The 43,538-nt window shown below is 62.9% G+C and carries 41 protein-coding genes (1 of these 41 only partly in view); 10 read left to right on the top strand and 31 right to left on the bottom strand.

The features are described 5' to 3' along the window. Window positions 1–151: 151 nt before the first annotated feature. From tyrS to argH, 5 genes are all read right to left on the bottom strand, one after another. A complete protein-coding gene (gene tyrS / locus AC6CHO_RS11885; RefSeq protein ID WP_498215166.1) occupies window positions 152–1,471 on the bottom strand; it encodes a tyrosine--tRNA ligase in 1,320 nt (439 codons plus the stop codon). A gap of 178 nt (window positions 1,472–1,649) precedes the next feature. Beyond that, on the bottom strand, window positions 1,650–3,923 hold the full coding sequence (locus AC6CHO_RS11880; RefSeq protein ID WP_444660339.1) for a HelD family protein: 2,274 nt from the start codon (window positions 3,921–3,923) through the stop codon (window positions 1,650–1,652). Window positions 3,924–4,121: 198 nt separating this feature from the next. After that, the gene (locus AC6CHO_RS11875) at window positions 4,122–4,670 is read right to left on the bottom strand and encodes an adenine phosphoribosyltransferase (RefSeq protein ID WP_060701176.1); all 549 of its coding nucleotides are present in this window, start codon (window positions 4,668–4,670) and stop codon (window positions 4,122–4,124) included. Between the two features lie 83 nt (window positions 4,671–4,753). After that, a complete protein-coding gene (locus AC6CHO_RS11870) occupies window positions 4,754–5,494 on the bottom strand; it encodes a maleylpyruvate isomerase family mycothiol-dependent enzyme (protein WP_146278095.1) in 741 nt (246 codons plus the stop codon). A 103-nt stretch (window positions 5,495–5,597) separates the two neighbouring features. Beyond that, window positions 5,598–7,013 carry an argininosuccinate lyase gene (gene argH / locus AC6CHO_RS11865; RefSeq protein ID WP_146278094.1) on the bottom strand — a complete coding sequence of 472 codons (1,416 nt, stop codon included), beginning with the start codon at window positions 7,011–7,013 and terminating at the stop codon, window positions 5,598–5,600. A gap of 215 nt (window positions 7,014–7,228) precedes the next feature. Between argH and AC6CHO_RS11860 the strand changes: the two genes are divergently transcribed. Beyond that, a complete protein-coding gene (locus tag AC6CHO_RS11860) occupies window positions 7,229–7,780 on the top strand; it encodes a macro domain-containing protein (protein WP_146278093.1) in 552 nt (183 codons plus the stop codon). A gap of 92 nt (window positions 7,781–7,872) precedes the next feature. Here the strand turns inward: AC6CHO_RS11860 and AC6CHO_RS11855 are convergent, their stop codons facing one another. The 7 genes from AC6CHO_RS11855 to argC form a co-directional block, all read right to left on the bottom strand. Further along, on the bottom strand, window positions 7,873–9,687 hold the full coding sequence (locus AC6CHO_RS11855; RefSeq protein ID WP_498215160.1) for an HNH endonuclease signature motif containing protein: 1,815 nt from the start codon (window positions 9,685–9,687) through the stop codon (window positions 7,873–7,875). A gap of 94 nt (window positions 9,688–9,781) precedes the next feature. Then, window positions 9,782–10,285: an arginine repressor gene (locus tag AC6CHO_RS11850; RefSeq protein WP_060701171.1), complete on the bottom strand. Its 504-nt coding sequence runs from the start codon at window positions 10,283–10,285 to the stop codon at window positions 9,782–9,784. A gap of 1 nt (window position 10,286) precedes the next feature. Then, window positions 10,287–11,246 (bottom strand): ornithine carbamoyltransferase, encoded by a 960-nt coding sequence (argF, locus tag AC6CHO_RS11845; RefSeq protein WP_498215159.1) that lies wholly within the window; start codon window positions 11,244–11,246, stop codon window positions 10,287–10,289. A gap of 52 nt (window positions 11,247–11,298) precedes the next feature. Next, window positions 11,299–12,555 carry an acetylornithine transaminase gene (locus tag AC6CHO_RS11840; protein ID WP_498215158.1) on the bottom strand — a complete coding sequence of 419 codons (1,257 nt, stop codon included), beginning with the start codon at window positions 12,553–12,555 and terminating at the stop codon, window positions 11,299–11,301. After that, window positions 12,552–13,490 (bottom strand): acetylglutamate kinase, encoded by a 939-nt coding sequence (gene argB / locus AC6CHO_RS11835; protein ID WP_498215157.1) that lies wholly within the window; start codon window positions 13,488–13,490, stop codon window positions 12,552–12,554. Before argB ends, AC6CHO_RS11840 begins: the two co-directional genes overlap by 4 nt. 21 nt (window positions 13,491–13,511) lie before the next feature. After that, window positions 13,512–14,726, bottom strand: a complete 1,215-nt coding sequence (argJ, locus tag AC6CHO_RS11830; protein WP_498215156.1) for a bifunctional glutamate N-acetyltransferase/amino-acid acetyltransferase ArgJ — start codon at window positions 14,724–14,726, stop codon at window positions 13,512–13,514. Then, a complete protein-coding gene (argC, locus tag AC6CHO_RS11825) occupies window positions 14,723–15,754 on the bottom strand; it encodes an N-acetyl-gamma-glutamyl-phosphate reductase (protein WP_498215155.1) in 1,032 nt (343 codons plus the stop codon). Before argC ends, argJ begins: the two co-directional genes overlap by 4 nt. A 176-nt stretch (window positions 15,755–15,930) precedes the next feature. On the opposite strand from argC, the gene AC6CHO_RS11820 reads away from it, so the two are divergent. From AC6CHO_RS11820 to ppk2, 4 genes are all read left to right on the top strand, one after another. Further along, window positions 15,931–16,899: a quinone oxidoreductase family protein gene (locus tag AC6CHO_RS11820; RefSeq protein ID WP_498215154.1), complete on the top strand. Its 969-nt coding sequence runs from the start codon at window positions 15,931–15,933 to the stop codon at window positions 16,897–16,899. A gap of 251 nt (window positions 16,900–17,150) precedes the next feature. Further along, window positions 17,151–21,086, top strand: coding sequence for a Pls/PosA family non-ribosomal peptide synthetase (locus tag AC6CHO_RS11815; RefSeq protein ID WP_498215153.1), 3,936 nt, complete (start codon window positions 17,151–17,153; stop codon window positions 21,084–21,086). 12 nt (window positions 21,087–21,098) lie between these two features. Next, window positions 21,099–22,400 (top strand): M1 family metallopeptidase, encoded by a 1,302-nt coding sequence (locus tag AC6CHO_RS11810; RefSeq protein WP_498215152.1) that lies wholly within the window; start codon window positions 21,099–21,101, stop codon window positions 22,398–22,400. Window positions 22,401–22,474: 74 nt separating this feature from the next. Then, window positions 22,475–23,371 (top strand): polyphosphate kinase 2, encoded by an 897-nt coding sequence (gene ppk2 / locus AC6CHO_RS11805; protein WP_498215151.1) that lies wholly within the window; start codon window positions 22,475–22,477, stop codon window positions 23,369–23,371. Here the strand turns inward: ppk2 and AC6CHO_RS11800 are convergent. Both AC6CHO_RS11800 and AC6CHO_RS11795 read right to left on the bottom strand, forming a co-directional pair. Continuing rightward, a complete protein-coding gene (locus AC6CHO_RS11800) occupies window positions 23,368–24,057 on the bottom strand; it encodes a 4'-phosphopantetheinyl transferase family protein (RefSeq protein ID WP_498215150.1) in 690 nt (229 codons plus the stop codon). The two genes, ppk2 and AC6CHO_RS11800, sit on opposite strands and share 4 nt — an antisense overlap. 9 nt (window positions 24,058–24,066) lie before the next feature. Continuing rightward, window positions 24,067–25,581 carry a DUF5129 domain-containing protein gene (locus AC6CHO_RS11795; RefSeq protein ID WP_498215149.1) on the bottom strand — a complete coding sequence of 505 codons (1,515 nt, stop codon included), beginning with the start codon at window positions 25,579–25,581 and terminating at the stop codon, window positions 24,067–24,069. Between the two features lie 322 nt (window positions 25,582–25,903). Between AC6CHO_RS11795 and AC6CHO_RS11790 the strand changes: the two genes are divergently transcribed. Then, the gene (locus AC6CHO_RS11790) at window positions 25,904–26,425 is read left to right on the top strand and encodes a phosphoribosyltransferase (RefSeq protein ID WP_444660356.1); all 522 of its coding nucleotides are present in this window, start codon (window positions 25,904–25,906) and stop codon (window positions 26,423–26,425) included. Between the two features lie 188 nt (window positions 26,426–26,613). Continuing rightward, on the top strand, window positions 26,614–27,075 hold the full coding sequence (locus tag AC6CHO_RS11785; protein ID WP_498215148.1) for a GNAT family N-acetyltransferase: 462 nt from the start codon (window positions 26,614–26,616) through the stop codon (window positions 27,073–27,075). Here AC6CHO_RS11785 and AC6CHO_RS11780 read toward each other — a convergent pair. The 9 genes from AC6CHO_RS11780 to infC form a co-directional block, all read right to left on the bottom strand. Beyond that, entirely contained in the window at window positions 27,072–27,299 is a 228-nt protein-coding gene (locus tag AC6CHO_RS11780) for a hypothetical protein (protein WP_498215147.1), read from the bottom strand. The two genes, AC6CHO_RS11785 and AC6CHO_RS11780, sit on opposite strands and share 4 nt — an antisense overlap. 156 nt (window positions 27,300–27,455) lie before the next feature. Beyond that, window positions 27,456–29,996, bottom strand: a complete 2,541-nt coding sequence (pheT, locus tag AC6CHO_RS11775) for a phenylalanine--tRNA ligase subunit beta (RefSeq protein ID WP_498215146.1) — start codon at window positions 29,994–29,996, stop codon at window positions 27,456–27,458. A 3-nt stretch (window positions 29,997–29,999) separates the two neighbouring features. Then, on the bottom strand, window positions 30,000–31,079 hold the full coding sequence (gene pheS, locus AC6CHO_RS11770; RefSeq protein ID WP_498215145.1) for a phenylalanine--tRNA ligase subunit alpha: 1,080 nt from the start codon (window positions 31,077–31,079) through the stop codon (window positions 30,000–30,002). Window positions 31,080–31,221: 142 nt separating this feature from the next. Then, on the bottom strand, window positions 31,222–31,863 hold the full coding sequence (locus AC6CHO_RS11765) for an LppM family (lipo)protein (protein WP_498215144.1): 642 nt from the start codon (window positions 31,861–31,863) through the stop codon (window positions 31,222–31,224). A gap of 80 nt (window positions 31,864–31,943) precedes the next feature. Beyond that, window positions 31,944–32,375: a (deoxy)nucleoside triphosphate pyrophosphohydrolase gene (locus AC6CHO_RS11760; protein ID WP_498215143.1), complete on the bottom strand. Its 432-nt coding sequence runs from the start codon at window positions 32,373–32,375 to the stop codon at window positions 31,944–31,946. 18 nt (window positions 32,376–32,393) lie between these two features. After that, the gene (locus AC6CHO_RS11755; RefSeq protein ID WP_498215142.1) at window positions 32,394–33,296 is read right to left on the bottom strand and encodes a TrmH family RNA methyltransferase; all 903 of its coding nucleotides are present in this window, start codon (window positions 33,294–33,296) and stop codon (window positions 32,394–32,396) included. 111 nt (window positions 33,297–33,407) lie between these two features. Then, window positions 33,408–34,058, bottom strand: a complete 651-nt coding sequence (gene rplT / locus AC6CHO_RS11750; protein ID WP_060701153.1) for a 50S ribosomal protein L20, sunset domain variant — start codon at window positions 34,056–34,058, stop codon at window positions 33,408–33,410. 104 nt (window positions 34,059–34,162) lie between these two features. Next, window positions 34,163–34,357, bottom strand: a complete 195-nt coding sequence (gene rpmI / locus AC6CHO_RS11745) for a 50S ribosomal protein L35 (RefSeq protein WP_060701152.1) — start codon at window positions 34,355–34,357, stop codon at window positions 34,163–34,165. 166 nt (window positions 34,358–34,523) lie between these two features. Next, entirely contained in the window at window positions 34,524–35,177 is a 654-nt protein-coding gene (gene infC, locus AC6CHO_RS11740; RefSeq protein ID WP_498215141.1) for a translation initiation factor IF-3, read from the bottom strand. Between the two features lie 328 nt (window positions 35,178–35,505). Here infC and AC6CHO_RS11735 point away from each other — a divergent pair, with 328 nt between their 5' ends. Beyond that, window positions 35,506–35,871: a DUF1844 domain-containing protein gene (locus AC6CHO_RS11735; protein ID WP_060701150.1), complete on the top strand. Its 366-nt coding sequence runs from the start codon at window positions 35,506–35,508 to the stop codon at window positions 35,869–35,871. A 130-nt stretch (window positions 35,872–36,001) separates the two neighbouring features. Continuing rightward, window positions 36,002–36,553 (top strand): GNAT family N-acetyltransferase, encoded by a 552-nt coding sequence (locus AC6CHO_RS11730; RefSeq protein ID WP_498215140.1) that lies wholly within the window; start codon window positions 36,002–36,004, stop codon window positions 36,551–36,553. On the opposite strand, the gene AC6CHO_RS11725 is transcribed toward AC6CHO_RS11730, so the two are convergent. The 8 genes from AC6CHO_RS11725 to AC6CHO_RS11690 all read right to left on the bottom strand — a co-directional run bounded on the left by AC6CHO_RS11725 (window position 36,550) and on the right by AC6CHO_RS11690 (window position 42,762). Further along, window positions 36,550–37,887 carry an MFS transporter gene (locus AC6CHO_RS11725; RefSeq protein ID WP_498215139.1) on the bottom strand — a complete coding sequence of 446 codons (1,338 nt, stop codon included), beginning with the start codon at window positions 37,885–37,887 and terminating at the stop codon, window positions 36,550–36,552. The genes AC6CHO_RS11730 and AC6CHO_RS11725 overlap by 4 nt on opposite strands. Window positions 37,888–37,924: 37 nt before the next feature. Continuing rightward, a complete protein-coding gene (locus AC6CHO_RS11720; protein ID WP_498215138.1) occupies window positions 37,925–38,806 on the bottom strand; it encodes an SseB family protein in 882 nt (293 codons plus the stop codon). A gap of 218 nt (window positions 38,807–39,024) precedes the next feature. Further along, window positions 39,025–39,762 carry a bifunctional 1-(5-phosphoribosyl)-5-((5-phosphoribosylamino)methylideneamino)imidazole-4-carboxamide isomerase/phosphoribosylanthranilate isomerase PriA gene (gene priA, locus AC6CHO_RS11715; RefSeq protein ID WP_498215137.1) on the bottom strand — a complete coding sequence of 246 codons (738 nt, stop codon included), beginning with the start codon at window positions 39,760–39,762 and terminating at the stop codon, window positions 39,025–39,027. Between the two features lie 27 nt (window positions 39,763–39,789). Then, window positions 39,790–39,939 carry a CG2302 family histidine operon protein gene (locus AC6CHO_RS11710; protein ID WP_171918751.1) on the bottom strand — a complete coding sequence of 50 codons (150 nt, stop codon included), beginning with the start codon at window positions 39,937–39,939 and terminating at the stop codon, window positions 39,790–39,792. 2 nt (window positions 39,940–39,941) lie between these two features. Further along, window positions 39,942–40,577, bottom strand: a complete 636-nt coding sequence (hisH, locus tag AC6CHO_RS11705) for an imidazole glycerol phosphate synthase subunit HisH (RefSeq protein ID WP_060701145.1) — start codon at window positions 40,575–40,577, stop codon at window positions 39,942–39,944. Beyond that, window positions 40,578–41,198 (bottom strand): imidazoleglycerol-phosphate dehydratase HisB, encoded by a 621-nt coding sequence (gene hisB, locus AC6CHO_RS11700; protein WP_498215136.1) that lies wholly within the window; start codon window positions 41,196–41,198, stop codon window positions 40,578–40,580. Between the two features lie 22 nt (window positions 41,199–41,220). Further along, window positions 41,221–42,327 (bottom strand): histidinol-phosphate transaminase, encoded by a 1,107-nt coding sequence (locus AC6CHO_RS11695; RefSeq protein WP_444660369.1) that lies wholly within the window; start codon window positions 42,325–42,327, stop codon window positions 41,221–41,223. 81 nt (window positions 42,328–42,408) lie between these two features. After that, window positions 42,409–42,762, bottom strand: coding sequence for a LysM peptidoglycan-binding domain-containing protein (locus AC6CHO_RS11690; protein WP_498215135.1), 354 nt, complete (start codon window positions 42,760–42,762; stop codon window positions 42,409–42,411). A 258-nt stretch (window positions 42,763–43,020) separates the two neighbouring features. Between AC6CHO_RS11690 and lexA the strand changes: the two genes are divergently transcribed. Continuing rightward, on the top strand, window positions 43,021–43,538 hold the 5' portion of the coding sequence (gene lexA / locus AC6CHO_RS11685) for a transcriptional repressor LexA (RefSeq protein WP_060701141.1). The gene runs 202 nt beyond the window's last position; the window shows 518 of its 720 coding nt (coding positions 1–518); its start codon is at window positions 43,021–43,023; its stop codon lies beyond the right edge, outside the window.

Below are 43,538 nucleotides of genomic sequence, written 5' to 3'. Positions count from 1 at the left end.
CCAGACGCAAAATCGGAAAGCGTGTCGGATTTTGGCCTCAAATCATGCACTGACTAGGGAATATCAGTTCCGAGTACAACAAAACCACCAAAAAAGTGTGCTGCTTCACAACATTTTTGGTGGTTTCGTGTAGTTCGCCGGTATTGCAGTCCTACTGCGCCAGCTCGATCACGGCCATGTTCTTCTTGCCGCGTCGAACGATGGCATAGCGTCCGTGCAGGAAGTCGGCCACGCTGAGCACGGTGTCGATGCCTTCAACCTTTTCGTTGTTCACATACGCTCCGCCCTCGCTCACTGTGCGTCGGGCCTCCGACTGCGACTTGCTCAAGCCCGATGCATGCAGCACATTCAGGATGCCCAGATCGCCGGCCTCAACCTTGGCGGTTGGAAGCTCGGCGATGACCGATTCCAAGGTAGGCAAGTCGATCGCGCCCAGATCGCCATTGTCGAATACTGCGGCCGAAGCAGCGATCACCTGCTCGGTGGCCTGCTCCCCATGGACCAGGGACGTCACTTCCCAGGCCAAGGTGCGCTGGGCAACGCGCTTGAATGGGCGCTCGGCAACTTCGGCCTCAAGCTCGGCGATCTGCTCGCGGGTCAAGAAGGTGAAGACCTTCAAGCGGTCGATCACATCGGCATCAGCCGTGTTCAACCAGAACTGGTAGAAGGTGTACGGGCTGCACATTTCTGCATCCAGCCAGATGGCGTTGCCTTCGGACTTGCCGAATTTGGTGCCGTCCGAGTTGGTGATCAGCGGGGTGCCATAGGCGTGCACCGAATTGCCCTGAACCTTGCGGATCAGATCGGTGCCGCTGGTCAGGTTGCCCCACTGGTCCGAGCCGCCGGTCTGCAGGGTGCAGCCGTACTGGCGGTTCAGCTCCAGGAAGTCGTAGCCCTGCAGCACCTGGTAGGAGAATTCGGTGTAGCTGATGCCCTCGTCGGAGTTCAGGCGCGCGGCAACGATCTCCTTCTTGACCATGGTGCCCACACGGAAGTACTTGCCCACGTCGCGCAGGAAGTCCAGCGCGGAAAGCTGCTGGGTCCAGTCCAAGTTGTTCACCAGCTGTACCGCGTTCTCCCCCTCGGCAGAGAGGAAGCGGGAAACCTGGGCCTGGAGCTTGGCGACCCATTCGGTCACGGTCTCCTTGGTATTCAAGGTGCGCTCCGCGGTTTGGCGCGGATCGCCGATCAAGCCGGTGGAACCGCCGACCAAGGCCAGCGGCTTATGGCCGGCCAGCTGCAGGCGGCGCATGTTCAGCAGCTGCACCAGGTTACCCAGGTGCAGGGAAGGCGCAGTGGGGTCGAACCCGCAATAGTAGGTCACAGTCTCTTCGGACAGGGCGCGTTCCAGCTCGGTCTCATCGGTGGATACGTGCACCAGGCCGCGCCACTTAAGTTCCTGCCAGACGTTCTGAAAAGATGCGTCGTTGCTCTGACCCGCAATCACGGGATTCTGCTTGGTATCAGACATGCTCACTGTGACCATTTTCTGTCTTCGTTCTGCCCCTGTTACGCGTGAAGATCTCACGCGGTTCTGCTTTTGCACCGCGAGTTGGGGTTGCCGTCTCGGCGCGCAGTTCCCAGATTATCGCTTGGCCATGGACAAGTGCCAGTTGCCGGTCCCCGCCCTTGGTCACATCTGCTCGCGCCTAGTCCAATCCCTCGGGAAGCGGCTGGCTATGCACCAGATGCAGGCGCTGGGTGGTGCGGGTCATCGCCACATACAAATCCCCCACGCCGCCGTCGACTTCCGCAACCAGCTGTGCGGGTTCCAGGATCAGCACGCCGTCGAATTCCAGGCCCTTGGACTCGCGGGCGGTGATCACCACGATGTCCTGGCTCAATCCGCCCGATCCGGTGCCCACCCGATCGCCATGGACTTCCCTCACCGCAGAACGGATCCGGCCAAGGTCCTGCTGCGGAACGATAACCGCCTGCAGGCCGCCAGCGGAATAGGCCAATTCCTGGGCGAGCGCATCAAGAACCGCTGCGTCCAGATGCTCCTGCGTGGTTTTGGTGATCACCGGTGGCCAGTCGCCCTCGCGCACAGCCTGCGGGGTGGTGATGCGCAAGCCCGCGGCCTGGGCCACGCGCACAGCGGCATCGGCAATCTGTGCCGGGGTGCGGTAGTTGACCGTCAGCTCCTCAAGGTCGAACCGCTCCCCGAAGAATGGCTTGAGCGCCTGGGACCAGCTGTTGGCGCCCGAAGCCGCCGAGGTCTGCGCGATATCGCCCACGATGGTGAAGGACTTCATCGGGCAGCGGCGCACCAGCAGGCGCCACTGCATGGGCGAAAGCTCCTGTGCCTCGTCAACGACGATGTGCCCGTAGGCCCAGGTGCGATCGGCCACCGCGCGTTCGGCTGCGGAGAGCTTCGCTGCGGTTTCCTGGTTCACCCCGGCTACCTGTTCGGCGGTGATTACGCCATCGATGCCGGCGTTTTCCAGCATGGTGTGCATATTGGTCAACGCGGCCTTGGCGTTTTCGACATCCGCCTCATACTGCGCGGAGTGGGCGGCCGCATTGGGGTCCGCAAAGTCGCCGAGCAGCTGCGCGGCCTCATCCAGCAGCGGCACATCGGCCTCGGTGAACGGGGAGTTGGCGCGGCGGTACAGGGCGTCGCGCTCGGACTCCTTCAGGTGAGGCGCGGCGGCGGCGAGCAGGTGCGGGGTGGCAAAAAGCTCGGCCACCAGCTGCTGCGGGGTCATCGGCATCCAGCACAGGTTCAGCGCCACGCGCACATCGTGCGATTCGCGCACTTCCTGGGGCAGGTAGGAGCGGTCGGTGGTCGAGGACTGCCCGGCCGATTCCTCCAGCTTGCGGCGCAGCTGCTCGGCCAGGTCGCCCACCAGCACCTTTACGAATGTTTCGCGGGCCTCGTTATAGGGCTTGTGGGTGTGGCGGGCGCGTTCGCGCGCGTTGCGGACCATCTTCGGGGTCAGCGTCAGGCGGGTGCCCTCCACTACCACGGTGCGGTCAGCGGGAATCAGGCGCTGGCGGTTGCGCACGGCGTTGGCGACGACCTTGGCCATCGAAATATGGCCCTTGAGCCGGGCGACGGTGCGGTTGGTTTCGGGCACCGCATGCAGCCCGTGGTACAGATCGCCCACCGAGGACATCACCACGCCGGTCTCGCCCAGCGAGGGCAGCACGCGCTCGATGTAGCGCATGAAGGAATTCGACGGGCCGACGATCAGCACGCCGGCGTTCTTGAGCCGTTCGCGGTATTCGTAGAGCAGGAAGGCGGCACGGTGCAGAGCCACCGCGGTCTTGCCGGTGCCCGGACCGCCCTGGACCACCACCGCGCCGGGCAGCTGCGCGCGGATGATCGCGTCCTGCTCGGCCTGGATGGTGCCGACAATATCGCCCATGCGGCCGGTGCGCTTTTCGCGCAGGGCAGCCATCAGCGCGCCCTCGCCGTGATGGGTATGCCCCTCATCCAGCCAGGTCTCGTCGAGCACGTCGTCTTCGATCCCGGCCACGCTCCGGCCCTTGAGCATCAGGTGGCGGCGGCGGCGCACCCCGCGCGGGTTCAGCGCGGTGGCCTGGTAGAAGGGGGCGGCCTCGGAAGCGCGCCAGTCGATCATCAGCCGGTTCAGCTCTTCATCGGACAGGCCGATGCGCCCGATGTAGCGCGGGCCCTGTTCCTGCTCCTGGTCTTTCATGTCCAGCCGCCCGAAAACCAGCCGGTCCTGGACCGCGTCCAGCTGGGCGATCCGGTCCTCGTACAAGGTAGCGAAGGAGTCGCGCTCGGACATGTTCTGGAAGGTTCCAACGGCTCCCTGGGCCCGGGTGCGCTCAAGCTGCTCGACCTTTTCGGCGCGCAGTTCGTCGAGCCGCTCATACAAGCGGCCCACATACTCGGATTCAGCCAACAAGTCGCGTTCGATCGTCTCGGTCAACCTGGTTCCCTTCGCGCTCACAATCTGCATCCTGCGCAAAATCACAGGACAGATAATGATACGCGCCTTTAATCGCTGGCCGGTAATCCTCCGGGCGGGCTGGTGCGGCCCCTGGGCCATGTGGCGCCAGCTGTCCGCCTGCTGCTCGCTGTCTTGGTCCGCCGGCTGTTCGCCAGCGGCGTGAAACACTGCGCAGTATTACTGCGATCGGCCGTGAAATCAGGAGTGGACGACCTGCAGGGAATGCACTGTGTGCCCTTCCAGCTTTCCGCGTCCGTTCAAGCCATCCAGTTCCAGCACCACGCCGACTCCGGCGACCACGGCACCGGTTTTTTCAATCAAGCGCACCGAGGATCCGACCGTGCCGCCGGTGGCGAGCACGTCGTCGAGGATCAGCACGCGGGTGCCCGGCGCGATCTCGTCCTTGTGCACTTCCAGGCAGCTGGTGCCGTATTCCAGAGTGTACTCGTCGCGGTAGACCTCGCGTGGCAGCTTGCCGGCCTTGCGGATCGTGAGCATGCCCTTGCCCGAGGCATAGGCGGCGGCCGCGGCCAGCACAAAACCGCGTGCCTCAAGGCCAGCGACAATGTCGAATTGCCCTTCAAAGGGGGCGATCAGCTCGTCAACCATGCGGCGCAAGCCCACCGGATCGGCGAAAACCGGAGTCAGGTCCTTGAAGGAGATCCCGGGCTGCGGATAGTCGGGGACGATCTTGCTCAGTCGGTCCAGCAGGTCGCTAATGCTCTCAGAAGTAGTCACGCCTAGCAATTTTAGTCCTTCTGCCCGCCCGATGATGCGTCAGGATGCATAATCATGAGCACATTTTGGCCGCTGCCCATGCAATGGCGCGCTTAACGTTCCATCAATCGGTCGCTGGGCCACGGCAGCAATTGCGGATCGGCAGCCCCGTCGGCGGCGGCCGTGACACGGATGGAACCAGGAATTTCGCGGCCGGCAAGCCATGCCGCCAGGTCGAAATCGGTGCCGGACAGCACCCACGATTTCTCGCCTTGCCCCAAGACCATGCGGGCCTTGCCATGCGGTTGGAGGACCAGTCGCGTTCCTTGCGGCACGCGGGCCACCAGCGCCCTGAATAAATGGGCGCAGAATTCTGCCGGCCAGGTGGCCGGGGGTCGGATTGCCCGGTCAAGGTCCGTGGCGTGGATCAGCATTTCCCGCCACGTTGCGTACATCATGTCCGCGACCTGCGCCCCGGGACGATATCCGACGCCCGCTTCCCACTTCTGCTCGGCCTGCGGCAAGGACGCACGCAGTTGGGCTAGCGCCTCAAGGGCCAACGCCTGCAAGGATTCGGGGCGCATCAGCGCGGTCATGTTGATGGCCTCGATCCGCCCTTCGGCTCCCCCGTCGTACATTGGCGGCAAATCCTCGGTGCCGGCACGCTCAAACTGGCGCACCGCCGCTTTGGCCAGGGAAGCCAAATGGGCGATCAGCTGCGCGGTGCTCCAGCCCGGCAGCGAACTGGGTTTGGCGTAATCGGCGGCCGGGACCCCGCGCAATTGATCGGCCAGTTCGTCCAATGCGGAGGTGACTTGTGCGATAAGGTCGGCGGGAGCCAAAAGTTGTGCCATAGCACACACTTTAGCGCGGGTTGCGGGTTAACGCGCAAGCGGCCACCGCGCGGAGCATTCCGCATGGTGGCCGCCGCAAGCGGGCAGGCCGCGTGGCTGGATCCTAGCTAGCCCACGCCTTGATTTCCGCCAGCTGGCGTTCGAATTCCACCAGCTGGGCCGCAACGGCGCTCGGCGCGGTGCCGCCCTGGCCGTTGCGCGCGTTCAGCGAGCCTTCGGTGGAGAGGACTTCGCGGACCTGCGGGGTCAGGTGCTCGGAAATGCCGGCGTATTCCTCGTCGGTCAGATCCCACAATTCCACGCCCCGCGATTCGGCCAGCTGCACCGCGGCGCCGGAGAGCTCGTGCGCATCACGGAAAGGCACGCCCTGGCGGACCAGCCATTCGGCAATATCGGTGGCCAGCGCGAAGCCCTGCGGCGCCAATTCGGCCATGCGCTCGGTGTTGAAGGTCAACGTGCCCATCATGCCGGCGACGGCCGGGAGCAGGATTTCCAAGGTATCCGCGGCGTCGAAGACCGGTTCCTTGTCCTCCTGCAGGTCGCGATTGTAGGCCAGCGGCAGCGCCTTGAGGGTGGCCAGCAGGCCGGTGAGATCGCCGATCAGGCGCCCGGCCTTGCCGCGGGCCAGCTCGGCGATATCCGGGTTCTTCTTCTGCGGCATGATCGAGGAGCCGGTGGAGAAGGAATCGTGCAGCTTCACGAAGCTGAATTCCTTGGTCGCCCAGAGGATCACTTCCTCCGAAACGCGGGAAAGATCGACCCCGATCATCGCGGCGATCCAGGAGAATTCGGCAAAAACGTCACGGGCGGCGGTGCCATCAATCGAGTTGTGCACCGCAGAGTCGAAGCCGAGCTCGGCCGCGACGAAGTTCGGATCCAGGCCCAGGGTCTGGCCGGCCAGCGCACCAGAGCCATAGGGGGAAACCGCAGCGCGCTTGTCCCAATCGGCCAGGCGCTGCACGTCGCGCAGCAGCGGCCAGGAGTAGGCCAGCAGCAGGTGCGAAAGCAGGATCGGCTGCGCGTGCTGCAAGTGGGTGCGCCCCGGCATCGGGGCATACGGGTGGGCCTTGGCCTGTTCGACCATGGCATCGAGGGTGTCGATCACGCCGCGGGCAATGATGCGTGCGTGGTCCCGCAGGAACATCCGGCCCAGGGTCGCGATCTGGTCATTGCGCGAGCGCCCGGCGCGCAGCTTGCCGCCGAGCTGGGTGCCCGCGCGCTCGAGCAATCCGCGCTCGAGGGACCCGTGCACGTCTTCGTCGGATTCCGCGGCGACGTAGGCCTCGGATTTAACATCTGCTTCCAGCTGGTCCAAGGCGGCGATCATGTCGATCAGCTCGGCATCGGTGAGCAGGCCGGCGCGATTGAGCACCTTGGCGTGGGCACGCGAACCGGCAATGTCATAGCTGGCCAGGCGCCAGTCGAAATGGGTTGACTTGCTCAGCGCGGCCATTGCGTCCGCAGGGCCGCCGGAGAAGCGGCCGCCCCAGAGCGATCCTTCATTTGTTGACGAGGCCATGGCCCGTTCCTTTCTGCCGGTGAAAATTGCACTGCACCCCACTCTAGCAAAGTTTTATGCAATGTTGCTCATAAATATTCATTGCGTCGGGGATTCATGCATTTTTCGCCGTCGCCCGACACGCAGAAAACTCGATGTTTAACCTCTTCCAGTCCACAGCGCCCGGGCGTAAGGTGTTGCCATAACCGAATCGGAACTATCTTCGGAGGTACGAAATGGAAATCCAGTTGTACCGTGGTGACATCACCACCCTGCACGTTGATGCCATTGTGAACGCAGCCAACCCTTCACTTCTAGGTGGTGGCGGAGTTGATGGAGCAATTCATGAAGCTGCCGGCCCCAGCCTGCTGGCTGCCTGCCGAGAAGTCCGCGCACAGCGCTACCCCGACGGAATCCCTTCAGGAATCGCCGTGGCCACGAAGGCCGGAGATCTTGATGCGAAGTGGGTCATCCACACGGCCGCGCCGAATTTGGCGCTGATCAAGCCCAACCCAAAAATTTTGAACGATTGCTTCGTGAACTCGCTCTATGTGGCAGCACGCCACGATGCCCACTCCATCGCCTTCCCTGCCATCGGCGCCGGGGCCTTCGGCTGGGAGCCACAGCAGGTGGCAGACATCGCCCATGAAGCCATCGATCGCTGGATCGATACCAACAAGCACATCTCGCCGATCCACAAGATTGTGCTGGTGGCGCATACCGATGAAGTCCAGGCCGCTTTCGAGCGGGCCTTCGACCTCGACGCCGTCCAGGAATTGGCAGCCTGATTCCCGCAACGATCCTGGCAGAGCACTGCCGCGTCCTTCCTTAGCGAAGGGCGCGGCAGTGCTCATGTCCGGGGTGGTGGAAGCGCGCCTGGTCAGGTGCGCGCAAAATAGCTATTGCGCCGCGGCTGCTGTTCGGGATCCAGATGCCTGGGCAGGATGACGTGGGGCAAGCCCTTGATCTTCACCAGCCGCAAATACCCGCTGTGGACCATGACGTGATGGGTTGAGCACAGTGGACAGCAATCTTGCAGCCGGGTATGCCCGCCTTTGGACCACGGCTTGAAATGGTGGAATTCCAGCAATGTCGGTTCGACCGTGCAGCCAGGCACCAGGCATCCGCCGTCGCGGTCACGGGCGGCAAGCTTCATCCACCGCGGGAAGAGCCGGGCATCGCGGCCGATGTCCATGATCAACCCGTCGGCGTTGTAGATCGGGCTCAGCACCTTCGCTTCGCACAGCATGGTGCGCAATTCGGGCGCGGAAAGCTTCACGCCGTGGGCGGTGATTCCGTGCAGCGAGGCCAGATCGTTGAGATCCTCATAGCTGGCGTGCACGACGATTTCCGGGGTGATGCGCTTGGTGCTGTTTTCAGGGTCGATATTGCGCAGCACCGCGTTCAGGGCGTTGAGCCTTCGCTCCGGGATGGTGCAGGAGCCTGGCATTGTCGGCGCGGCGGCACCGGGTGCTGTGCGATGGGGCGGATCTGCGTCGCCGGGCGGGGAATCTTCGCCGCGGGCCCATTCAGGCAGCGGATCATCGCTGTGCCAGAGCTCATCGGGTAGTTCGCCGGGTAGTTCGCCGGCGGGCTGTTCATCGATCGGGGTTCCTTGATCCGGGGATTCTTCGTGCGGGGTTGCTTCTTCCAGCGGCCCAGAATTCCCGGATCGCTCGGGCTGCTCGGACTGCTCGGACTGCTCGGACTGCTCGGGCTGGGGATTTTCGGACGCCTGGCGGGCGGCTGCTCCAGCCTGGGTGCGCTTGTTGTCGGCCTGCGCGATCAGCGAGATCCAAAGCTCGGCATCCAAGGCGCACACGCGGACAATGAATTCATGCACGCCATTGACGACCCTGCCGCGGAAGAGGCCCAGCGGCGGAGTGCGGGTCTGCGCATGGGCATCCTTGTACTCCTTGATGAGCGTCGCCAGGTGCTTTTGACGGGTGCGCACCGGAATTTCGGCCAGCAGCGCGCTGGCATGCTCCTCTAAGAGCGCGCCGTCGGGCGCGGTGGCGGTGGCCGAGGTGGGGATGCCGTCGAAGGTGGTGTCCTCGGGTTCGAACTTATCCAGCGCCCGGGCGGTTTTGAGCACTTCGCGCGGATCGCGCAGGTGATGCAGATCAGGCGGCGACCAGGGCGAAGACGCGTTGGAGGACGCGGCCAGCGGATCCGAAGCAGTGGCGAAATGCTCGGCCAGAAGGGTGAAGCGCGGTGCGCAGGCGGCTCCGGTCACCTCGCGCCGGGCATGCACCAGATGCGCGTCGTCCACCCGGCGGGAAGCCTCGAAGTAGTTCAGGTCGAGCAGGTTGGCCAGCAGGTTTGCGGCGTCCTGGTAGACCGTGCGTCCGGCGGCAAAGCGCGGTTCGGCGCTGAAGTCGGTGCGGCCGGCGCACAGATCGTCGAATTCCTGAAGATGCAGGGCATGGGCGGCGGTGGTTTCCACGAGGCTGGCGGCGATGATATTCGAGCGGGTGGCCTGGCGGCTGAAGGCTTCTGCAAACTGGGCATAGGCCACGGCGGCGCGCGGGTCCGCCAGCTGTTCGGCCTGGCGGGAAAGGCGGGCCATCAGCTTCAGGCACAGGGATTGGGCCTGTAGCAATTGCGGCGCGCCCAGCAGCTGCTCATCGTCCCCCTGATCGGCCATCTGGTCGGCCAGCGCGGTGAGCGTGCGCGAGAGCTGCTGCATTTCCATGCATCGATGCTCCGGCGGCGGGCACGGATTAAGCAGCACGCCGCCGCGCACTGTGGATAAGTGCGCGGCGGCGTGGCGTGCTCAAGGGGCGCGGCTAGCGCGGTTCGGCCAGCTGCAGGAAGCGGGCGGCCACCTCGGCTCCCCCGTCGATATCCCGGGTGGTGACCATGATGGTGTCATCCCCGGCGATGCAGCCCAGGATCGAGGGCATTTGCGAGTGGTCGATGGCCAAGGCCAAAAGGTTCGCGGCCCCCGGCGGGGTGCGCAGCACCACGATGTTCCCGGAGGCTTCGGCGGTGACCAGCTGCTCGGCGCAGATCTTGGCCAGGCGCGCGTCGAGCACTTCCTGGGTGATGGCGGTCTGCGGGGAACGGTCCCCGCCTTCCTGGCGCACGGCGTAGATCAGCTGGCCGGAGTGGTCGCGGATGCGCACCGCGCCGATCTCCACCAGATCGCGCGAGAGCGTGGCCTGGGTGACCTCCAGCCCGTCGTCCTTGAGCAGCCCGAGCAGCTCGGCCTGGGATTTGACTGAATTGTTGCCCAGAAAGGCGCGGATGCGGGCCTGCCGGGCGGTTTTGGTGCTTGGCTGGGCGGACATCCTAGAGCTCCACTCGCGAATCTTCGGCCAGGCCCGAGGCAACCATCAGCCAGGCCATCACGGCCTTCTGGGCGTGCACGCGGTTTTCCGCCTCGTCGAAGACCACCGATTGCGGGCCGTCGATCACCTCGGCGTCGATTTCGTAGCCGCGGTAGGCCGGCAGGCAGTGCAGAACGATGGCGTCGTCCTTGGCCAGCTTCATCGCCGCGGTGCTCACCGAGTAGTCGGTGAACAGCTTCAGCCGTGCTTCCTTCTCATCCTCCTGGCCCATGGATACCCAGGTGTCGGTGACCACCACGTCGGCGTCCTCCAGCGCGGCGGCGGCATCGGTGGTGATCGTGACCGATCCCCCGGTCAGCGCGGCGCGCTCCTGTGCGGCGGCGACGATCGAGGCGGCCGGCAGGTAGCCCTCGGGGCCGGCGATGCGCACGTGCATGCCGGCGGTGACCCCGGCCAGAAGGTAGGAGTTGGCCATGTTGTTCGCCGCATCTCCCAGGTAGCTCATAGTCAGGCCCGCGGTTTTGCCCTTGTGCTCGCGCACGGTGAGCAGGTCGGCGATCAGCTGGCAGGGGTGGTAGTCATCGGACAGCGCATTGATCACCGGCACCGAGGAATTCGCGGCCATTTCCTCCAGCCCTGACTGGGCATAGGTGCGCCAGACGATGGTGGAGACCATGCGCTCAAGCACCTTGGCGGAGTCGGCGATGGATTCCTTGTGGCCCAGCTGGGATTCGCCGGAGTTGATGATCAGCGGGGATCCGCCCAGCTCGGCGATGCCGGCGTGGAAGGAGACCCGGGTGCGCGTGGAGGTCTTGTCGAAGAAGACCGCAACGGTCTGCGGGCCGGCGTAGGGCTGGTAGCCGTACTTGTCGGCCTTCATTGCCGCGGCCAGATCAAGCACCTTGGACTGCTCGTCGGGGGTGAAATCCAGGTCGGTCAGGAAGTGGCGGGTGGCGCTCATGGGTGGTGCTCCTTTAATGCTGGGGGGGGCCGCAATGGGCGGGGGCGGAGTTCTAGGCGGAGGCGATCAGCTTCGGCAGGGCGGCCAGGAAGCTGCCCAATTGCTCTTGGGTGATCACCAATGGCGGGGCCAGGCGGATGGTGGAATCATCGGTGGCGTTGATGATGAATCCGGCGTCCAGCGCCGCGGCAACCAGCTTCGGGGCATTGGCCTGGGCCAGCTCAAAGGCGGTGAGCATGCCTGCCCCGCGCACCGCGCTGATCCCGGGCACCGCAGCGAGCTGTTCGCGCAGCCAGTGGCCGTTGGACCGGACCTGGTCCAGCAGGTTCTGGGATTCGATGGTGTGGATGACCGCCAGGCCGGCGGCGCAGGCCACCGGGTTCCCGCCGAAGGTGGTTCCGTGGTCCCCCGGGGTCAGCCAGGCGGTGTTCTCCTGGCCGAAGACGATCATCGCGCCGATCGGGAAGCCGCCGCCCAGCCCCTTGGCCAGGGTCATGACATCCGGGATCACCGGTGCCGAGGCGAAGAAGGAGCCGGTGCGGCCCATGCCGGTCTGCACCTCGTCGAAGACCAGCAGGGCGCCGGCTTCGCGGGTGATGTCGCGAGCCGCCTGCAGGTACTGCGCGGAGAGCATCTTCACGCCGGCTTCGCCCTGGATCGGCTCGATGAACACCGCGGATACGGTCTCGTCCACCGCGGCGCGCAGCGCATCGATGTCCCCGGCGGGGATCCAGCTGACATTCTCGGGCAGCGGGGCGAAGGGTGCGCGGTACTTTTCCTTGTGGGTCAGCGACAGCGCGCCCAGGGTGCGGCCGTGGAAGGCCTGTTCCAGGGCGACCACGCGGGTGCGCGGGGCATCTTCGGTGCCGGCGTTGCGCCGGGTGAGCTTCAGTGCGGCCTCGTTGGCTTCGGTGCCGGAGTTGGCGAAGAAGACCTTGGAGCCGGCCGGGGCCGCGGAAATTTCCAGCAGCTTTTCGGCCAGGGCGATCTGGCTCGGGGAGGTGAAGAAGTTCGACACGTGCCCCAAGGTGGCCAGCTGGCTGGCGATCACGCTGGTGAGCAGCGGATTGGCGTGGCCCAGGGTGTTGACGGCGATGCCGCCGAGCAGGTCCAGGTACTGGTTGCCGTCGGCGTCCCAGACATGGCAGCCGGCCCCGCGCACGAGCACGCGCTGCGGGGCGCCGAAGACGCCCAGCAGGGACTGCTGGTAGCGCTCGGCGAGCACCGAGGAGGAGAGCTGGGCCAGCTCCTGCACCTGGTCGGTGGCCAGTTCAATGGTCTTGGGAGTGTGCGCGGTCTGCTCGCTCACTTGCCCTCCTTCAAGTTGGTGTGGGAGGCCGGGAGCACCTGGGTGCCCACGCCGGCGGTGGTGAAGATTTCCAGCAGCATCGAGTGCGGGGCCCGGCCATCGACGATGTGGGCCTGGCCCACGCCTTCGTCGACGGCTTTGAGGCAGGCGCCCATTTTGGGGATCATGCCCGATTCGAGGCTGGGCAGCATGCCGCGCAGCTCGTCGTTGGTGATCGAGCTGATCAGCGAGGACTTGTCCGGCCAGGCTGCGTACAGGCCCTCCACGTCGGTGAGGATCACCAGCTTGGTGGCTCCCAGCGCGCTGGCCAGGGCGGCCGCGGCGGTATCCGCGTTGACGTTGAGCACCGCGCCGGTCGGATCGCCCTGCGCGTCGAATTCCGGGGCGACGGTGGAAATCACCGGGATCATCCCGGCATCCACCAGCGAGTCCACCTGGTCGGTGCGCACCCGGGTGACCTCGCCGACCAGTCCCAGGTCCACCGGCTGCCCGTCGACCACGGTGCCGGTGCGGATCGCCTGCAAGGTGGCGCCGTCCTCCCCGGACATGCCCACCGAGTAGGGGCCGTGCGAGTTGATCAGGCCGACCAGGTCGCGCTGCACCTGGCCGGTGAGCACCATCCGCACCACGTCCATGGCTTCGGGGGTGGTCACGCGCAGCCCACCGCGGAACTCGGACTTGATGCCCAGGGTGTCGAGCATCTTGTTGATCTGCGGGCCGCCGCCGTGCACCACCACCGGGTTGATTCCGGCATGGCGCAGGAACACGATGTCCTCGGCGAAGGCGCGGCGCAGCTGATCGTTGACCATGGCATTGCCGCCGTATTTGATGACCATGGTGGTTCCGGCAAAGCGCTGGATCCAGGGCAGCGCCTCGATCAGTGCTTCGGCTTTGGACTGGGCGATATCCAGGTTGGTGCGGGCGGTGTGGGCCATGGGTGATTCCTCGGGTGCAGCCTAGCTGGAGTAGGCGGAATTTTCGTGGACGTAGTCGTGGGTCAGGTCGTTGGTCAGCACGGTGGCTTCCTCGGTGCCGGCGTTCAGGTCGATCTCGATCGAGACATTGCGCTCTTCGAGCGAGACCAGGTTGCGGTCTTCGCCGACCCCTCCGTTCTTGCAGACCATGACGCCGTTGATCGACACGTTGAGCTCATCGGGCTCGAAGGCGGCCTTGGTGGTGCCGACCTCGGAGAGCACCCGGCCCCAGTTCGGGTCCCTGCCGAAGACCGCGGTCTTGACCAGGTTGGAGCGCGAGACGGCCTTGGACACTTCCAGGGCGTCGGCCTCGGTAGCGGCGTTGAAGGTGCGGATCGCGATGGTGTGGTCCGCTCCCTCGGCATCCTCGATCAGCTTTGCGGCCAGCTCGCAGCAGGCGTCGGTGAGCGCGTCGGTGAACTCGGCGATGTCCGGGGTGGTGCCCGAGGCGCCAGAGGCCAGCAGGAGCACGGTGTCATTGGTGGACATGCAGCCATCGGAGTCCGCGCGGTCGAAGCTCATCGCGGTGGCGGCGCGCAGCGCGGTGTCGGCCTGGGCGCTGGTGAGCACCGCGTCGGTGGTGAGCACCACGAGCATCGTGGCCAGCGCCGGGGCGAGCATGCCCGCGCCCTTGGCCATGCCGCCGATGGTGATCTGGGCCGAACCGGCCGGGCCCACCACGCGGGAGACCAGCTTGGGCACGGTATCGGTGGTCATGATGCCGGCGGCGGCCTCATCGGCGGCGGCTTGGCCGCTGGCCAGCGCCGTCGCGGCGGCTTCGATGCCGGGCAGCAGCTTGTCCATGGGCAGCTGCACGCCGATCAGCCCGGTGGAGGCCACGGCCACGTCCCCGGCGGAGACATCCAGCAGCCCGGCCGCGAATTCGGCGCTCTGGTGGGTGTTGCCGAAGCCTTCGGCACCGGTGCAGGCGTTGGCTCCGCCGGAGTTCAGCAGGACCGCGTCGATGCGGCCATCGGCCAGCACCTGCTTGGACCAGTACACCGGGGCGGCGGCCACGCGGTTGGAGGTGAAGACCCCGGCCGCGGTGAACTGAGGCCCGAGGTTCTTGACCAGAACCACATCGTTCTTGCCGGTGGACTTCAGCCCGGCTGGCACGCCGGCGGCGGTAAAACCGGCCGGGGCGGTGACACCCGTGGTGGCTGCCGATGGGTGGGTGCTGGTATAGGCGAGACTCACGGTGCGACTCCTTGCATGAGCAATCCGGTATTTTCTTCCAGGCCGAGCGCGATGTTCATCGACTGGACCGCGGCACCTGCGGTGCCCTTGGTGAGGTTGTCCAGGGCGGCGGTGACGATGACGCGGTTGGCGTGCTCGTCGAAGGCCAGCTGCAGCTGGACGTGGTTGGAGCCCTGGACCGCACCGGTGGTCGGCCATTGGCCCTCGGGCAGCAGGTGCACGAACTGCTCGTTCGCGTAGGCCTGTTCCCAGGCGGCGCGCAGCGCCCCGGCGCTCACCCCGGGCTTAACCTTGGCGGTGGCGGTGGTCAGGATGCCGCGCGGCATCGGGGCCAGGGTGGGGGTGAAGGACACGGTGACCGGCTGGCCGGCGAGCTTGGAGAAGCCCTGCTCCATTTCCGGAATGTGCCGGTGGATGCCGCCCACGCCGTAGGTGCTCATCGAGCCCATGACTTCGCTGCCCAGCAGGTTCGGCTTCAGCGACTTGCCGGCCCCCGAAGTGCCCGAGGCGGAAACGATGACCACGTCGTCGGCTTCCAGCAGCCCTGCGGCAAAGCCCGGAGCCAGGGCCAGCTGCCCGCCAGTGGGATAGCAGCCGGGCACGGCTACGCGGCGGGTGCCCACGAGCTTCTCGCGCTGGCCCGGGAGCTCAGGCAGGCCGTAGGGCCAGAAGCCTGCATGTTGTGAACCGTAGAATTTTTCCCAGGCTGCTGCGGATTCGAGCCGGTGGTCCGCGCCGGCGTCGATGACCAGGGTGTTTTCCGGCAGGGCCGCGGCGACGGCGGCCGAGGCACCGTGCGGCAGGGCCAGGAATACGACGTCGTGCCCGGCGAGGTTCTCTACCGTGGTGTCCACCAGGACGCGGTCGGCGAGCGCATGCAGGTGCGGCGCGATGGAACCGAGTCGCTGCCCGGCCTGGGAATGCGCGGTGATCGCGCCAATCTCTACTTCTGGATGGGCTGCAAGGATGCGAAGGACCTCACCGCCGGCGTATCCGCTGGCGCCGGAGACAGCTACTGAAATCGTCATGACCAGATTCTATCGCGAAATATTCATGTGCGCTAATAAATATTCATAAAATACTTCGTCACGTAACCCGACATCCACCAAGTCCTGTCCCCACCATGGCGGGCAAAGTCCTAAACTGGCCGTAGAGGCCCGCCGGAACACCCCGCAGACACCGCGTATTTCAGGAGCACCGCATAATGCAGCAACAAGCCATCGTGGTCAACGAACCCACCGACGCCACCGGATTGCAGCTAACCCGAATCCCCGTCCCCGCCCCAGGCCCCGGACAGCTGCTGATCAAGGTCGCAGCCACCGGCGTCAACTTCATCGAAACCTACCAGCGCAGCGGCGTCTACAGCGTCGACTACCCGTTTGTGCCGGGTTCCGAGTTCTCCGGAGTGGTGGAGCAGATCGGCCAGGGCGTCCAGAACTTCAAGCCGGGCGATCGCGTAGCCACCGCCTCAGGCGTGGCCGGATACTCGAACTATGCCGTGGTCGATGCCGAACTGACCGCCAAGGTCCCGGACTCGGTGGACCTGCATATCGCTGCCGCCCTGCCCTTGCAGGGCATGACCGCCCACTACCTGGTCCACTCCAGCTACATGGTGCACAACGGCGATGTCATCCTCACCTATGCCGGCGCGGGTGGCGTGGGGCTGATCCTCACCCAGTTGCTCAAGCTCAAGGGCGCCACCGTGATCACCACCGCCTCCAGCCAGGAGAAGAAGGACCTGGCCAAGGCCGCCGGAGCCGACTACGTGGTCGACTACAACCAGGTCGCCGAAACGGTCGAGAAGATCACCGGGGGCCAGGGCGTGAACGCGGTCTATGACGGCATTGGCAAGGACACCTTCGACACCTCCTTGGCAGCACTGCGCCGGCGAGGCACCTTGGTGCTCTTTGGCGGCGCCAGCGGGCAGGTCCCGGATTTCAACCTGCAGCGCCTGAACGCTGGAGGATCGCTGACCGTGACCCGCCCCAAGCTCGCCGATTTCCTGACCTCGGAGCAGGAAATGCACTGGCGCTTCGGCGATATGGTCGGCTGGGTGGCCACAGGCAAGATCGATGTGCGCATCGGAGCCCGGTACCCGCTGGCCGAGGCGGGCACAGCACATGCGGCGCTGGAATCGCGGGCCACCACCGGCAAGGTCATCTTGCTGCCGTAGCTACCAGCTTTGGGTCCGGGGAACAACATTGTGGCCGGCGCCCCGGGCCCAAGGCGTAGCAGTTGCGAAATCAGTGAGACTTAGCCGACAGTTCAGCCGAATCAGCCGAACCCGTTCATCCACTGCCCATTAAGATAGGCACTGGATCCCCCGATCCACCCCTCCAGCATCCATATCCTTTGTGGGACGCTCTCCCCCAGCGCCCCGATTCCATTTACGCAGTTAAATGAGAAGGGATGGATCCGTTCATCATGGACAACGATCAAGCTACGGCGCCGGATCAAGAAATCTATGCTCCCCAGTTTCCTTCCGGTGCCCTGGCCCCGGCTCCTCGAACACTTTTGGACATCCTGCAGGCGACCGCCCGGGCATACCCCGACGCCCCCGCCATTGATGACGGGGAGCGCACCGAGAGCTACGCCGAGCTCATCGAGGAGGTCAAGGCCAAGGCCCGCCGCTTGCATGAGCAGGGGCTGGGCGCTGGCGACCGCATTGGGGTGCGCGTCGAATCCGGCACCCGCCACCTCTACGAATGGATCCTGGCGATCCTCTGGGTGGGCGCCGCCTACGTTCCGGTGGATGCCGATGACCCCGACGAGCGGGCCAAAACCGTCTTCACCGAAGCCCAGGTGGCCGGAATCATCAAGGGCACCGGCACCATCGTGGCCGAATCCGGGCGGCCCAAGCCATTCGCCGCGCCACGGATGCCGGGACTGGAGGATGACGCCTGGATCATTTTCACCTCGGGTTCCACCGGAAAGCCCAAGGGTGTCGCGGTATCCCACCGTTCGGCCGCGGCCTTTGCCGATGCCGAAGCGCAGATGTTCCTGCCTGCCGACCCGCTAAACACCACGGACCGCGTGCTCGCCGGGCTGTCGGTGGCCTTCGACGCCTCCTGCGAGGAAATGTGGATCGCCTGGCGCAACGGCGCCTGCCTGGTGCCTGCCCCGCGCGCCCTGGTGCGCAGCGGCATGGACCTGGGCCCCTGGCTGATTTCGCGATCCATCACCGCCGTCTCCACCGTTCCCACCTTGGCGGCACTGTGGCCCGCCCAGGCCCTGGACTCGGTGCGGCTGCTGATTTTTGGCGGCGAAGCCTGCCCGCCCGAGCTCGCCGGCCGCCTGGCGACCGAGGGCCGCGAGGTCTGGAATACCTATGGCCCCACCGAAGCCACGGTGGTGGCCTGCGGTGCCACCATGGACGGCAGCCTGCCGGTGCGCATCGGCCTGCCTCTGGCCGGATGGGACCTGGCAGTGGTCGACCCCCAGGGCATTCCGGTGGCCGAGGGCGAATCGGGCGAGCTGATCATTGGCGGCGTGGGCCTGGCCCGCTACCTGGATCCCGAAAAGGACGCGGAAAAGTACGCCCCCATGCCCACCCTGGGCTGGGAGCGCGCCTACCGTTCCGGCGATATGGTCGTCAACGACCCGTTGGGGCTGATTTTCATCGGGCGCGTTGACGACCAGGTGAAAATCGGGGGCCGGCGCATCGAGCTGGGCGAAATCGATGCCGCACTGAACTCCTTGGCAGGAGTATCCTCGGCGGCGGTGGCGGTGCGGGAAACCGCCACCGGCAACAAGATCCTCGTCGGATACCTGCAAGCTCCCGAAGGCTATGACCTGCCGGCGGCCCGCAGCGCGCTCCTTGAAGACCTGCCCGCACCCATGGTGCCGATCCTGGCCGTCATGGACAGCCTGCCGATGAAAACCAGCGGCAAGGTCGACCGCAACGCCCTGCCGTGGCCATTGCCCGGAGAAGAAAACACCGGGGCCGCCGGCGATTCGCCGCAGCTGGATGAAGCGGGCAGCTTCATTGCCGAGGCCTGGCAGGGCGCCTTGGGCACCCCGGTTTCCGGCCTTGACTCTGACTTCTTTGCCGCCGGCGGCGGATCGCTCTCGGCGGCCCAATTGGTCTCCGCCCTGCGCGTGCGCTACCCCGATCTGACGGTCGCCGAGCTCTACGACTACCCGCGGTTCGGCGCCCTGGCGGAGTATCTCGGCGGGCAGCAGGCCGCCAGCGAGCCGGTGGAGCCTCGCACCGTGGCCCGCACCAGGCGCAGCACCCAGCTGGCGCAAACCCTCGTGGCCTTCCCGCTGTTCATCCTCTCCGGCCTGCGCTGGTTCACCTATGTGGCGATCGGGCACCTGGCGCTGGCGGCCCTGGGCGTATTCGACGCCCCGCTGCCCGTGCCCTGGTACGCGGTCGCTGCGCTCTGGCTGGTCTTCGCCACCCCGGCCGGGCGGATGTCGCTGTCCATCCTGGCCAATAAGCTGCTGCTGCGCGGGCTGGAACCCGGCATCTACCCGCGTTCGGGATCCGTGCACCTGCGGCTGTGGCTGGCCCAGCACGTGGCAGATGTGGTCGATCCGATCTCGCTGTCCAGCGCCCCGCTGCTGCCGTGGTACGCCCGGATGCTCGGAGCAAAAATCGACCGCACCGCAACCTTGCACACCCTGCCTCCGGTGACCGGAATGCTCGCTGTGGGCCCCGGGGCCACCATCGAACCCGAAGTGGATGTCAGCGGCTACTGGATCGATGGCGACAAGCTGCATGTCGGGGCCATCGACATCGGCGCCCATGCCTCCATCGGCGCACGCAGCACTCTGATGCCCGGTGCCGTCATCGGCGATCATTGCATCGTCGACGCCGGTTCGGCCGTCTACGGGCATACCCGCGCGAACTCGCGCTACGCCGGATCCCCGGCCACCCGCCAGTCCAAGGCCAAGCCCAAATGGCCCGAGGCCCAGCCGGTGTACCGCGCAGCGCCGCGCCTGCTCGCCGGCATCGCATCCCTGCTGCTCAACCTGTGGCAGTGGATCCCGGTGGCCATTGCCCTGCTGGCCATCACCCCGATCTTGCGGCCGGCCGATTCGCTGGCCGGAATCGGGTGGAGCTTCATCCCGGCCGTCCTTGTGGCGGCGCTGGCCTGGTTCCTGTCGAGCATGGCCTTGACCGTCGCCGTGGTTCGCTTGCTGTCCATCGGCCTGGTTGAAGGCTGGCACCCGGTCACCTCCCGCGTGGGCTGGCAGGCCTGGGCTACCGAACGCGTGCTTGATACCGCCCGCGACCAGCTCTTCCCGCTGTACGCTTCGCTGTTCACTCCGATCTGGCTGCGCCTGCTGGGTGCCAAGGTCGGACGGGATGTGGAAATTTCCACAGTGCTGCTGATCCCCAAGATGACCACCATCTCCTCCGGCGCCTTCCTGGCCGATGACACCATGGTGGCCTCCTACGAACTCGGTGGCGGATGGATGCATATCGCCCCGGTCCGCGTGGGCAAAAAGGCCTTCCTCGGCAACTCCGGCATCCTGCATGCCGGGCGCCGGGTACCCAAGCGCTCGCTGATCGCGGTGCTCTCGGCCACCCCGAAGAAGATGAAACCCGGCACCTCGTGGATCGGTTCTCCGCCGAACAAGTTGCGCCGCACCACAGTGGAAGCCAAAACGGAGCGGACCTACCGACCGGGCATGAAGCTGAAAATCATGCGCTCCTTCTGGGAGCTGGCCCGCAGCCTGGCAGTATTCACGACCGTTGCCATCGCCGGCGGGGTGCTGTGGGCGCTGGCGGCTTTGGCCACCCATGCCGGCGTCTGGGCGGGCATTTTGCTCTCCGGCGCGGTGCTGGTGATCGCCGGCGCAGTGGCCGCGGCGATCGCGGTGGCCGCCAAGTGGCTGGTGGTCGGCCCAATCCGCCCCGGCGAGCACACCCTGTGGAGCTCATTTATCTGGCGTACCGAAATGGTCGATTCCTTCACCGAGCTGGTGTGCGCCCAATGGTTCGCCCGCCTCGCTTCGGGAACCCCGGCCCTGGTGTGGTTCCTGCGTGCCCAGGGCGCGAAGATCGGCCACGGCGTGTGGTGCGAAAGCTACTGGCTGCCCGAAGCCGATCTGGTGACCCTTCAGGACCATTCCACGGTCAACCGCGGCTCGGTGCTGCAGACCCACCTATTCCACGACCGCATCATGTCCATTGACGCGGTCACCCTAGGTGCCGGAGCAACCCTCGGCCCGCACAGCGTGATCCTGCCGGCCGCGCAGATCTCCGAGGGCACCACCACCGGTCCGGCCAGCCTGATCCTGCGCGGCGAGGTTCTGCCCGCCAATACCTACTGGCGGGGCAATCCGGCAGTACGCTGGAACATCAACCCGGATACGCACCTTCCACAGCCCGCCACACAGGAAGCCTGAGGCAACACACCGATGCACCATCGCATATTGGATGAGTACACCAAGCACCACGGCTCCCCGGACTACACCGTGGAGCACTACGACGTGAACCTCGTAGTGAAGCTGGCCAGCAACCACCTCGATGGCCGGGCGATGCTGCGCATCCGCGCCCTTGTGGACCTCAACGAGATCGCGCTGAACCTCAACGGGCTCAAGATCATCAAGGCCACCTGCCAGGGGCGCAAAGTCTCCGTGGCCAAGAAGCACCACCGCGTTGTGGTCTCGACCCCGAATCGGGTCAAGGCCGGCGAGCATATCGAGCTGAACCTGCGCTATGGCGGCAACCCCGCGGTGGATAACGGGCCTTGGGGCGAAGTCGGCTGGGAAGAGCTGACCGACGGCATTCTCGTTTCCGGCCAGCCGGTCGGGGCTTCCACCTGGTTCCCCTGCAATGACCACCCCAGCCACAAGTCATCGTATCGCTTCGAGGTGTCCACCGACGCCGGATACCGGGTCGTTGCCAATGGCGATTTGCTCTCCCAGCGCCGTTCGGCCAGCCGCTCCACCTGGATCTATGAACAGCGTGAACCGATGGCGACCTATCTGGCCACCTTGCAGATCGGGCGCTATGTCGAGATCGCTTTTGACCGCGGGCACCATCTGCTGGCCTACTCGGTACCGGGCAACGACTTGGCGGTGCGTGGCGCCTTTGCCAAGCAGGGGCAGATGGCCGAAATCTTTGAACGCAAATTCGGCCCGTACCCCTTTGAGAATTACAAGATCGTGGTGGTTGACGACGACCTGGAAATTCCGCTGGAAGCCCAGGGCATGAGCATCTTCGGGCGCAACCACCTGTCCCTGGACTGGGAGGCACAGCGGCTGATCGCCCACGAGTTCGCGCACCAATGGTTCGGCAACTCGCTGACACCTGCTGGGTGGAAGGACATCTGGCTGAATGAAGGGTTCGCGTGTTTCAGCGAGTGGGTCTACTCCGAACACTGTGGTGCCATGCCGATGGAACAGCGTGCCCGCTCAGCCTGGGAGAAGCTCAATGCCCTCCCCCAGGACCTCATGATCGGGGATCCCGGCCCGGAGGACATGTTTGATGATCGCGTCTACAAGCGCGGTGCGCTGGCTCTCTACGCGCTGCTCAAAGAGCTGGGCGATGAAGCGTTCTACGAGATGCTGCGCGATTGGACGGGCACCTATCAGCATGGAAGTGTCGATGCGAAAAAGTTCAGCAAGCACCTGAAACAGCATGCGCCCGGCATTGAAACTGATCAAATTCTGCACAGTTGGCTTGCCGACCTCCAGCTGCCGCCCTTCCCGGGCTGAGCGCCGGGCCCGCCGGTCGCCTCGTTCAGTTCCGGTTCATTGGCTGTTCATCCACTGATTCTAGGCTTGCCACTATGAGCGTAGAAATCCCCCTGCTTGATGATGCTTTCCGCGGCTACTCGGTGCTCGACGATGATGATGACGATCCATTGTTGCTGCGCGCCGATGGCAGCGTGGTCGATACCTGGCGCGAGGACTACCCTTACGAAGAGAAACTCGACCGCGAAACCTACGAGCTCGAAAAGCGTGCCTTGCAGATTGAGCTGCTCAAACTTCAAAAGTGGGCCAAGGCCAAGGGCCGACGCATCATGATTGTTTTTGAAGGCCGCGATGCCGCCGGCAAGGGCGGGACGATCAAGAGATTCACCGAGCACCTGAATCCCCGTGGCGCCCGCGTCGTGGCCCTGGAAAAACCCAGCGATCGGGAAACCACCCAGTGGTACTACCAGCGCTATGTGCAGCATTTCCCGTCCGCCGGGGAAATCGTGCTGTTTGACCGCTCCTGGTACAACCGTGCCGGTGTGGAACGGGTCATGGGATTCTGCACGCCAGCCCAAGCGGGCCATTTCCTCGATCAGACGCCCCTGTTTGAACAACTCGTGGTGGACGAAGGCATTGATCTGGTGAAGTTCTGGTTTTCCGTCTCCGCCAGCGAGCAGCTCACCCGATTCACTATTCGCCGCCTTGATCCCGTGCGCCAGTGGAAGCTCTCCCCCATGGATCTTGAATCCCTGGACAAATGGGACAAGTACACGGAAGCAAAGAAGGAAATGTTCCTCAAGACGGACACCGACCACGCCCCGTGGACGGTAGTGAAGTCCAACGACAAGAAGCGCGCACGGCTTGCGGCCATGCGCCATGTGCTGAACCGCTTTGATTACGCGGGCAAGGACCATGAACTGGTCGGATCACCCGACCCGCAGATCGTGGGCCGTGCAGCAAACGTCATCACCCACGGCGAAGAATTCTAGGTCCCTACAGAATTCTGCCGAACGGCAATCGCGGTGGCCAGCAATCCGTGCCCCGCCCGATCCTCGGCCGTCCAGTGCCCGGAAACCACTGACAAGTCTGTGCCCAGATGCAAGGTCCCGGCCTGCAGGATTCGGGCGGTGAAGGCCCCGGGCCGCTGGCCCACACTGATCTCGCATTCAAGGAAATCCAGCCATCGCCGTGCCATCGGAAACCAGGTTTTGAAGACGCTTTCCTTGGCGCTGAAAATCAGCTTGTCCCAGGCGATGCCCGGTTCCAGGGTGGACAGCCGGTCTACTGCCTCTTGTTCAGCTGGCAGCAGGAGAAGATCCACGGTGCCTGGCGGCAGCGCCAAATGCGGCTCGGCGTCAATGCCGATCCCGCTCCACTGATCCGAACTCGCCACGGCAGCGGCCCGCAGCCCTTCGCAGTGCGTCATGCTTCCCACGACACCCTGTGGCCAGACCGGTGCCCGGTGCTCATCAGGCACCAGAACATGTCCGCCGTGGCCTAGTTCAGCGAGCGCTTGCCGGGCACAAATGCGCACCGTGCGAAATTCTTGCTGGCGGGATTCGACCGCGTTGGCCACGTAGATCTCTTCGGACCGGTACCGAGGCCCCTCGTCCAGCTCCGAACGCGTTTCTGCCACGTGTACTGACGCGGGCAGCAGCTTGTTGAAAATGCGCATCAATCGTCGCTAGAAGCGTGAAGATCCGCCGGAGCCAGAGAAGCTGCCGCCTCCGGAATATCCGGTAGACACCGACCCGGATGAGCTGGCGGATTCCCGCGACTGGTCTACCGAGTTCGCGCCAGAGGTGTAGCCGGTGTGGTAGCTGCTGACGCTCCAGTACATCGCGCCGGGGTTCAATACGTCCAAGATGGTCCCGCCACGTGGGCTATGGCTTCCGATGGAGTTGCGCGAGCGTTCCATCGCCTCGCGCATCTGTTCCTTCTCCTCGTCATTTTCTGCATAGGCGTCGATTTGGGCCTTGGCAAACTCGTCCAGGCGCTCGGTCAGTCCTTGGCGAAGATCGGAGAGCTGGTCCAATGCCTGATCTACATCGATTTCCTCGGTCTTCAATTGGGTGCCCAGTGCTTCCAGCGATTCTGCGGCTGTCACCCGGTACGAAGCCAGCGCCGCGGCACTGCCTGCCAATTCGGGTTCAGCGTCATCAATGAGCGTGGAAATCTGCGATAGGTCATCGGCGAGCGGCTTGGTTTGCGCACGCCATGCGTCTTCCCATGAAGCCGAGCGAGTGTAGAGTGCAGCGGCGGCAATGATGGCGTCGTCGGTGCGGTCGAGGTTTTGCGCGTCGTCCTTGAATATCTTGGCGGCTTCCACGCCATCGGTTGATGACCGGTACTTCTTCCCAGCTATGTCCAGCTTGGCTTGCGCATCGAAGGTTTCGCGATAGTTGGCCATGAAGTCGGCAAAGCGGCGTTCCAGCTCCGCGGCGTGCGCCGATCCTGTGGGCAGAGTTTTTGCGGCGAGCTCGGTTTCTTCCAAGTCCATCGTGACATTGGTCAGATGCTCTCGTCCTGCGTGAAAATCCTGGGCAAAGTTCTTGCGTCGCGAAGAACGCACTGCGGCAGTGGCTCCCAGGACAATTCCGGTGCCGCCTCCTCCGGCTGCTACGGTCCACCAGAGCGCAGGGCTCTTGTACCACGGCCGATTCATGATGCCCGAGGCCTTGGTGGCTACGGCTATCACGCCATCGGTCCACCGTGACAGGTTGAAATCGTCGTAGCCTTTTTCTTGGATGCTTTCCATCTGGCCGGTGCTGACCTTGCGGTCTTCGCCGAAGTACGTGCCGATTTGCCCGTCTCCGGGTCCTTCGACGGACAGGGTGATGATCAGCAGCCCATCGGCCCAGTAGTCCCCGTAGTCCTCAGGCTTATCCGAAATCCATTCCGGATGGGATTCACGGGCGAATTCGAGGGTTTTTGCATTGATGTCATCCGAGTATTCGCCGTTGCGCGTATAGACCGCGACGTTGGTCGGTTCGTTGAAATCCAGATCATCGAGGGCATCTGAAAGCCGTTCACGATTGATCACGCCAGCGGTATCGTCGATGGTCACTGTCCCCAGGTTTTCACCGGCGTGGATTTGCACTGCGGTCACGGCGTGGGCCGGTGCCACCGCGGTGAAGAATCCCCATGCCAGGATTGCCAAGGCACTGACAGCGCGCCCCTTTCGAATGCTACGTGTCATGCTCGCTTCTCCTTAGACCGATGCCAGATGGTGAGTCGACGACTGCTTCCACCAGTTTATCGATCAAAAGGGGTTTTAGCCGCGGGACCAGCCGAGCCATGGTCCAGCTCGTCACGGTCCGCTGCTCCGCCGCTCCCCGGAGCACGCATCAGCTTCTCCCTGGGCGCCATTCGCCATGACGTGATGCATTGCTCAGCGATGGGGCTCCCTTTCGGATTATTGCCTAATCAATAAGCAAAAACCGCTCCGGACTAGTGCTGAAAACCGGATCAGGCATTTGATTCAAGCACGATGGCATGGAAAACGGCGGTAAAATTGCAGAATGACTAGCATTGACGATTCAGGGGCATCCGTCCTTTCAGAACCAGAGCGCGAAATCCTCACCTGGGACACCTTCGGCGAGGCATCCCGCGAACTGGCACAGACCATTGTAGACAGCGGCTTCGAGCCGGAAATCGTCCTGGCCGTGGCACGCGGCGGCCTGCTGCTGGCCGGCTCGATTTCCTACGCCCTGGGCGTCAAGGCCTGCGGCGCCCTGAACGTGGAGTTCTACACGGGCATCGGCACCGTGCTTCCTGAGCCAGTGGTGCTTCCGCCAATGCTGGATGATGGCCACCTGCGCGACAAGAAGATCCTGATAGTCGACGATGTCTCCGACTCCGGCCGCACCTTGGAGAAGGTCGTCGATCTGGTCTCCGCTTGGGGCGCAGATGTCAAGACCGTCTGCCTCTACACCAAGCCGCGCACCATCATGGTGCCGGACTACGAATGGCGCCGCACCGACAAGTGGATCACCTTCCCATGGTCGGACCTGCCACCGGTTACCGCTAGCGCAGCAAAGTAATTTTTTGATCTTCAGCAGGGAACGATGCCCGTCGTTCCCTGCTTTTGCTTAAGCATGCAGCTCTGCGTTCGACGTCTCGTGTACGTAGCTAGACGTGTACGTAGCTAGACGTGTACGTAGCTAGACGTGTACGTAGCTAGACGTGTACGTAGCTAGAGCGTCACAAGGCCATGCAATACGCTGAAGACATGACTTCCCCACTGCTGCTAACGGCAATCTCCGAAGCCGACACGGAATTCGTTGCGGACCTGGCCGCGGATGAGCGGGTTACCGCGTACATCGGTGATGGCCAGCCATGGAGCCGCGCATACTCCGAACAGCGTGTAGCCCACGCACTGGAATGCCCTGGAATTTCGTGGTTCATTGCCTGGCGCGGCAGGGTTCGCATCGGCCTATTCACCGCAACACAGCGTGCCGGGGCCACCGAGATCGGATACTGGCTGGCGCCAGAGTTCTGGGGCCAGGGGCTGGCCAAGGACCTGGTCGCCCTGGGCATAGGGCAGCTTGAAAAAGCTGGAATCGCCGACCTCATTGCCAGGGTGGCACCCGATAATGCGGCGTCGCTTAGAGTCCTTGAATGGCAAGGATTTCTCGTTCAAAGCCAGGACGCGTCGCTTCTCACCCTCACCAAAGCCGCGAGGCCGCTCTAATAGGTGCTCGCCTCATGCGGCAGCCCGAAGCTGGTAGGGCGCAAGGGATCCGGGGCTTCCTCTTCTGGCTGGTAGGTCGGTGTCGGTTCATCTTGCAGGTGCGCTCCTGCACCGCGTTCGATGAACACCACGGCTGCCCAACCGGCTGCGATGAGCGCTGCGATTGCCAGCAGGCCGAGGAACAATACCAGCAGCACGGCGCCGCATGAACGCAGTCCCTTCACGAGCCGTCACTTCCTTAGCATCAAGTAATTATCAGCGGTTTCCCAGAATCAAGTGTAGACGCCTTGTTGGCAAAACCCGGACACGGAAAATCACAAATGCCCCGCCCATCGCCCTGAAATAAATCAAGACAGCCGGCGGGGCATCTGCAGTTTCAGCTAGCGCTGGGTGGCACCAAACTTCTCGGCGGCCACAGCCACAGCAGCTGCGCGCGCCTCGGATGCCTCATCGGCGGTCAGGGTGCGATCGGTAGCGCGGAAGCGCAGGCCGAAGGCCAACGACTTCTTGCCATCTTCGATCCCCTTGCCCTGGTACACGTCGAACAAGGCGATATCTTCGAGCAGGTCTCCGGCGCCTTCGCGCAGTGCTGCGAGTACGTCACCGGCAACAACGTCCTGGTCCACCACAAGAGCCACGTCCTGGGTAGCCAGTGGCTGGCTGGACAGGTGCTCTGCGACAACCACGGCAGGTGCAGCAGCCATCAGCGCAGCGGCGTTCACTTCCATGGCTACCGTGCGAGCTGGCAGGTCCCAATCCTTGAGCAGCTGCGGGTGCAGTTCACCGGCATAGCCGACAACTTCACCGGCAACCATCAGCTGGGCTGCACGGCCCGGGTGGAAGCCCTGGTGGCTGCCCTGGGCAACTTCGAGCTGGACACCAAGGATGCCGGCCACGGTCTGCGCCGCATCCAGCGCGTCTGCCCAATCCCAGGCGCGTGGCTCGAAGCCAGCGGCGGCCGAGGCTTCATGCCCGGTGAGGACAGCAGCCAGATGCCATGGCTGGCGGGGCACGCCGTTGAACAATTCGGCCAGCACTTCATCACTGGGCTTGGCGCCCAGTGGCGGAAGCACGCTGGATCCCAGCTGCTCGCCTGGCAGGAACACCAAGCCGCCCTCGTAGAGGGCCAGATCGCGGAAGCCGCGGCCGATATTGCGGCGCGCGGTGTCCAGCAGCCCTGGCAGCAGGCTGGTGCGCAGGAAGCGGAATTCCTTGGAGATCGGGTTGGCCAGCGAAATGGCCTTGACCTCGGTCCCGGCCTGGGCCGCGCCGAAGGTGTTATTCTGCAGCTCGGAGACGAACGGGTAGGACAGGATCTCGGTCAGTCCGGCATCCGCCAGGCCCTGGAGCAAGCGGCGACGCTGGGACTGCGCGCGGGTCAAGCCACGGCCCGGAGGGGCCACTGGCAAGGTTGCCGGGATCTTGTCGTAGCCCACAACGCGGGCCACTTCCTCGACCAGGTCTTCCTTGATGGCCAGGTCCGGGCGCCAGCTCGGGGCGGTGACCAGGAAGCCGCCGGTGTTCTGCGCCACGGTGGCGCCGATGCCTTCCAGCGAGTCCACGGTCTGCTCATCGGTGTAGTCCACGCCGATCAGTGCGCTGGCGAAACCTGCTGGCAGCTGGATCTGCGTGTCGGCTGGCTGCGCGCCGGCGTCGGTGATCTTGGTGGTTTCGGTGCCACCGGCCAGCTGCACGAGCAGATTCACGGCGCGCTGGGCCGCGATCTGCATGATGCTCGGATCCACACCGCGTTCAAAGCGCTTGGACGCTTCGGAAGGCAGCTTGTGGCGGCGGCGCGATCGGCCGATGGACACGGCGTCGAAGTGCGCGGCCTCGATCAGCACCCGGGTGGTCGAATCCGAGACCTCGGTGGCCGCCCCGCCCATGACCCCGGCGATGCCCAGGGCACCGGACTCGTCGGTGATCAACAGGTCCTCGGCCGAGAGCTCGCGCTCCTTGTCGTCCAGGGTGGTCAGCTTCTCCCCGGCATTGGCGCGGCGCACGGTGATCGCACCGGTGAGCTTGTCGGCATCGTAGAAGTGCAGCGGCGCGCCGAGCTCCAGCATCACGTAGTTCGAGATGTCCACCGGCAGCGAGATCGAGCGCATGCCCGCCAGCTGCAGGCGCGAAGCCATCCAGCGCGGGGTGGGCAGGGCCGGGTTGATGCCGGTGACCTCGCGGGTCACGAAGCGGGTGCAACCAGGGACATCGTAAATTGGCGCCTGGTCTGCAAGCACGACCTCGTGGCCGGCCTCCGTGGCATCAGCGACCGCAACGGTGCTTGCCGGGTCGGTGAAGGAGGTGTCGGTAGCCAGCGCGTACTCGCGGGCCACGCCGCGGATCGAGAAGCAGTAGCCGCGGTCCGGGGTCACGTTGATCTCGGCGGCCTGGTCGTCCAGCCCGAAGAGCTCGAAGACGTCGGTGCCCAGTTCCGGGTCCAGCCCGTAGTTGGAGAGCACGATGATGCCATCGTGGTCATCGCCGATGCCCAGTTCGCGCGAGGAGGCGATCATGCCGGCCGAGGTGTGGCCGTAGGTCTTGCGCGGGGAGATCTTGAAGTCTCCTGGCAGCACCGCTCCGGGCAGGGTGACAACTACCTTGTCGCCTTCCACGAAGTTGTGCGCGCCGCAGACGATCCCCTGCACGCCCGAGGGGTCGATGCCCTTGCCGGTCAGGGTCTGTTCGGTGCCTTCCGGGACCACGCGGACCTGGCACCAGTTGATGGTCTTGCCGTTGGAGGCGACCTCCTTTTCCAAGGAGAGCACCTGGCCGACCACGATCGGGCCGGAAAGCTCGTCGGAGGGGCGGTGCACGTCTTCTTCTTCGAGGCCGACTTTGACCAGGTCCGCCATGACGTCTTCAGCCGAGGCGTCGGCCGGTACCTGCGCATACTCGCGCAGCCATGAAAGTGGAATACGCATTGCTTAGATCTCCATCCCGAAGTGCTGGCTGAAACGGATGTCGCCTTCGATCATGTCGTGCATGTCGGGGACATCGTTGCGGAACATGAGCGTGCGCTCAATGCCCATGCCGAAGGCAAAGCCGGAGTACTCTTCCGGGTCGATGCCTGCAGCGCGCAGCACGTTCGGGTTGATCATGCCGCAGCCACCCCACTCGATCCAGCGCGGGCCGCCCTTGGCACCCGGGTGCCAGATGTCCAGCTCGGCCGACGGCTCGGTGAAGGGGAAGTAGGCTGGGCGCAGGCGGATCTGGGCTTCTTCACCGAACATCTGGCGGGCGAAGTGCTCCAGGGTGCCGCGCAGGTCGGCCATGGTCAGGCCCTTGTCCACGGCCAGGCCTTCGAACTGGTGGAAGACCGGGGTGTGGGTGGCATCGAGCTCATCGGTGCGGAAGGTACGTCCCGGGCACAGCACGTAGACCGGCAGATCGCGATCGAGCATGGAGCGGACCTGCACCGGGGAGGTGTGGGTGCGCAATACCAGGTGCGCGTCGGCAGGCTCGATGAAGAAGGTGTCCTGCATTTCGCGGGCCGGGTGGTCCGGCTTGAAGTTCAGCGCGTCGAAGTTGAACCATTCGGATTCAACTTCTGGGCCCTCGGCAATTTCCCAGCCCATGCCGACGAAGATGTCGGACACCCGGTCCTGCAGGACCGAGAGCGGATGGCGGGCGCCAAGGGGGCGGCGGCGCGCGGCGGCGGTGACGTCAACGGTCTCTTCGATGAGGATGCGGGCGGCTTCTGCTTCTTCCAGCACCGTGGTGCGGGCGGCCAGCGCCTTGTTGACCCGTCCGCGGGCCGAACCAACCAGCTTGCCAGCGACGGCCTTTTCGGACTTGTCGAGCTGGCCGATCTGGCGGTTGGCCAGGGACAGCGCCGACTTTTCGCCGGTATGCGCCAGGCGGGCTTCCTTCAGCTCGTTCAGGTCGCCGGCAGCCTCGATGGCGGCCAAGGCAGCTTCAACGGCTGCCTGGATTCCTGCTTCATCGGTTGGGTGCGGAACGTTTGGCTCCCCGTCGGGAGCTGGTCCAGTTGTCTGATCAGACATGGGATCGATCGATCCTTACTCTTATCTTGTACTTACGCGTAGAACACTTTGGTTCCATTCTATTGCCAAGGGCCCGTGATCGTTTCACCGATGACGGGCCCTTGACGTGAAGCTTCTTACCACGAAGCAGCAATCCGGATGCTTAGTGCGCTTCCTTGGCGCCCTTTGGCGCGAAAGCCAATACGAAGACCAGAGTCAGGACGAGTATTGCTCCCCCGAAGATCGCCGAGTAGAACAGCGAGTGGTCGAATTTGCCGGTGGCCTGGTACACCGGAGCGCCCTGAATCATGTCAAAAGTCACAGTGTGTTGCTCGACTTCGCCCGGGGCGTGGGAGGTGACTTCACCGGGGAAGTTCACGTGCAGGTTGGCCTCGGTGAAGGAGGAGTCAACGGCTGCCTTGTCGCCTGGCATGGAGAAGGTCACTTCCTTGCCGTCATCTGCCAGGTTGATCTCAAATCCGAAGACCTTGAACGCGTCCTTGAGCTGGGTGTAGGTTTTCACGCCATCGGTTTCGAAGCGCAGGCCAACGTTCTCGCCCTCTTCGATCTTCGAGTAGGTCCACTTGCCGCCAATCTGCTTTTCCATGGCAGCAGTGTCAATCTGGGAAGCCAGAAGTTCATCGAGGCTCATGCCTTGAAGGTTTTCCTTGTTCATGGTGACTTCAACGGCACCGGTCGTCTTGTCTTGACCCTGAACGTTGACTTCTGCATTCATGTTGACGCAGCCGGACAAAGCTAGGACGGCGGTAAAGACCAGCGCGATCACGCTCAAAAGTCTCTTCACGGAAAAGGGCTCCTCAAAAAATGTTGGGGTTCAGAAAACGTGCATTGCCTCAACGGGCGCTAGTTCAAGCTTACGCGTCTTTATTTGGTCGCACTTGCACGTGCTTGCTCCAGGCATGCCGCGACTATCGGTGCATCCGCTGGGATCCATTCAACGGCCTTGTGCAATGAGCCATCGAGCGCGAGCCAGGCCAGCTGATCATGTCCATCCAAGGTGTCGGGCACCCCAGCGGTAATCTGTGCAAACCACATCCGCATGGCTGCCTTCTCGTTCAGCGGCCACCCTTGGCGGTGGGGACTTGGGATGGGCGCGCCTAGCTGGATGGTGACTCCGAGCTCTTCGCGCAGTTCCCGGTGCACCGCGTCGATTTCACTCTCCCCCGGCTCAACTTTCCCTCCGGGGAACTCCCACAATCCGGCCAGGGATTCAGGCCGGTTGCGGCGGGCGGCTAGCAGTTTGCCCGGAGCTTCCAGATCATCAACGATGGCTACCGCGACAATTTGTTTCAGCATTCTTGTTTCCGGCATGGGTTAGCTCGACTTGGAGGTGTGCTGGGCCCGCGCTGATGCGTACAGGCATACGGTCGCTGCGGTGCCCACATTCAGCGATTCGGCCACGCCGTAGAGCGGAACGGCCACGGCATGGTCTGCGGCCTGCTTTTCATGCTCTTCAAGGCCCTGCCCCTCGTTGCCGAAAAGCCATAGCGTTGGCGCTTCCAGGACTGGCTGGCCCTCAAACCCCTGGTTTTCTTCCGCACCGCTGTGGTGCGCCCGGAGGACTGCTGCATCCTGGAGCGAATCAAGGTTGAGCGCACCGTATCCATCGGCGGCCAGCACTTGGCTTCCGGTGGTTTTAGCGGCTTCGATGAGATGGTCGAATTCGATGTTGTTCAGCACCGGCAGGTGGAACAGCGAGCCGACGGTGGAACGCACGGCCTTCGGGTTGTAAATATCAACGCTGCCCTTGGTCAGGATTACTGCGTCGGCCCCGGCGGCGTCGGCAGCACGCAGCACGGTGCCTGCGTTGCCCGGATCCTGGACTCGGCAGAGGACCGCAATGAGCTGCGGCTTGGAGGAGAGCACTTCGCTCAGTTGCGGCTGGGCGATCGCAGCGACGGCAAGAATTCCCTGCGGGGTCTGGGTATCGGCCATGGCATGCAGTACTTCGCCGGTGACGATGCGCGTTGGAACCTGCGTTTGCTCGAGCAGTTCTGCGAACTCGTCATGGCTTTCGAGGAAACCACCCACCACGTAGACGGCCTGGAGAAGGTTGTCATCCAGCAGGTGGGCTTTGAGTGCTTCCCGCACGGCCTGTGGTCCTTCGACCAGGAATTCCCCTGTGGCTTCACGCCCCTTGCGGTTGGCAAGCCGGGCAACGGCTTTGACTCGTTCGGCGCGTGGATTGGACATCACTTCAGGGGGAAAACTGCTCATACTTCGAGAATACCGGTAGAAACACTAATGGGCGGGTTCCGCGTCATGCGCGGAACCCACCCATCGGTGTGATCTGTCCTACCTGAGCACTAGCTCAAAGGGAGAAAAGATTTACTTCATCTGCTGGCGGGATTCTCCACCAGCTGGTTCGAAGCCTGCAGCCTTGGCAGCTTCAACCGAGTTGAACCAGAATTCAGCTTCGGTCTGCTCGTACCAGGTCGAGCCTGGAACGTGGTACTTGTTCGAGCCGGCGTTGCCCTTGATAACGAAGCCCTCAGGAGCGTCTTCGCCTTCAACAGCCTTGATTACGCCCTCGCCCTCGACGGACTTGGCAGCGGCAGCCTTAGGAGCCTTGGCAGCCTTTGGAGCAGCAACCTCTGCGGCAGCGCGTGGAGCGTTGACGTCAGCTGGAAGAGCTTCCTTTGCAACCTTAACCAGGGTTGCGAATGCGTTGGAGTCCGATACGGCCAGTTCGGCCAGCATGCGGCGGTCAACCTCGATCTCAGCAGCCTTCAGGCCCTGGATCAAGCGGTTGTAGGTCATGCCGTTGGCGCGGGATGCAGCGTTGATGCGCTGGATCCACAGGCGGCGGAAGTCGCCCTTGCGCTTACGGCGGTCGTTGAAGCTGTAAACGAACGAGTGGAGCAGCTGCTCCTTGGCCTTACGGTACAGGCGCGAACGCTGACCGCGGTAACCCTTTGCGCGTTCCAGAACGACGCGACGCTTCTTGTGGGCGTTTACAGCCCGCTTCACACGTGCCACGTGTGTACTCCTTCAAGTCAGTTCCCCAGTGCCCGCGATTTTGCGGGTTGGGAGAAATCTATGGGTGGTGGGGTATTGCTTCCCCGAATTGCGAAAGGGAGAGCTTAGAGGCCCAGCATCCGCTTGATGGTCTTTACATCGGCCTTAGCGACGATCTGGTCAGAAGCCAGGCGACGGGTAATGCGCGAGGACTTGTGCTCCAGGTAGTGGCGACGGTTGGCCTGCTGACGAACGAGCTTACCGCTACCGGTCAGCTTGAAGCGCTTCTTGGCGCCACTGTGAGTCTTGAACTTCGGCATAGCTGCCGTTCTCCTAACGTGCTCCACACGGCAAAATTACCGAATGGGGATCATCCGAAGCGGGCCCCGTATAAGGTGACCGCTGTTGTTCTCTTGTAGTTGGACCTTCCCGGGGGAAGATCCTTCACCGTAAACGGTGACGGGCTCGAAAGCCCAACAGGCTTGGCTAGGCGTCGCCTTCAGCTGCTCGGCGGGCCTGCTCCAACTTGGCGCGGGCTTCGTCATCCATAGCTGCTGCAACGTTCTGGCCCTCGGTTTCAGCTGGAGCGTCGGTGCGGATCTTGCGCTTGGCCGCATTACGGCCACCGGACTTCTGCTGCTGCTGTTCGCGGCGAGCCTCTGCCTTGTTCTTCAGCGGACCAACAACCATGACCATGTTTCGGCCATCGATGCGCGGGCTGGACTCAATGATTCCAACCTCGGCGACGTCTGCTGCAAACTTTTCCAGCAAGCGGATACCCATCTCTGGACGCTGCTGTTCACGACCGCGGAACTGGATCATGGCTTTCACCTTGTCGCCAGCGCCCAGGAAGCGCAACGCGTGCCCAACCTTGGTCTCGTAGTCGTGAGTATCAATCTTCAGGCGGAAGCGAACTTCCTTCAAGACCGTGTTGGTCTGGTTCTTACGAGCTTCACGAGCCTTAACAGCGGCTTCGTACTTGTACTTGCCGAAGTCCATCAGTTTGCACACTGGAGGCTTGGCGTTGGGTGCCACCTCGACCAAGTCCAGATCGGACTCATGAGCCAAACGAAGCGCGTCCTCGATGCGGACGATGCCTACCTGCTCACCATTGGGGCCGACGAGACGTACCTCTGGCACGCGAATGCGCTCATTAATGCGTGGATCGCTGATGTGTCACTCCTGAAATTCGTAATCCATAACCACAAACGAAGAAGGCCCCCGTCTGCGATTGCAGGCGAAGGCCAAAAGAGAACGACATGATGAGTGGCGCACATGATTGCGCCTGCATCTGGGGATTGCACGAATGCGATCCTGCCGAAATACCCGGAAGCCTGGAAACGGCGACAGCGGGTGGGAGATGGCCTCCACTTGCATGGCTCAATACTAGTACGAATCTGGCATCCAGGGCTAACTGGAGAACATGAGAAGTACCGGCATCGAGTCGGTCTGTGACAAGCTTAGCAGTATGAGTACCGAAGACACCAACTCGCATCAGCACCTCGTCGATCAGCAGGTGCGCGATATCGCCGAAGTACCGGCTGTAGAAATCATCACCACCGCGGCGGTTCACCTCATGAGCGCGGCCGCCGTTAAATGCGGCCTGGCCGAGGGCGAAGACGCCGTTGAGCTGAAGGATCTGGATGAAGCTCGAAAGCTGATCACCGCTCTTGCAGGCCTAGTCACCGCGGGCGCACCTGAGATCGGTTCGCAGCACGCAGCTCCGTTGCGCGATGGCCTGCGCAGCTTGCAGCTGGCGTTCCGCGAGGCTTCGCTGATCCCGGATGCTCCAGGCAAGGGCCCCGGCGAAAAGTTCACCGGCGCTGTCAACTAAGCAATCATCCTAGTTTTTTAAGAGATTAACATCATGGGCTCGGCTTCTTCGGAAGCCGAGCCCATCGTTGTCTGCATCACAAGATCCCTTTTGCGCAGCGAACCGGCCGCTTCGGGCTAGTGTTGTTCCAATGGAACTGATCGAACAGCCCGTCTTGGACGCAACGCCCTATTATCTGCGCCCGTTTTCGCTTCAGGACATCCCGCTCATCAAGCAGGCTTCGACGGACCCCTACATCACAAAGATCACCACCGTGCCGCTACAGGGCGATCATCAACAATGCCTGGAATTCATCTATCGCCAATGGAGCAGAACCACGGATGGAACCGGATACTCATTCGCCATCGCGGATTCGACAACCCACCGGGCTGTCGGGCAGATTGGCCTGTGGTTCCGCGACGCCCGCCACGGACGGGCAAGCATCGGCTACTGGGTGGGACCCGAACATCGCCGTCAAGGCATTGCCGCCTGCGCGCTGAACACCCTCGCTGATTGGGCCCTGGACTATCCGGGCATCCATCGTGTCGAGCTCTACGTCGAGCCGTGGAACGAAGGCTCCTGGCGTGCGGCCGAGCGCAGCGGGTTCCAGCGCGAAGGGTTGTTGCGCGGCTGGGAGCTGATCGGCAATGAGCCCAAGGACCTGTATATGTACTCGCGCATCGCCGAGAGGGCGCAGGGCTAGGCCGTAGTTTCCCAGCGCTGCCGGCGAGCCCGGCGCACCCGACGGCGAACCTGCTGGGCAACCAGGGCGGCCAAGACCACGATGGTGGCCATGATGCCAATGCCGACAAAGGCATAAGCCGGGCCAACGCTGTCCACGAAGAGCCCGGTGACCGGTGAACCCAATGCGGTGCCAGCAGTCATCGCGGAACCGTACCAGCCCATGGCTTCGCCACGGCGCTTTTCGGCCACCAAATCGGTGAGCCATTCCGAGGCGGCCGAGAGGGTCGGCGCACAGAGGAAACCGGGTAAGGCGGAGAAGAGGGCCAAGGACCAGGTGTCCCACGCGAAGTACATCGGGATCGTCAAAATCGCCATGAACAACAGCAGCAGCAGGGGCGAAACCACGCGCTTCATGGAGCCGTAGACCAGGCCGCCAATCAGCGAAGCACCGCACCAGAAGAAGAACACCAATCCGAGACGGTGGCTTTGCATGGCGGCATCGAGCTCGGCCACGATGGCCACTTCGGTGCCGGTGAGCAGCATCCCCGCTCCGGCGGAGGCGATGAAAACCGCCAGCACCGAAGCACTGATCCAGCTGAAGCGGCTCTTGAAGGCCCGGCCGCGCTTCTTGATCCTCGCCCGCGCCGACTTCCAGCCAGCAACGATCAGTTCGCCTTCAACCTCCTGCACGCCCATTGGGGCTGCGGCAATGAAGCTGGCCTCGGCACCCAGCCGCTCTTCATGGGCATTGGGCTGCATGGCGATGGCCTTGGGGTCATCGCTGCGAGTTGGCGGGTTGAGGAACATCAGCGCCAGTCCGGCCAGGGAGGCGGTCAGTCCAATGACGCTTAGACCGATCACGCTGCTGATCTGGGTGGCAACAATGCCGGCAGTTGCCGGCCCGACGATGAACACCAATTCGGTGGCTGTCGCGTCCAAGGCAAATGCGGTTCGCCGCTGCTCGCCGGTGGTCATGATGCCCAAGGCCGTACGCACCACGGAGAATACTGGCAGGGCGAATAAACCGCCGACGAAGGCCAAGGGGTAAACCCAGACCAGCGGCACGTGTGGGACGGTGCACCAAACCAGGGTTTCGACGATGATCGAGGGCAGCATGGCCCGGCGCAATCCCCACGAGTCGACGCGTGATCCGCGCCAGGGCGCGCCGATGGCGATACCCAGGGTCATCAAAGCAGTGACCAAGCCGGCCGAGACCCAGCTCTGTTCAAGGTTGTTGACCAGATGCAGGAGCAAGAGCATGCTCAGTGCAGAGTGAGGAAGTCGGGCAATCATGCCAATCAGCAGGAGCATCGAGATCTGCGGCTGGCGCAGAATCTGCCAATAGCTTTTCATGCCCGAGGTGTTCCTTACTTCTAGGAGCCCGCCGAGTCTAGCTTGGCGCGCTATGCAAACTGAGTTCTAGGGAATCCACCGCTTCAGTGAATTCAGTGTTCTGGGCCAAGCGCCCCTGGATGGCGCCGGTGATTTCCTGCGCCTTCTCCCGGCTTGTTTCCGGTGCGAAAACGAACTGCAAATTGAGTTCTGGTCCGGATCCGCCGCCAGGAACCATCTGGCCGTCCCTGGTTCTTGAGCCTACTCCCCTGCCTGGAGCCAGCTTCACGGCCTGCAATTGGCTGAAGCCTTCGGTGGCGTCCTGCACGAGGTTGGCGATCTGCTGATTCTGATAGCTCGGAGTCCAGTCGATCTGCTTGGCGAGGTTCCAGACCCCCGGTCGGCGCAGGACGAAAGTGAAGTCGTTGCCCGGATCAAGGACCAGCAGCTGGCATTCCTCGCTGACCGCCGAGAGTGCCGCGCGCGGGGCAAACACTGCCACCGGCCGGGCCTCCTTGTGCCAGGCTTGCAGTCGTTCGACGGTGCTGAAGACAGGCAGGGCCATTCGACCGTCCGGAGCATTGATCTTCACCAGCGCCATGTCGGCTTCCTTGTCCGAAGCGAAACCGTGCTCGGTCATGGCTTCTTCGCCGAGCTGGGCGACGACCGCCACGAACACCCGTGCGGTGGCCAAGGCCTTGTGGACTTCGGCCTCGGAGCCTTTGCCGTCGCGCAGCTGCGTCAGCGCCTCCATGGTTTGGGAGTCGGCGCTGCCGTCATCCTTGTCGAAATTATGCAGGGGGTTGCCCTCGCCGCTGAGGTCGCGCCCTTCCCAATCCTGCCCCGCAGAGTCGGCGGGTGAACCGGCCTGGGCCAAGGCCGCGACGATATGTCCAGGCAGGTGGCGTTGAGGCGCTGATTCAGAATGCTCCGTGCTCATAGCTCCATGCTATCGGTGGATTTGCTTCAGTTGAAAGAAGGGACGGAATCTTCTCCCATGAGCTTGAACACCACTGATGGGTAATTCAAGATTTTTTGCGAAAATCAGCAGCTGGCGAATGCCCTCTGGTTTCATCGTGCGCTGTCCGCGTCAGAAAACAAATGACGGCTTGAATGCCCAGTGGCCTTCAAACCGTCATTGTGGTGGAGCGAACGGACTTAACGGCGTCCTGCTACGTCCAGGGCCTCCTGCAAAGTGAACTGTCCGGAGTACAGGGCCTTGCCCATGATGGCGCCCTCGATGCCTTCTGGAACTAGCTCGCGAAGCACACGCAGGTCTTCGAGCGACGAGATGCCGCCCGACGCTACGACAGGCTTATTGGTTTTTGCGGCAATTTGACGCAACAGCTCGACGTTCGGTCCGCGAAGGGTGCCGTCCTTGGTCACGTCGGTGACGACGTAACGGGCGCATCCTGCATCTTCCAAGCGCGCCAGGACCTCCCACAAGTCCCCTCCATCTTTGGTCCAGCCGTGGCCCGACAATGTGGTGCCTCGAACGTCCATGCCCACTGCGATCTTGTCGCCATGACGGGCGATGGCCTGCTTGGTCCATTCAGGATTCTCTAGCGCAGCGGTTCCCAAGTTGACGCGGGTCGCGCCAAATTCCAAGGCGCGGTCCAGGGACGCATCGTCACGAATGCCACCAGAGAGCTCAACTTTGATGTTCAGTTCCTTGGCGATGCGCTGGACGATCTCCACGTTGCTGCCGCGGTCAAAAGCAGCATCCAAATCAACCAGGTGCAGCCATTCAGCGCCTGCGTTCTGCCAGGAAAGGGCAGCTTCCAGTGGATCGCCGTAGCCCGTCTCGGAACCGGCTTCGCCCTGGACCAGACGCACAGCCTGGCCTCCGGCGATGTCTACGGCAGGCAAGAGTTCGAGTATTGGTTGCTCGCTCATAATGTCCTTTGTAAAGAAATGAATTTTTTAGAGAGCCAGTACCCACGCGGCAATTATGCTCATTGCTGCGAGAGCCCATAGCGCGATGACCCAAGAGATATGGGCCTTCTGGCTTTTGAGGGAGATCGCTCCGCCAGCCAGGAATGCGCCAACGAACCCAAGCACGATGGTCCACATGCCTACAGGGTGCCCAACCAGTTGCGCAACAGCTGTGCGCCGGCTTCGCCTGACTTTTCCGGGTGGAATTGCACTGCCGACAGTGGGCCGTTCTCCACTGCGGCCACAAATGGGGTTCCGTGCGTGCTCCAGGTAACTTGAGGCGGAGTCATTGCAGGTTGCGTAACGTCGAATTCCCACTTCTGTACTGCGTATGAGTGCACGAAGTAAAAACGCTCGTTCTCGACGCCGGCAAAGAGCTTGGTGCTAGCTGGTGGCTGCACGGTATTCCAGCCCATGTGCGGAATGACATCGGATTTAAGCCGTTCGACAGTGCCGGGCCATTCGCCGATACCGGCAGTTTGGACTCCGTGCTCAACACCTTCCTCGAAGAAGACCTGGTGGCCGACGCAAATCCCCAATACGGGTTGTCCTCCGGCGATGCGGCGGCCGATCCAGCGCAGGGCTCCAATATTCGTCAGCTGTTCCATCACGGACGCGTAGGCGCCAACGCCAGGAACAACCAGCCCGTCAGCGCTCATGACCTTTTCGGGATCTGCGGTCAGCTCCACGTGAGCACCCGCGGCTTCCAGCGCCCGGACAGCCGAACGGACGTTGCCCGAACCGTAGTCGAGAACAACTACATTCTTCTTTTCCACTTAAAGTGCACCCTTCGTGGATGGAATCTTGTCACCCATGCGTTCGTCGAATTCAACGGCTTCGCGCAGAGCTCGTGCAAAGGACTTGAACTGGGCTTCAACAATATGGTGTGGATCGCGGCCCGAGAGCACCTCGACATGTGCACAAATCTGGGCATGGAAGGTGATGGCTTCAAAGACGTGGCGGGTCATGGAACCGGTGAAGTGCCCACCGATGAGGTGGTATTCCTGCCCCGCCGGCTCGCCGGAGTGGACGAGGTAGGGGCGTCCGGATACATCCACCACTGAACGCGAAAGTGCTTCATCCAATGGAGCATATGCGGTGCCGAAGCGCCGGATGCCGGCCTTGTTGCCCAGGGCAACGCGCAGCACTTCGCCGATGGTGATGGCGGTGTCCTCCACGGTATGGTGCACGTCGATGTGGGTATCGCCCGTTGCCCGAACGGTCAAGTCAATGAGCGAGTGCTTGGACAGCGCGGTGAGCATGTGGTCGTAGAACGGCACGGACGTGCTGATCTCCGACACACCAGTTCCATCGAGATCTAGTTCTACGAATACGGACGATTCGCTGGTGACGCGTTCCATGCGGGCGCGACGTGCGCCAATCAATTCGGCAGCCATGTCTTCCTTCGCTTGTTCTTGATTACTTTTCCGCGCCGAGCAGCTCGGATAGACGGTCCAAGAACGCAGTAGTTTCTGATTCGGTTCCGGCGGTTACTCGCAGAGTGCCCGGGATCCCATTGTCGCGGACGATAATGCCTGCTTCCAACAATCCTTCCCACACCGCGTGGGGGTTCTCCAGCCCGCCGAAAAAGACGAAGTTGGAGTCGGAGACGGAAGGCTTAAGCCCAAGCTCTTTCAAGCGCGCAACAATTCGATCTCGTTGCGTTTTGATGTCTTCCACCTGGGCCAACAACAAATCGATATTCTTCAGCGCCGCTACGGCAGTTGCTTGCGTGACGGCCGAGAGGTGGTACGGCAGCCGCACCAAGCGAATGGCATCGGTGACTTCAGGCGCCGCTGCGAGGTACCCGACGCGGGCGCCGGCAAGGCCAAAGGCCTTTGACATGGTGCGCGTGACGATGAGCCGCTGGCGGCCTTCAAGCAAGGTGAGCGCCGATTTGGTGCTGGACAAGGAAAACTCGGCGTAGGCTTCGTCAACAATGACCATGCCATTGTGCTCGCTCATTGCGTCATATACGGCTGTGATCACGTCCAGGCCAAGCGCCGTGCCCGTGGGGTTGTTGGGAGAGCACAGGAAGACAATGTTCGGTTGGTGCCTGAGAACTTGTTCTGCCGCGGATTCTGCGGAGAGAGTGAAATCCTCGGCGCGCGTACCGGCGATATATGTTGTATCGGTCCCGCTAGCGAGGAGGGGGTACATCGAGTATGTTGGCCCGAAACTCATGACGCTTCGTCCTGGCCCGCCGAATGCTTGCAGGATTTGCTGGAGGATTTCGTTCGAGCCGTTTGCCGCCCAGATGTTCCCTGCGGTCAGGGAATGGCCGAGATAGTTAGCCAGCAGTTCACGGAGTTCGGTGAATTCACGATCCGGGTATCTGTTGAGGCTGGTTGCTGCTTTTGCGACCTCTTGCGCAATGGCATCCACGACGGTTGGCGGAAGCGGATGAGTGTTCTCGTTGACATTCAGCTGAATGGGCACGTCGATTTGTGGTGCGCCATATGGGGATAGCCCGCGGAGATTCTCACGCAAGGGCAGCTGACTCAAAAGTTCACTGCGGTCATTCACGCAATAAGTCTACGTGTGTACCGGCTTGGCGGGTGAATCCGCTACGAGCCAAGGTAACAATCCCCTGCCTCGATCGATGCTCTAACCAGCGAGCACCGGGATCGACAGCGAGTCGCCAACGTGGATCTCGCTTCCCTGGAGGGAGTTGAGTTCCGAAATGTGGCTGACAGCAGAAGTGACGTCGTAGCCCTGGGCGTATTCCTTGGCCAAGCTCCACACGGTATCGCCCGGGATAACGGTGACGTCCACAGTTTCGACTCCCATTGGGAGTTCAGATGATGCCTTTGCATCAGAAGCGAACATCGAGAAGAAGAACGCTGCAGCTACGGTTAGCGCAAAAACTGGAATGCCCACCAAAACAGCCCAGCCGCGGCGGTTGATCCGGATCTTCAATGGACTCTGGGTTTGATTTGAGTCAAGTGCGAGGGTTGCCATGACCTTATCTCCTCAAGATTGTGTAGCGATGCGAAGTTATATTCGATACGTAGATTTCGAAGACTTGATCGAAACTAGTACATCTGTTCTAACAGAGCTTCGTCCGACTTGTCCAGAAGTTTTCGAACAAATCTTTGAAAGAAGCTCGCTTATCCACTAAGATTTCGAAGTAGACGAGCAATGAAAACATCACACCATCTGGCTCCGACAGTTTGGACTGCTGAACTTTCGACAGATAGCTAGGGAAGGCAAAATCTCATGTCAGCTTCACAACGCACTCCCCGATCGAATGCACGCTCGTTGACGATTCGCCAAAAGAAGATCCTGGAAACGATCCAGCGTGCCATCGGCAAGAACGGCTATCCACCATCCATGCGTGAGATTGGCGACTCGGTAGGACTCAAGAGCCTTTCGAGCGTCACCCACCAATTGAGCCAGCTAGAAAAGCTCGGGTACATTCGTCGAGATCCACGCCGTCCACGCGCCATGGAGATTTTGTTGCCACTGCAGTTGGCGGACGATGCTGAGAACTCAACGGCGTCGGAGGCTGCAGAGAGCAAGGCTGCCGAAGACGCGATGGTCATCGAGCTCAGCACGTCAGCCGATACCACCATGGTTCCATTGGTCGGCCGGATCGCTGCTGGTGGGCCGATCCTTGCTGATCAGTCTGTCGAAGATGTTTTCTCGTTGCCTCGCCAGCTGGTCGGACACGGCGAATTGTTCATGCTCAAAGTCTCTGGCGATTCCATGGTTGATGCCGCTATCTGCGATGGTGA

The organism is Glutamicibacter sp. GQ173, from assembly GCF_059759215.1.
Note: the sequence above shows the minus strand (reverse complement) of the source record. Positions and strands in the feature narration are given on the sequence as shown.

Bases quoted from the DNA above. Each gene is read 5' to 3' on its own strand.
- tyrS (WP_498215166.1), bottom strand. From the start codon at position 1,471: ATGTCTGATACCAAGCAGAATCCCGTGATTGCGGGTCAGAGCAACGAC.
- AC6CHO_RS11870 (WP_146278095.1), bottom strand. From the start codon at position 5,494: ATGGCACAACTTTTGGCTCCCGCCGACCTTATCGCACAAGTCACCTCC.
- argH (WP_146278094.1), bottom strand. From the start codon at position 7,013: ATGGCCTCGTCAACAAATGAAGGATCGCTCTGGGGCGGCCGCTTCTCC.
- AC6CHO_RS11860 (WP_146278093.1), top strand. From the start codon at position 7,229: ATGGAAATCCAGTTGTACCGTGGTGACATCACCACCCTGCACGTTGAT.
- AC6CHO_RS11855 (WP_498215160.1), bottom strand. From the start codon at position 9,687: ATGGAAATGCAGCAGCTCTCGCGCACGCTCACCGCGCTGGCCGACCAG.
- AC6CHO_RS11850 (WP_060701171.1), bottom strand. From the start codon at position 10,285: ATGTCCGCCCAGCCAAGCACCAAAACCGCCCGGCAGGCCCGCATCCGC.
- argF (WP_498215159.1), bottom strand. From the start codon at position 11,246: ATGAGCGCCACCCGCCACTTCCTGACCGACCTGGATTTCACCCCCGAC.
- argB (WP_498215157.1), bottom strand. From the start codon at position 13,490: ATGGCCCACACCGCCCGCACCAACCTGGATATCGCCCAGTCCAAAGCC.
- argC (WP_498215155.1), bottom strand. From the start codon at position 15,754: ATGACGATTTCAGTAGCTGTCTCCGGCGCCAGCGGATACGCCGGCGGT.
- AC6CHO_RS11820 (WP_498215154.1), top strand. From the start codon at position 15,931: ATGCAGCAACAAGCCATCGTGGTCAACGAACCCACCGACGCCACCGGA.
- AC6CHO_RS11815 (WP_498215153.1), top strand. From the start codon at position 17,151: ATGGACAACGATCAAGCTACGGCGCCGGATCAAGAAATCTATGCTCCC.
- AC6CHO_RS11810 (WP_498215152.1), top strand. From the start codon at position 21,099: ATGCACCATCGCATATTGGATGAGTACACCAAGCACCACGGCTCCCCG.
- ppk2 (WP_498215151.1), top strand. From the start codon at position 22,475: ATGAGCGTAGAAATCCCCCTGCTTGATGATGCTTTCCGCGGCTACTCG.
- AC6CHO_RS11800 (WP_498215150.1), bottom strand. From the start codon at position 24,057: ATGCGCATTTTCAACAAGCTGCTGCCCGCGTCAGTACACGTGGCAGAA.
- AC6CHO_RS11795 (WP_498215149.1), bottom strand. From the start codon at position 25,581: ATGACACGTAGCATTCGAAAGGGGCGCGCTGTCAGTGCCTTGGCAATC.
- AC6CHO_RS11790 (WP_444660356.1), top strand. From the start codon at position 25,904: ATGACTAGCATTGACGATTCAGGGGCATCCGTCCTTTCAGAACCAGAG.
- AC6CHO_RS11785 (WP_498215148.1), top strand. From the start codon at position 26,614: ATGACTTCCCCACTGCTGCTAACGGCAATCTCCGAAGCCGACACGGAA.
- pheT (WP_498215146.1), bottom strand. From the start codon at position 29,996: ATGCGTATTCCACTTTCATGGCTGCGCGAGTATGCGCAGGTACCGGCC.
- pheS (WP_498215145.1), bottom strand. From the start codon at position 31,079: ATGTCTGATCAGACAACTGGACCAGCTCCCGACGGGGAGCCAAACGTT.
- AC6CHO_RS11760 (WP_498215143.1), bottom strand. From the start codon at position 32,375: ATGCTGAAACAAATTGTCGCGGTAGCCATCGTTGATGATCTGGAAGCT.
- AC6CHO_RS11755 (WP_498215142.1), bottom strand. From the start codon at position 33,296: ATGAGCAGTTTTCCCCCTGAAGTGATGTCCAATCCACGCGCCGAACGA.
- rpmI (WP_060701152.1), bottom strand. From the start codon at position 34,357: ATGCCGAAGTTCAAGACTCACAGTGGCGCCAAGAAGCGCTTCAAGCTG.
- AC6CHO_RS11735 (WP_060701150.1), top strand. From the start codon at position 35,506: ATGAGTACCGAAGACACCAACTCGCATCAGCACCTCGTCGATCAGCAG.
- AC6CHO_RS11730 (WP_498215140.1), top strand. From the start codon at position 36,002: ATGGAACTGATCGAACAGCCCGTCTTGGACGCAACGCCCTATTATCTG.
- AC6CHO_RS11725 (WP_498215139.1), bottom strand. From the start codon at position 37,887: ATGAAAAGCTATTGGCAGATTCTGCGCCAGCCGCAGATCTCGATGCTC.
- AC6CHO_RS11720 (WP_498215138.1), bottom strand. From the start codon at position 38,806: ATGAGCACGGAGCATTCTGAATCAGCGCCTCAACGCCACCTGCCTGGA.
- priA (WP_498215137.1), bottom strand. From the start codon at position 39,762: ATGAGCGAGCAACCAATACTCGAACTCTTGCCTGCCGTAGACATCGCC.
- AC6CHO_RS11710 (WP_171918751.1), bottom strand. From the start codon at position 39,939: ATGTGGACCATCGTGCTTGGGTTCGTTGGCGCATTCCTGGCTGGCGGA.
- hisB (WP_498215136.1), bottom strand. From the start codon at position 41,198: ATGGCTGCCGAATTGATTGGCGCACGTCGCGCCCGCATGGAACGCGTC.
- AC6CHO_RS11690 (WP_498215135.1), bottom strand. From the start codon at position 42,762: ATGGCAACCCTCGCACTTGACTCAAATCAAACCCAGAGTCCATTGAAG.